At 69.2% G+C, this 46,459-nt stretch carries 42 protein-coding genes, 2 tRNA genes, 1 other RNA gene, 1 pseudogene and 1 riboswitch; of the genes and pseudogenes, 22 read left to right on the forward strand and 24 right to left on the reverse strand.

Features of this window, described 5'->3' with window-relative positions:
• Window positions 1-640: 640 nt before the first annotated feature.
• From G9U51_RS16345 to G9U51_RS16355, 3 genes are all read right to left on the reverse strand, one after another.
• Window positions 641-1,276, reverse strand: a complete 636-nt coding sequence (locus G9U51_RS16345) for a TenA family protein (protein ID WP_166198555.1) — start codon at window positions 1,274-1,276, stop codon at window positions 641-643.
• A gap of 406 nt (window positions 1,277-1,682) precedes the next feature.
• Entirely contained in the window at window positions 1,683-2,858 is a 1,176-nt protein-coding gene (locus G9U51_RS16350; protein WP_166198557.1) for an MFS transporter, read from the reverse strand.
• Window positions 2,855-4,042: an MFS transporter gene (locus tag G9U51_RS16355; RefSeq protein WP_166198559.1), complete on the reverse strand. Its 1,188-nt coding sequence runs from the start codon at window positions 4,040-4,042 to the stop codon at window positions 2,855-2,857. Before G9U51_RS16355 ends, G9U51_RS16350 begins: the two co-directional genes overlap by 4 nt.
• Window positions 4,043-4,121: 79 nt before the next feature.
• Between G9U51_RS16355 and G9U51_RS16360 the strand changes: the two genes are divergently transcribed.
• Entirely contained in the window at window positions 4,122-5,405 is a 1,284-nt protein-coding gene (locus G9U51_RS16360; protein WP_166198561.1) for an MFS transporter, read from the forward strand.
• Here G9U51_RS16360 and G9U51_RS16365 read toward each other — a convergent pair.
• Entirely contained in the window at window positions 5,402-5,587 is a 186-nt protein-coding gene (locus G9U51_RS16365; RefSeq protein ID WP_166198563.1) for a methionine aminopeptidase, read from the reverse strand. The genes G9U51_RS16360 and G9U51_RS16365 overlap by 4 nt on opposite strands.
• A gap of 47 nt (window positions 5,588-5,634) precedes the next feature.
• Here G9U51_RS16365 and map point away from each other — a divergent pair, with 47 nt between their 5' ends.
• A complete protein-coding gene (map, locus tag G9U51_RS16370; protein WP_166198565.1) occupies window positions 5,635-6,498 on the forward strand; it encodes a type I methionyl aminopeptidase in 864 nt (287 codons plus the stop codon).
• 24 nt (window positions 6,499-6,522) lie between these two features.
• Window positions 6,523-7,290 carry a polyphosphate--glucose phosphotransferase gene (gene ppgK, locus G9U51_RS16375; RefSeq protein ID WP_166198567.1) on the forward strand — a complete coding sequence of 256 codons (768 nt, stop codon included), beginning with the start codon at window positions 6,523-6,525 and terminating at the stop codon, window positions 7,288-7,290.
• A 3-nt stretch (window positions 7,291-7,293) separates the two neighbouring features.
• On the opposite strand, the gene G9U51_RS16380 is transcribed toward ppgK, so the two are convergent.
• Window positions 7,294-8,469, reverse strand: a complete 1,176-nt coding sequence (locus tag G9U51_RS16380) for a lipid II:glycine glycyltransferase FemX (protein ID WP_166198569.1) — start codon at window positions 8,467-8,469, stop codon at window positions 7,294-7,296.
• Between the two features lie 32 nt (window positions 8,470-8,501).
• Window positions 8,502-9,155 (reverse strand): MBL fold metallo-hydrolase, encoded by a 654-nt coding sequence (locus G9U51_RS16385; RefSeq protein ID WP_166198571.1) that lies wholly within the window; start codon window positions 9,153-9,155, stop codon window positions 8,502-8,504.
• A gap of 42 nt (window positions 9,156-9,197) precedes the next feature.
• Here G9U51_RS16385 and G9U51_RS16390 point away from each other — a divergent pair, with 42 nt between their 5' ends.
• Window positions 9,198-10,655 carry a GuaB1 family IMP dehydrogenase-related protein gene (locus tag G9U51_RS16390; protein WP_166198573.1) on the forward strand — a complete coding sequence of 486 codons (1,458 nt, stop codon included), beginning with the start codon at window positions 9,198-9,200 and terminating at the stop codon, window positions 10,653-10,655.
• Window positions 10,656-10,921: 266 nt separating this feature from the next.
• Window positions 10,922-11,278, forward strand: an RNA gene (gene rnpB / locus G9U51_RS16395) — RNase P RNA component class A.
• A gap of 206 nt (window positions 11,279-11,484) precedes the next feature.
• Here the strand turns inward: rnpB and G9U51_RS16400 are convergent.
• A complete protein-coding gene (locus tag G9U51_RS16400) occupies window positions 11,485-12,921 on the reverse strand; it encodes an RNB domain-containing ribonuclease (RefSeq protein ID WP_166198575.1) in 1,437 nt (478 codons plus the stop codon).
• A gap of 50 nt (window positions 12,922-12,971) precedes the next feature.
• Between G9U51_RS16400 and G9U51_RS16405 the strand changes: the two genes are divergently transcribed.
• On the forward strand, window positions 12,972-13,715 hold the full coding sequence (locus G9U51_RS16405) for a YaaA family protein (RefSeq protein ID WP_166198577.1): 744 nt from the start codon (window positions 12,972-12,974) through the stop codon (window positions 13,713-13,715).
• Complete coding sequence (locus G9U51_RS16410; protein ID WP_166198579.1) at window positions 13,712-14,758, forward strand: ArsB/NhaD family transporter; 1,047 nt, start codon at window positions 13,712-13,714, stop codon at window positions 14,756-14,758. The genes G9U51_RS16405 and G9U51_RS16410 overlap by 4 nt, the downstream gene beginning before the upstream one ends.
• Before the next feature lie 9 nt (window positions 14,759-14,767).
• Here G9U51_RS16410 and thiD read toward each other — a convergent pair whose 3' ends face one another.
• From thiD to G9U51_RS16445, 7 genes are all read right to left on the reverse strand, one after another.
• Window positions 14,768-15,565 carry a bifunctional hydroxymethylpyrimidine kinase/phosphomethylpyrimidine kinase gene (gene thiD, locus G9U51_RS16415; protein WP_166198581.1) on the reverse strand — a complete coding sequence of 266 codons (798 nt, stop codon included), beginning with the start codon at window positions 15,563-15,565 and terminating at the stop codon, window positions 14,768-14,770.
• Window positions 15,562-16,947 carry a purine-cytosine permease family protein gene (locus tag G9U51_RS16420; RefSeq protein ID WP_166198584.1) on the reverse strand — a complete coding sequence of 462 codons (1,386 nt, stop codon included), beginning with the start codon at window positions 16,945-16,947 and terminating at the stop codon, window positions 15,562-15,564. Before G9U51_RS16420 ends, thiD begins: the two co-directional genes overlap by 4 nt.
• Window positions 16,942-17,052, reverse strand: a riboswitch (TPP riboswitch). (Overlaps the previous gene by 6 nt.)
• 89 nt (window positions 17,053-17,141) lie before the next feature.
• A complete protein-coding gene (locus G9U51_RS16425; protein ID WP_328823522.1) occupies window positions 17,142-18,323 on the reverse strand; it encodes an O-succinylhomoserine sulfhydrylase in 1,182 nt (393 codons plus the stop codon).
• Between the two features lie 19 nt (window positions 18,324-18,342).
• Window positions 18,343-19,473, reverse strand: coding sequence for a bifunctional RNase H/acid phosphatase (locus tag G9U51_RS16430; protein ID WP_166198586.1), 1,131 nt, complete (start codon window positions 19,471-19,473; stop codon window positions 18,343-18,345).
• Window positions 19,470-20,207: a zinc ribbon domain-containing protein gene (locus G9U51_RS16435; protein WP_166198588.1), complete on the reverse strand. Its 738-nt coding sequence runs from the start codon at window positions 20,205-20,207 to the stop codon at window positions 19,470-19,472. Before G9U51_RS16435 ends, G9U51_RS16430 begins: the two co-directional genes overlap by 4 nt.
• Window positions 20,208-20,252: 45 nt before the next feature.
• On the reverse strand, window positions 20,253-21,077 hold the full coding sequence (locus G9U51_RS16440; protein ID WP_166198591.1) for a Nif3-like dinuclear metal center hexameric protein: 825 nt from the start codon (window positions 21,075-21,077) through the stop codon (window positions 20,253-20,255).
• A 1-nt stretch (window position 21,078) separates the two neighbouring features.
• A tRNA-Val gene (locus G9U51_RS16445) sits at window positions 21,079-21,151 on the reverse strand.
• Window positions 21,152-21,228: 77 nt separating this feature from the next.
• Between G9U51_RS16445 and G9U51_RS16450 the strand changes: the two genes are divergently transcribed.
• Window positions 21,229-21,513: a DUF6457 domain-containing protein gene (locus G9U51_RS16450; RefSeq protein ID WP_166198593.1), complete on the forward strand. Its 285-nt coding sequence runs from the start codon at window positions 21,229-21,231 to the stop codon at window positions 21,511-21,513.
• Here G9U51_RS16450 and G9U51_RS16455 read toward each other — a convergent pair.
• Together G9U51_RS16455 and G9U51_RS16460 are read right to left on the reverse strand one after the other, a co-directional pair.
• Window positions 21,510-21,974: a peroxiredoxin gene (locus G9U51_RS16455; RefSeq protein ID WP_166198598.1), complete on the reverse strand. Its 465-nt coding sequence runs from the start codon at window positions 21,972-21,974 to the stop codon at window positions 21,510-21,512. The two genes, G9U51_RS16450 and G9U51_RS16455, sit on opposite strands and share 4 nt — an antisense overlap.
• Before the next feature lie 191 nt (window positions 21,975-22,165).
• Window positions 22,166-22,591 (reverse strand): DUF3052 domain-containing protein, encoded by a 426-nt coding sequence (locus G9U51_RS16460; protein WP_166198601.1) that lies wholly within the window; start codon window positions 22,589-22,591, stop codon window positions 22,166-22,168.
• Between the two features lie 223 nt (window positions 22,592-22,814).
• On the opposite strand from G9U51_RS16460, the gene aceE reads away from it, so the two are divergent.
• Window positions 22,815-25,568, forward strand: coding sequence for a pyruvate dehydrogenase (acetyl-transferring), homodimeric type (gene aceE, locus G9U51_RS16465; protein ID WP_166198604.1), 2,754 nt, complete (start codon window positions 22,815-22,817; stop codon window positions 25,566-25,568).
• A 14-nt stretch (window positions 25,569-25,582) separates the two neighbouring features.
• Here the strand turns inward: aceE and G9U51_RS16470 are convergent, their stop codons facing one another.
• Window positions 25,583-26,656, reverse strand: coding sequence for a glycerophosphodiester phosphodiesterase family protein (locus tag G9U51_RS16470; protein ID WP_166198608.1), 1,074 nt, complete (start codon window positions 26,654-26,656; stop codon window positions 25,583-25,585).
• Between the two features lie 144 nt (window positions 26,657-26,800).
• Between G9U51_RS16470 and G9U51_RS16475 the strand changes: the two genes are divergently transcribed.
• The 5 genes from G9U51_RS16475 (at window position 26,801) to fabF (ending at window position 31,649) form a co-directional block, all read left to right on the forward strand.
• Entirely contained in the window at window positions 26,801-27,946 is a 1,146-nt protein-coding gene (locus G9U51_RS16475; RefSeq protein ID WP_328823523.1) for a PucR family transcriptional regulator, read from the forward strand.
• Window positions 27,947-28,039: 93 nt separating this feature from the next.
• A complete protein-coding gene (locus G9U51_RS16480) occupies window positions 28,040-28,963 on the forward strand; it encodes an ACP S-malonyltransferase (protein ID WP_166198612.1) in 924 nt (307 codons plus the stop codon).
• Window positions 28,963-29,988, forward strand: coding sequence for a beta-ketoacyl-ACP synthase III (locus G9U51_RS16485; protein WP_166198614.1), 1,026 nt, complete (start codon window positions 28,963-28,965; stop codon window positions 29,986-29,988). The genes G9U51_RS16480 and G9U51_RS16485 overlap by 1 nt, the downstream gene beginning before the upstream one ends.
• Before the next feature lie 87 nt (window positions 29,989-30,075).
• Window positions 30,076-30,324 carry an acyl carrier protein gene (locus G9U51_RS16490; RefSeq protein ID WP_166198617.1) on the forward strand — a complete coding sequence of 83 codons (249 nt, stop codon included), beginning with the start codon at window positions 30,076-30,078 and terminating at the stop codon, window positions 30,322-30,324.
• An 80-nt stretch (window positions 30,325-30,404) separates the two neighbouring features.
• Window positions 30,405-31,649 (forward strand): beta-ketoacyl-ACP synthase II, encoded by a 1,245-nt coding sequence (gene fabF / locus G9U51_RS16495; protein WP_166198620.1) that lies wholly within the window; start codon window positions 30,405-30,407, stop codon window positions 31,647-31,649.
• Window positions 31,650-31,724: 75 nt separating this feature from the next.
• Here fabF and G9U51_RS16500 read toward each other — a convergent pair whose 3' ends face one another.
• From G9U51_RS16500 to G9U51_RS16510, 3 genes are all read right to left on the reverse strand, one after another.
• Window positions 31,725-32,237, reverse strand: coding sequence for a DUF3145 domain-containing protein (locus tag G9U51_RS16500; protein WP_171715617.1), 513 nt, complete (start codon window positions 32,235-32,237; stop codon window positions 31,725-31,727).
• A 140-nt stretch (window positions 32,238-32,377) separates the two neighbouring features.
• Entirely contained in the window at window positions 32,378-33,577 is a 1,200-nt protein-coding gene (locus G9U51_RS16505) for an LCP family protein (protein ID WP_166198626.1), read from the reverse strand.
• 68 nt (window positions 33,578-33,645) lie between these two features.
• Window positions 33,646-34,551 (reverse strand): undecaprenyl-diphosphate phosphatase, encoded by a 906-nt coding sequence (locus G9U51_RS16510; protein ID WP_166198629.1) that lies wholly within the window; start codon window positions 34,549-34,551, stop codon window positions 33,646-33,648.
• 193 nt (window positions 34,552-34,744) lie between these two features.
• Here G9U51_RS16510 and G9U51_RS16515 point away from each other — a divergent pair.
• From G9U51_RS16515 to G9U51_RS16525, 3 genes are all read left to right on the forward strand, one after another.
• Window positions 34,745-34,818, forward strand: a tRNA-Ile gene (locus G9U51_RS16515).
• 133 nt (window positions 34,819-34,951) lie between these two features.
• On the forward strand, window positions 34,952-35,875 hold the full coding sequence (locus G9U51_RS16520) for a hypothetical protein (RefSeq protein ID WP_166198631.1): 924 nt from the start codon (window positions 34,952-34,954) through the stop codon (window positions 35,873-35,875).
• 347 nt (window positions 35,876-36,222) lie between these two features.
• Window positions 36,223-36,660, forward strand: a complete 438-nt coding sequence (locus G9U51_RS16525) for a GNAT family N-acetyltransferase (RefSeq protein WP_207948415.1) — start codon at window positions 36,223-36,225, stop codon at window positions 36,658-36,660.
• An 87-nt stretch (window positions 36,661-36,747) separates the two neighbouring features.
• Here the strand turns inward: G9U51_RS16525 and G9U51_RS16530 are convergent, their stop codons facing one another.
• Window positions 36,748-38,523, reverse strand: a complete 1,776-nt coding sequence (locus G9U51_RS16530; protein ID WP_207948416.1) for an alkaline phosphatase family protein — start codon at window positions 38,521-38,523, stop codon at window positions 36,748-36,750.
• Between the two features lie 254 nt (window positions 38,524-38,777).
• Here G9U51_RS16530 and G9U51_RS16535 point away from each other — a divergent pair, with 254 nt between their 5' ends.
• Window positions 38,778-39,623, forward strand: coding sequence for a sigma-70 family RNA polymerase sigma factor (locus G9U51_RS16535; RefSeq protein ID WP_166198636.1), 846 nt, complete (start codon window positions 38,778-38,780; stop codon window positions 39,621-39,623).
• An 82-nt stretch (window positions 39,624-39,705) separates the two neighbouring features.
• Entirely contained in the window at window positions 39,706-39,942 is a 237-nt protein-coding gene (locus G9U51_RS16540) for a DUF1059 domain-containing protein (protein ID WP_166198638.1), read from the forward strand.
• A gap of 154 nt (window positions 39,943-40,096) precedes the next feature.
• Here the strand turns inward: G9U51_RS16540 and G9U51_RS16545 are convergent, their stop codons facing one another.
• The 3 genes from G9U51_RS16545 to G9U51_RS16555 all read right to left on the reverse strand — a co-directional run bounded on the left by G9U51_RS16545 (window position 40,097) and on the right by G9U51_RS16555 (window position 44,878).
• On the reverse strand, window positions 40,097-42,118 hold the full coding sequence (locus G9U51_RS16545; protein ID WP_166198640.1) for an HNH endonuclease signature motif containing protein: 2,022 nt from the start codon (window positions 42,116-42,118) through the stop codon (window positions 40,097-40,099).
• Between the two features lie 334 nt (window positions 42,119-42,452).
• Entirely contained in the window at window positions 42,453-43,607 is a 1,155-nt protein-coding gene (locus G9U51_RS16550; protein ID WP_166198642.1) for a M20 metallopeptidase family protein, read from the reverse strand.
• Window positions 43,604-44,878 (reverse strand): MFS transporter, encoded by a 1,275-nt coding sequence (locus G9U51_RS16555; RefSeq protein ID WP_166198644.1) that lies wholly within the window; start codon window positions 44,876-44,878, stop codon window positions 43,604-43,606. Before G9U51_RS16555 ends, G9U51_RS16550 begins: the two co-directional genes overlap by 4 nt.
• 137 nt (window positions 44,879-45,015) lie before the next feature.
• Between G9U51_RS16555 and G9U51_RS18040 the strand changes: the two are divergent.
• From G9U51_RS18040 to G9U51_RS16565, 3 genes and pseudogenes are all read left to right on the forward strand, one after another.
• Window positions 45,016-45,126: pseudogene (locus G9U51_RS18040) on the forward strand (AsnC family protein); the annotation flags it as partial.
• Between the two features lie 75 nt (window positions 45,127-45,201).
• A complete protein-coding gene (locus tag G9U51_RS16560; RefSeq protein WP_235946313.1) occupies window positions 45,202-46,023 on the forward strand; it encodes an Lrp/AsnC family transcriptional regulator in 822 nt (273 codons plus the stop codon).
• A 144-nt stretch (window positions 46,024-46,167) separates the two neighbouring features.
• Window positions 46,168-46,459 (forward strand): Fur family transcriptional regulator (locus tag G9U51_RS16565; protein ID WP_407941450.1); only part of this gene is annotated, 292 nt, incomplete at its 3' end.

Genomic DNA, 46,459 nt, shown 5'->3' on the forward strand with positions numbered 1-46,459 from the left:
GTGGCGGGAGGCGGCGGCACCGCTTCGGGATGCGCCCCAACGGGAGCGGCGCCTTCGGCGCGTGCGGCGCCGCCGCCCAGCGCCCGCCGGAGCATCCCTCCGGGCGCCGCCTACCTCCCGCCCGCTTGATGGTTGAGGAAGGCGTCCTTCCGCTGGTTGAGCAAGGGCTGAGCTTGCGCGGTGTCCTGAGCAGCGCGACGAAGGAGCGCGTGTCGAAGGGAGGCCCGCGTCGAAACCGCGAGCCCGCGTCGAAACCGCGAGCACGCCTCGAAACCCGCGAGCACCGCGTCGGCACCCCGCGCATCACGCCGGCGAGACTTCACCGCGGCGCTGGGTGGCGGGAGGCGGCGGCACCGCTTCGGGATGCGCCCCAACGGGAGCGGCGCCTTCGGCGCGTGCGGCGCCGCCGCCCAGCGCCCGCCGGAGCATCCCTCCGGGCGCCGCCTACCTCCCGCCCGCTTCATGGTTGAGGAAGGCCGTCCTTCCGCTGGTTGAGCAAGGGCTGAGCTTGCGCGGTGTCCTGAGCAGCGCGACGAAGGAGCGCGTGTCGAAGGGAGGCCCGCGTCGAAACCACGTCGGCGAGACCTCACCGTGCCCACCCCGACCCGAACCGACCCACCGGGCGGTTATGACGAGAACCTCAGGTGTAGGCGGCGTCGAAGAAGGCGACCTCGGCGGCCACGGCGCGCGCGAAGAGCGCCTCCGCGGCGGCGTCGTCGGTGCCCCGGGCCGCATCAAACTCAGCGCGCAAGAACTCCACCCAGGCCGCGAACTCCGGACCGCGGTGCAGGTCGATCCACCGCACATGTTCGGGCCGGGTCGCCGTCATACCGTCGTCGGCGCGCGAGCCCCAGTCGAGGTAGAGCCATTCGGCCACGACCAGCACGGCGAGCACTTGGGTATAGGACCGAGACGCGGTCGCTTCGCGCATGATTGCCTCGAATTCCCTTGTGGGAGTGCGCAGTTCGGGGTGCGTGCGATCCTGGTCGGGCACGCCGAGTGCGTCGAAGGTGTCGGTGAAATAGGTGTCTTCGTCGGACGCGAGCATGCCGAGCTGGGCGGCATACCGCATCCGGGCCGCGAGCGTCGGCGCCGACGCGCAGGCCTGGCCGAGCAGCGCGACGAAGGCGTCGAAGAACTGATAGTCCTGCACCAGATATGCGGCCAGCACCTTGTCGTCGAGGGTGCCGTCGAGCAGTTCGTTCACGAACCGGTGCCGTATGGCGGCCCGCCAGTTCTCGTCGTTCGCCGCCTTGAGGTTCGCGCTCCGGGTCATGCGCTCAACGTATGCCGCGGCGCGCCGACCAGTCACCCCACGCCGGCGCGTCCCCGTCAACCAGCGACCCCGACGCGCCGAGCAACCGCCCCACCCCGGCGCGTCCCCGTCAACCAGCGACCCCGACGCGCCGAACAACCGCCCCACCCCGGCGCGTCCCCGTCAACCAGCGACCCCGACGCGCCGAACAACCGCCCCACCCCGGCGCGTCCCCGTCAACCAGCGACCCCGACGCGCCGAACAACCGACCCACCCCGGCGCGTCCCCGTCAACCAGCGACCCCGACGCGCCGAACAACCGCCCCACCCCGGCGCGTCCCCGTCAACCAGCGACCCCGACGCGCCGAACAACCGCCGCACCCCGGCGCGTCCCCGTCAACCAGCGACCCCGACGCGCCGGGCCGGAGCTACCGAGTCTTGGGCGGCACGGCCCGCCACAGCACCGCGGCCGCGACCAACCCGACCACGCCGGACACCGCGATCGCCGGCCCGAGGGCGAAGGCAGCGGTCACTGCCGACAGCAGCGCCGGCCCACCGGTCGCGCCGAGGTCGGACATCTCGCGCCAGATGCCGAGGAACTGCGCGCGCCCCACGTCCGGCGAGAAGTCCGCGCCGAGCGTCATCACCATCCCCGACCCGATGCCATTGCCGAAGCCCAAGACGCAGGACACCAGGGAGAAGGCAATCACGTTGTGTGTCAACGGCATTGCCAGCAGCGCAGCACCCATCACGAGCATCGACGGCACGGTCACCCAGCGACGTCCTCGCAGGTCCATCACCCTGCCCGCGGGATAGAAGACCAGCATGTCGATGCCGCCGGAGATGCCGTAGACGATCGACGCCGCCTGCGCGGACAGGCCGATGTGCTGAGCCCACAGTGGTATGACGGCCTGTCGGCTCGCGCGCACCGCCGCCACCAGCAGGATCCCGGTGCCGACGACGGCGAAGGTGCGCCGGTGGTCGCGCAGGACCGACCGCACGGTCGGTTGCGGCCCATCGGAAACCGCCACCCGCGTCGGCAGATCCTCCAGGGTCGCGGCGAGCAGGCCGGCGACGACGAGGGCGACGGCACACACGGCATACGCCCCGCGTTCGCCCCAGACGCCGATGACGGCCGCACCCACGAACGGCCCGAGGAAGACCCCAACCCGCATGACTCCGCCGAGGGTCGACAGGGCTCGCGCGCGATAGCGCGGGGGCACCGCTTCGGTCAGATAACTCTGCCGCGCGAGCATGAAGATCGATGCGCTCATGCCGAAGAGCACCGCGCCAATCATCAACAGCCACAAGCCATTTGCCATCCACCACAAGACGCTGGCGAGCACGCCCATCACCGCGGCGCCGACGATCGCGTGCCGCTCGCCGTAGCGGTGAGTGATCACCGACGCGGGCACGTTGAACACCAGCGAGCCGATGTTGATCAGCACGACGACGAAGGCCGCCAGCGCGACGCTGCCGCCGAGGTCATGCGCGGTGAGCGGTATGACGGGCAGGATCGCGCCCTCCCCCAGCCCGAAGAGCAGCGACGGGCCGTATGCCGAGACCGCCAGCCCGCGCATCGAGAAGCCCTCCGGCTGCGTCATGCGGTGCGCTTGGTCAGCAGCGGACGGCCCAGGATGGCCAGCAGGCAGGCGATCCCACCGGCGACGACCGGCACGGCGAACCCGCTGTTGCCGCCGTGGTCCTCGATCACCCGCCCGCTCACGGCCGACCCGGCGGCGATGCCGATGATCAGGCCGGTGAGCACGACGCTCATCGCCTCGTTGACCTGCCGGGCGGGCACGAGCTTTTGTGCGAGCTGCATCGAGATGATCAGCGTCGGCGCGGTGGCAGCGCCGGCGACGAAGAGCACCGCGCCGATCGCGATCAGGCTGTGCACTGCCAGCACCGGCGCTTCGAGCAAGAACATCCCGGCCGTGCCGACGACCAGCGCTGTGGCAAGCGACCCACGCAGGCCGCGGTGCCCGAACCACAACCCGGCGATGGTGGAACCGACCGCGAAGATCGCCACGATCAGCCCGGCCGCGGACGGCTGCCCCTGCTCCTTGGACACCGCGATCGCGGTCACCTCGTTGCCGCCGAAGATGCAACCGGTCATGAACAACGCCGCGGTCAGCACCAGGATCGCCGGGTTGCGCACCGCCAGTGCGGTCGGTTCGTGGGCCCCCTCGTGCAGGGGCGGTTCGGTCGAGCGCGCGGTGAGGAAGATCGCCGTGCCGATCGCGTAACACGCTGTGGCAGCGATGAATCCGGCCTCCGGGAAGAGCAAGGTCGACAGCCCGATCGCGATCGCCGGGCCGAGCACGAAGGACAACTCGTCGATGACCTGCTCGGCCGACATCGCGGTGTGCAGCAGGCCCGGTTCGTCGGCCAGCAGGTGGCTCCACCGAGCGCGGCTCATCGTGCCCACATTGGCGACCACAGCGGACACGGCATACGTCACGAACAGCGTCCAGCGCGGCGCGCCCAGCATCGAGCACAGCACGGTCGCGATGCCCCAGACCGTCGACCAGACGATCAGCGGCGCGGTGATCCGGCGCTGGCCGAAGCGATCGATCAGCCGGCCCAGCACGACCGCGGACAGGGCGAGGACCACCAGACCGCACGCCGATACCGCGCCGGCGAGCGCGTAGGAGCCGGTGCGGGTGGAGATCATCGCGACGACCGAGATGCCGAACATCGCGCCGCCGAGGCGGCCGATCGCCGAGCCGAGCAGGAAGGTGCGTGCGCCCGGCCTGCGGATCAGGGGCAGGTAAGACGAGAGCACCGAGTCATTCAAGCAACCCCGGGCGAAAGATACGAAATCGAATTGCTCGCGCGCTCACCTGCTGGGAACATCATCGCCCGTGACCATCGCCTCGGCCCTGCGCAGGGTGCGGGTCGACACCACTCCGCTGCGCACCTCGCGCGATTTCCGGCTGCTCTTCTGGTCCGGCACGGTCTTCTACCTCGGCGGCATGGTCACCTACGTCGCGGTCCCCTACCAGCTGTGGTCGCTCACCGGCTCCAACTTCGCGGTGGGTGCCCTGGGTCTGGTCGAGTTGGTGCCGCTCGTGGTCTTCGGGCTGTATGGCGGCGCCCTCGCCGACCATGCCGACCGGCGGTGGGTGCTTGTCGGCACGGGTCTCGCGCAGGCGGGGCTCACCGCCCTGCTGGTGCTGAACGCCGTGCTGCCGCAGCCGCGGGTGTGGGCGATCTACCTGGTCGGTGCGCTGCTGGTGATCACCCAGTCGCTGCAGCGGCCCTCGCGAGAAGCGTTGATTCCCAGGACGGTTCGACACAACGAGATGCTGGCCGCCGTCGCGCTGTCGTCACTCGGCATGCAGATCGGCATGCTCGCCGGACCGGCCCTGGGTGGTGTGCTGGTGAGTCGCGCCGGCCCCGCGTGGTGCTACGCCATCGACGCCGTCGGGCTGCTGCTGGCGAGCGCGCTGGCGGTGCGGCTCGCGTCATACCCGCACGGCGAGGACGCGCAGGCGCCCAGTCTGCGCGGGATCGTCGAGGGGATGCGCTACGCGATCCGCCGGCGCGACCTGCTCGGCACCTATGTCGTCGACCTGGTCGCGATGCTGACGGCGATGCCGGTCGTCCTCTATCCCGCGCTCGCCATCACGATCCTGCATCGACCCGAGTTGCTCGGGCTGCTCTATATCGCCGAGACGATCGGCAGCATGATCGCCGGCCTGACCTCGGGCTGGGCGTCGCACGTGCACCGGCATGGCGCGATGGTGATCGTCGCGGCGGTTGCGTGGGGCGGGTTCATCGGGCTGGCCGGACTCACCTCGCAGGTCTGGCTGCTGCTGGTGTGCCTGATGTGCGCCGGAGCGTGCGACCAGATCAGCGCGATCTTCCGCGGCACGATCTGGCACCAGACCATCCCGGACTCGATGCGCGGCCGCCTCGCCGGCATCGAGATGCTCAGCTATTCGCTCGGCCCGCTCGGCGGGCAGACGCGCGCGGGACTGGTCGCGGACCGGTTCGGGGTGCGGCGCGCGATCTGGTCAGGCGGGCTGCTGTGCGTGGTCGGCGTCGCGGCGACGGCGGCGGCACTACGCGGCTTCTGGTCCTATGACGCGCGCACCGACGAGCACGCGACGCGTGAACGTGCGGCGCGCGCGGCGGCGGGTTAGGCCCGGCCCCCCTCGTTCCACTCGCGATCCTCGTCGTCCCAGGCGTCGTTCTTCTGCTTCGAGGTCTCGAGCGCGGCGCGGGCCTCGGCCTCGGAGTTGTAGGGGCCCATCAGGTTGCCCTTGGGATCGGTCTCGCCGTCCTGCTCGACCTGCTGGGTGTCCACGTTGTACCAGTACGCCATCGCGTGCTCCTCCTCGTGTACGGGGTGTCGTCCCTAGACTGCACCCTATGCCGACCACGACCGCGCCGGTGCGCCCTGGGACCGTCTCCCCGCGCCGTCCCGTCCCCGCGTCGATCCGGCGACCGGAGTATGTCGACCGCCCTGCTCCCGCTCCCTACACCGGTCCCGAGGTCAAGGACGCCGCGACCATCGAGCGGATGCGGGTCGCGGGTCGCCTTGCGGCACAAGCACTTCGGGAGGCAGGCGCGGCCGTCGCACCCGGCGTGACGACCGACGAGCTGGACCGCATCGGCCATGAGTTCCTGCTGGACCATGGCGCCTACCCCTCCACGCTCGGCTACCGCGGCTTCCCGAAGTCGTTGTGCACCAGCGTGAACGAGGTCATCTGCCACGGCATCCCCGACGATCGGCCGTTGGAAGACGGTGATGTCGTGAAGATCGACATCACGGCATACATCGACGGGGTTCATGGCGACAACTGCGCGAGTTTCGTTGTGGGACAAGGCGACCAAGAGACCAACCTGCTCGTCGAACGCACTCACGAGGCGATGATGCGCGGCATCCGCGCGGCCCTGCCCGGCCGTCAGATCAACGTCATCGGCCGGGTCATCGAGAAGTACGCCTCCCGGTTCGGGTATGGCGTCGTGCGCGACTACACCGGGCACGGCATCGGCACGGGATTCCACACCGGGCTGGTGATCCCGCACTACGATGCGGCGCCGGCATACGACACGGTGATCGAGTCCGGTATGACGTTCACGGTCGAGCCGATGATCGACCTCGGCACACCGGACTGGGAGATGTGGGACGACGGTTGGACCGTCGTCACCGCGGACCGCAAGCGGTCCGCGCAGTTCGAGCACACGATCCTGGTGACCGACTCGGGGCCCGAGATCCTGACCCTTCCCTGAACGAACTCAACGAGGAGATCGCAGATGGCAGCTTCCCACCCGCTCGGCATCGACGTCGGCGGCACCGGCATCAAGGGCGCGCCCGTCAACCTGAAGACCGGCGAGTTCGCGGCCGACCGGCTGCGCATCCCGACCCCGGAGAAGTCCACGCCCAAGGCCGTCGCGAAGGTGATCCAGCAGATCGTCGACCACTTCGGCGACCAGATCGGGAACGCACCGATCGGCGTGACCGTGCCGGCCGTCGTCACCCACGGCGTCGTGCGCACCGCGGCGAATATCGACAAGACCTGGATCGGCACCGACGTCGAGGCACTGCTCAAGGACGAGCTCGGCCGCGAGGTCGTCGTGCTCAACGACGCCGACGCGGCCGGCGTGGGCGAGCTGCAGTATGGCGCGGCCCGCGACACCCGCGGGCTGGTGCTGATGACGACCCTCGGCACCGGCATCGGGACCGCCCTGCTCAACCAGGGCGTGCTCGTGCCCAACTCCGAGCTCGGCCACATCGAACTCGACGGCCATGACGCCGAGACCAAGGCCTCCGACAGCGCCCGCGACCGCGATGAACTGTCCTGGGAGAAGTGGGGCGAGCGGCTGCAGCGCTACTACTCGGCGCTGGAGAACCTGCTGTGGCCCGACCTCATCGTCGTCGGCGGTGGCGTGTCGAAGAAGGCGGACAAGTTCCTGCCGCAGCTGCACCTGCGCGCACCGATCGTGGCGGCCCAACTGCAGAACGCCGCTGGCATCGTCGGTGCGGCCTGGTCGGCCGCCGACCGCGCGGCCACCACGAAGTAGGCGTCAGCCCCCGGTCGGCCGATCGCCGGTCGGCTGGTCGCCCGCGGGGCGATCGCCGGCCGGGGCATCGCTCGCCGGCCCGGCGCCACCACGGAGTTCGTCCAGCTTGGCCTTGGCTGCCGGCACGCCCTTCTTCAGCGCGGTGCGCACCTTCGGCAGGGCCGAGCTGAACAGCGGGAAGAGCGGCGACAGCGGCCGGTCCCAGGTGCCGATCAGCAGGTCCTCGTGTGAGGCGAACTGTCGCTTGAAGTCGGAGATGCCGTCGTTGAGCAGGCCGTTGAAGTCGTAGCGCTCGACCCCCTGGGCCTTGCAGTGCTGCATCGCCCAGAACTTCAACCCATAGTTGAGGCGCAACTTCATCCCGCGGGGCGACACGCCGCCATACAGCTCGAAGGCCGTGCGCCGCGACACGACCAACCAGACAAAGGCGACGACCTCGTCGCCCTCCCACGCGGCGATGAGCTGCGAACGGTCACCGAGCAGATCGCGGATCGCGCGGTGGTAGTCGTCGCTGTGCACCGCGAAGCCGGCGCGCTTGGCGGTCTCCCGGTTGATGGCGAGGACCTGCTCGAGGTCCGCGTCGGACTCCACCAGCCCGAAGCGCACCCCCTCGGCCTTGAACGACTTGCGGACGTTCTGGCGGGTCGAGGACTTGAAGTCCTTCATGATCGCGTCCTCGTCCTGGGTGAGGTCGACGATCAGGGTGTAGGGGATCAGGCCAGTGTTGGCACTCGGCGAAAACCCAACGCGCGCAACGGCTTTCAGCCACTCGGGCTGCTCCGCCGAGACGAGATCGGTGCGGTCCTGCTCGGTCGCGCCCTTGGGCAGCGGGGCGCCCGGCTGCTCCCAATCGGGCTCGATCGTGATGCCGACCGGCTTGGCGTGCGCCTTGATGTATGCCGACAGCGCGTCCAGCACCCGCGCCCGGTCCGCCTCGGCGGCCTGCGGGCCGCGCGGCACATACGCGAGCGAGCGCAGCGGCGGCGGCAGCTTGCGGTAGAGCACCTGCGCCGACCCGACGAGGGTGTCGCCCTCGTGCACCAGCAGCCGCTGAGCGGTCCAGTCGTAGCGCGACTTGAGCTCGCCCCAGCCCCAGAGCTGGAGTGGGTGACCTCCGGTCTCGTCGATGGTCGCGTCCCAGGTCTCCTGGTCCGCACACGGCGTCACGCGCAGGCTCATGCAGCCAACCCTAACGACCGGCCGGGCGGCCGTCAGAGGTCGCGCGGCGCGCCGTCGGACAGATCGACGACCTCGACGCCACCGTCGCGGCCGAAGTTGCCGATGTGCGTCAGATAGACCTGGCGACCGATCGGCTTCAGCAGACCGTCGTGGATCGGGATGACCTTCCCCGGCTCGATCCGCCGGACGAACTCGATCGTCTCCTTGACCGCGCACCACGGCGCGTTGACCGGCACGCCGAGCAGGTCGACGTGCGTGCCCGGGTCGGCGTCCAGGGCGTCGCCCGGGTGGAAGAGCGTGGGGTGACCCTCGGCGGTCAGCACCAGGCCGAGGTTGTCGATGCGGTCGAGGTAGGGATGGATCACCGCGTGCTGCTTGCCGACCGGCGTGATCGTGACCGAGCCGATCTCGTATGCCGATCCCGCCGCGTGCCGATGTGCGTCGATCCCCTTCTCGGAGAGCAGGTCCGCGGTGCCAGGGTCGGTCGCGAACCACGCCTTGGGGTTGCGGTGCAGCAGGTCCAGGATCTTGTCCTCGTCCAGATGGTCCGAATGTTGGTGGGTGACCAGGATCCCGTCCAGGCCGTCGACGTCGTCGAAGGAGGACAGATTGCCCGGGTCGATGAGGATCGTGGCGTCGGGATATTCGAGCAGCAGGCACGCGTGGCCCAGGTGAGTGATCCGCATGGAGATCAGCCTATGCCGCTCCCTCGGATACCATTGCGGTCCGTGAAGTTCCTCGGCGATCTGCCTCCTTACGACCTGACCTACAACGACGTCTTCATGGTGCCGGCACGCTCCAATGTGACCAGCCGCCTGGACGTCGACCTGGCCACCCCCGACGGCACCGGCGCGACGATCCCGCTCGTGGTCGCCAACATGACCGCGGTCAGCGGCCGACGGATGGCCGAGACGGTCGCGCGAAGGGGCGCACTCGCCATACTCCCGCAGGACATTCCGGTGCACGCGGTCACCGAGACGATCGACTACGTCAAGGCGGCCGACACGGTCTATGAGACGCCGGTGACGGTGCACCCGGACGCCCCGGTGTCGCAGGTGCTGGCGCTGCTGGGCAAACGCGCCCACCAGGCAGCGGTCGTGGTCGACGACGCGCGGCGGCCGGTCGGCATCATCACCGACGGCGACTGCCGCGAGGTGGACCGGTTCACGACCGTGGCCGAGGTGATGTCGACCGACCTGTTCACCGTGACCGACGGCACCGACCTCGGCGAGGTCTTCGACGACATGACCCGCCACCACCTCGGGATCGCGCCGGTAGTGCGCGACGACGAGCTGCGCGGGGTGCTGACCCGCAAGGGCATCCTGCGGTCGGCGATCTACCGGCCGGCGGTCGATGACCGTGGCCGGCTGCGCATCGGCGTCGCGATCGGCATCAATGGCGACGTTGCGGCCAAGGCGCGCACGATGCTCGCCGCCGGAGCCGACGTGCTCGTGGTCGACACCGCGCACGGGCACCAGGAGAAGATGATCGACGCGCTGGCGTTGGTGCGGGCCGAGCGCGACGCCCACCAGGCCGACGGCGGGGTGCGAGTGCCGATCGCCGCGGGCAATGTCGTGACCGCGTCGGGTGCCTGCGACCTGGTCGAGGCGGGGGCCGATATCGTCAAGGTCGGCGTGGGCCCGGGTGCGATGTGCACGACGCGGATGATGACCGGCGTGGGTCGGCCGCAGTTCTCGGCGGTGCTCGAATGCGCCTCTGCCGCAACGGATCTCGGCGCTCACGTGTGGGCCGACGGTGGCGTCAAGTACCCGCGCGATGTCGCGCTGGCGTTGGCCGCCGGCGCGGGCTCGGTGATGATCGGCTCGTGGTTCGCGGGCACCTGGGAGAGCCCCGGCGACCTGCAGCGCGACCCGTCCGGGCGGCCCTACAAGGAGTCCTTCGGCATGGCGTCCAAGCGCGCGGTGCGCAACCGCACCTCGGCGCAGAGCGCCTACGACCGGGCTCGCTCGGCGCTCTTCGAGGAAGGCATCAGCTCCTCGCGGATGTTCCTCGACCCCGACCGCCCCGGCGTGGAGGACCTGATCGACTCGATCATCGCGGGCGTGCGCTCGTCGTTCACGTATGCCGGTGCGCGCTCGATCGAGGAGTTCCGGCAGCGGGCGACCGTGGGCGTCCAGTCCGCCAGCGGGTATGACGAGGGGCGCCCCCGCGAGACCTCCTGGTAACCCGAAACGTCACCAATGCTTCGCGAAACGTCACCAGTTCCTCGCGAAACGTCACCACTGCTTCGCGAAACGTCACCAATGCTTCGCGAAACGTCATGCGCTCCCCGCGAGCGGGCACATTTCGCCGCCTGAGCGGGCACCTGTCGCCGCGCGAGCGGGTAGTTGCCGCCAAGGTGGCGGTCGCTCGCCTGGCCCCCGCCCACCGTCAGCGCGCGGTTGCCTCGACTCGCGCGGGGTGGAGCGGACGGCATACATTGGTCGGCGGATGAGTCGGCCGGGCGGCCGCGTCGCGCTTCGCGAGGAGCGCGCCGAGGAAAGTCCGGGCTCCGCAGAGCAAGGTGGTGGCTAACGGCCACCCGGGGTGACCCGCGGGACAGTGCCACAGAAAATAGACCGCCCGTTCGCGAGGACGGGTAAGGGTGAAACGGTGGTGTAAGAGACCACCAGCGCCCCAGGTGACTGGGGCGGCTCGGTAAACCCCACCTGGAGCAAGACCGCACAGCACGCGCCCGAGGGCTGCTCGCCCGATGCGTGCGGGTAGGTCGCTGGAGGCTGTCGGCAACGGCAGCCCGGAGATGGATGGTCGCCGATCACAGAACCCGGCTTACAGGCCGACTCATCCGCCCCGTTGAACGCGGAGAAAGCACCCGCTCGCGCGGTGACCTGTGCCCGCTCGCGCGGCGATAAGTGCCCGCTGGCGGGGATCTCGTGACGTTTCGCGAGGACCTAGTGACGTTTCGCGGGGATCTAGTGACGTTTCGCGGGGATCTAGTGACGTTTCGCGAGTAACTGGTGACGTTTCGCGGGGATTTGGTGACGTTTCGCGGGATTAGGCGAGGGCGAATTCCACCTGACCGCTGGCGAGGTCGGCCTTGACCAGCCGCACCGTCACCGATGCACCGAGCGCCGCCTGACCGGTGCACCGCGCCACCACCGCGAGGTCGGTGAGCTGCACGTCGACCGCGTCCTTGCTCTGGTCCACCACGCTCGCCGCGAAGGTCTCGCCCACCCGCGCCTGCAGCACCGCGGCCTCGACGATGTCGGTCGACGCGCGTTCGGCCTGCCGGGCGCGCTGGTCGGCCTCCTTCATCACCTCGGGCAGGGTCGGCAGCGCCTCACGCACCCACGCCGGCACCTCGGCGCCGCGGGACACCGCCTCGCACACCACCAGCCCGAACCGGTCCACCAGCCGTCGCAAGGGCGCGGTCACATGCGCGTATGGCGCCGCCACCGCCGCCTGCTGCGGGTCCGCCGGGACCTGCCCGTCGAAGGCGGTGTACCCCGCTCCGCGGAACAACCCGGTCGCCTCGTGGATCAGCGCCAGGTGCTTGGGGTTGGTGCGGTCGAGCGAGCGGATGAACTCGCCATACGGCAAACCCTCCTGCCACGGCACACCGAGCGCGGCGGCCTGCCGCCGGAAGCGCGCGATCGAGTTCTGGTCGGGCGCGGGCATGGTGCGCAGGATCCCGATCTTGGCGCGCAGCATCAGGTCCGCGGCCGCCATGCCGGTCATCAGCGAGATCTGCGCGTTCCAGTCCTCGGCCGGCACCGGCGGCCGGAAGGACAACTCGTAGCGGCCGTCATCACCACGGCGCACCTCCTGCTCCGGCATCGGCAAAGAGGCGCCGCCGCGAGCCCGCTCCAACGCGATGCGCTTCTCGCCGATCTCCTTGAGCAACATCAACGCCTCGGCCGCGGAGCCGCTGTCGATGTCACGCTGCACGCCGAGGTAGTCCAGCCGCTGTTTGCTCGACACCTTCGCCAGATAGACCTCGGCCGCAGTGGTCGTGCCGTCGGCAGCGAGCCGCAGGTCCCACACGAAGGCCGGCCGCACCTGATCCGGCAACAGGCTCGCCGCGCCTTCGCTGAGCACCTCAGGATGCAACGGGATGCGTTCGTCCGGCAGGTAGATCGTCTCGCCGCGCTTGCGCGTCTCGGCGTCGAGTGCGCCACCCGGAGTGACATATGCCGGGACGTCCGCGATCGCATACCTCACCCGGTAACCGTCACCGTCGCGCTCGAGCCACATCGCCTGGTCGAGGTCCTTGGATCCCTCCGGGTCGATGGTGAAGAAGGGCACCGCGGTCTCGTCCCGCTCGGGCAACTGCACCGACGCCGCCGCCTGCTGTGCCTCGGCGACCGCCGCCGCGGGGTATTCGGTCGGCAGGCCCTGCTTGGCTCGCAACGCCCGCAGCGCTGCCTCGAGCGGGCCGGGGTCGGCGGAGTTGGGGTCGGCTTGCGGGGCTCGAATGGCTCGATTGCGCATGTCGCCACCATAGGGAACCGCCCCATCGACCACGTGACTATCCTCTCGGCGTGCTCATCCTGCTTCCGCCGTCGGAGACGAAATGCGCTGCGACGCGGGGCCGTCCGCTCGACCTTGCCCGCCTCTCCTCCCCCGAACTCACCAACGCCCGCTCCGCGGTGATCGACGCGCTGACCGCGGTGAGCGCCCGAGACGACGCCTGCGAGGTGCTCGGCGTGAGCCCGGGAGTCATCGACCAGGTCCGTGCGAACCTGCGGCTGCGTGCGGCGCCGGCCGCTCCCGCGGAGCGGGTCTACGACGGTGTGCTGTATGACGCGCTCGGCCTCACCACCCTGCACGGCACCGCGTTGCGGCGCGCCCGGCGACAGGTCGTCGTCCAGTCGGCGTTGTTCGGCGCGCTGCGTCCGGGCGACCGCGTCCCGGCATACCGGCTGTCGATGGGCACCCACCTGCCGCCCCTCGGGCCGCTCGCGTCCTTCTGGCGCGACCCGCTGGCCGCGCCGATGCGCGCGGCCGCCTCCGCCGGACCGATCCTGGACTGCCGGTCCTCGACGTATGCCGCCGCGTGGCAGCCCCCAGCCGATCTCGCCGACCGCTGGGTGCAGGTGCGGGTGCCCGGGGCGACGCACATGGCCAAGCACACCCGCGGTCTGGTGGCACGCGCCCTGCTGGAGCTTGACGGCACGGTGCGGCGCGTGCGTGAACTGCCCGAGGCACTCGAGGGCTTCGAGACCGCCCTCACCCCGCCCGCGCGCCCCGGCCGCGCCTGGGTGCTCGACGCGAGCGTGCGATGACCGAGGTGACGCTGGCCCGGGAAGGGTCGGTGCTCCTCTTCCTCGTCGCGATCACGGTGGTCGCCGAAATCGCCCAGCTGGCAGGCGTTTTCGATGTGGCGGCACACTGGGCTGCTCGGGCCGCCCGTGGCCGGGCCGGGGTGTTGTGGGCGCTCATCGTCGCACTCTCTATCGGCTGCACGGTCGTGCTCAGCCTGGACACCACCGCGGTGCTGCTGACGCCGATCGTGCTGTCGGTCGCGGCCCAGGCCGGCCTGCCCCCACGGCTTTTCGCCCTGACGACCGTGTGGCTGGCCAACACCGGGTCACTACTCCTGCCCGTCTCCAATCTGACGAATCTGCTTGCGCTGCACCGATTTTCGTCGACCTCGGTCTATCTGGAACGGATGTGGCTGCCGGCGTTGGCGTGCATCGGGATCACCGTCGGCTATCTCGCGGCACTGCACCATCGAGATGTGCGCCGGCGCTACGAGCACGGCCCGCGGCCGGTGATCCGCGACCGGACCCTGCTCGTCGTCGCGGCCGTGGTGTGCGCCGCGCTGGCGCCGTGCTTCGTCGCCGGCATCACCCCGGCCATCCCGGCCACGGTCGCGGCGGTCATCCTGATCGCCGTGGTCTGGGCGCGCGACCGGCGCCTGTTGCGGCGCATCGAGGTGCCCTGGCAGATGGTGCTCGGTGCCGCGGCCCTGTTCATCGTCGTCGACTACCTCGGTCCGCATGGCCTGACCGGCCTGGCCCGCGCGATGCTCGGCTCGGGCGACGAGTGGCGCACCGCAGCGGTATCCGCGTTGTGCGCCAACGTGATCAACAATCTCCCGGCCTATCTCGCGCTCGAACCCGCCGCCTCGACCCACGCCCTCGCGAGCGTCCTGGTCGGCGTCAACGCCGGCTCGATCGTGACGCCGTGGGGTTCGCTCGCCACGCTGCTGTGGCTGGGCCGTTGCCGTCGCGCGGGCGTGCCCTTCTCCCCCCTGCGGTATGCCGGGCTCAGTGCCGGGCTGGCCGTGCTGCTTCTCCTCGCCGTGCCGCTGACCCTGGGCTGACCGATCGGCTCACCACCACGCGTGGTAGTGGTGCACCGGGCCGTGACCGTGGCCGATCTCCAGCTCGTCGGCGCGGCGCAGCGCCTCGCTGAGATAGGCCTTGGCGTCGGTGACGGCGGCCACCCAGTCGGCGCGCTGCGGTCGCAACGCGGCGATGGCCGCCGACAGCGTGCACCCGGTGCCGTGGGTGTTCTTCGTCGTCACCCGCGGTGCGGTGAGGCGATGGGTCGCGCCGTCGATCGCCAGCAGGTCCACCGACTCCTCACCGTCGGCGTGGCCGCCCTTGAGCAGCACGCCAGGGGCGAGGTGGGCGAGCGAGGCGAGCTGCGCCGCCATACCGGCTTCGTCGTCAACTTCCTTCTGCCCCAACAGATCTGCCGCCTCCGGCAGGTTGGGCGTGACGAGATCGACCAGCGGCAGCAGCTCGTCGCGCAGGGCCGCGACGGCTTCCGGGGCGAGCAACCGGTGGCCGCTCTTGGCGACCATCACCGGGTCGAGCACGACATAGCGAGCCGGCCGCCCGCGCAACACCTCAGCCACCACCCGGATCGTCGCCGCGTCACCGAGCATCCCGATCTTCAGCGCGTCGACCCGCACGTCGGCGAGCAGATTCTCCAGCTGCAGCCGGACAAAATCGGGCGCCAGCTGCTCGAAGCCCGCCACGCCCTGGGTGTTCTGCGCGACCACCGCGGTGATCACGCTCGTGCCGAAGGCACCCAGCGCGCCGAAGGTCTTCAGGTCGGCACTCGTGCCCGCTCCACCGCTCGGGTCGGTGCCGGCGATGGTCAGCGCGACCGGCGGCTTCACGATGGCCGGCCCGCCTCGACCGGCTCGCCGGCTGCCTCCGGGCGTACCTCGCCGGCCGGCTCGACCCGGCGGCCGCCGACGACCTCCACCAGCATCGTCACCAGCCCGGCGATGACGAAGGAGATCACCGAGGCGCTCATCCACTGGTTCTGCGGGATGTGCAGCCACCCGGCCGCGTTGGTCCAGAAGGTCGCCCAGCCGGCGACCTCGCCCGGGTAGACCAGCTGGTATGCCGCGATGCCCACGAGCCACGGCAGCAGCATCCACGGCCGCGAGGGAGCGTCCTCGCCGAGGTCCCAGCGCTGCTTGCCGCCGAAGATGAAGTAGTCGACCAGCAGCACCGCGGTCAGCGGCACGAACACCGAGCCGATCAGGCTGAGGAAGGAGGCGTAGTTGTCGATATTCACCGCGAGCGCCAGCAGGGTCACCACCAGGCCGATGACGACGGCCATCGGGCGGCGATCCCAGCCGGGGCGCAGGTTCTGCGCCGACACGGTGGTGGAGTACACGTTGACGAAGGACTGGTCGGTCTCGCGCGCGGTCAGCACGAAGAAGCACACCGTGCCGAGCGGCACCGCGAGGAAGGCCGCGAACACCTTGCCGGTGTCGCCGCCCATCGTCACGAGCGCCAGCAGACCCACGGTGTAGCAGGCGATCTGCGTCACGGCATACCCGATGAAGGTGCCCCAGAAGCCGGCCCGGGGGCTGCGCGAGTGGCGGGCGTAATCGGCCACGACCGGCACCCATGAGACCGACACCGCGATCGTATAGTCGACGGCGATGGAGAAGCCGTCCCAGCCACCGCCGGGCACCGACGGCAGGTGCGTGCCGAGGCGAATCCCCAAGTAGGCCAAGGTGATCACCACGAGGATGGTCACATACCGCCGCAGCACCTTGATCCACCGCAGGGGGTAGAGCGCGAGCAGCGTCGACACGACTCCGGCGATGATCACGACCAGCGCGGTCGGCACCGACGGCCACATCTGGTGCATCGCGGCCGCGATCGTCACCAGCTCGAAGACGCCCCACCCGATGAGCTGGAAGATGTTGAGCACACTCGGCAGCCACGACAGCCGGGTGCCGAAGAGGCCGCGCAGCAGCACCATCGCCGGCTGCCCGGTGCGCGCGCCCGGCACGCCGGCGAGGGCCACGGCCGCCGTCCCGATGAGGGTGCCGACGACGGTGGCGAGCAGCGCGGCGCCCAGGCTGAGCGCGCGCTTGGGGTCCTCGGTCGGCTGCCAGACGGTGATCGCGCCGGTGAAGCCGAGCAGGCTGATGCCCAGGTTGCCCCACATGCCCATCTGGTCGAAGAAGCCGAGGGTGCGAGGAGCCTTCTCCCGCAAGGTGGTCGGAGCTTCGTGCTGTTCCACGACGGCAGTCATTGCAGCCTTCCTTCCTACGCCGGCATTACCCGGTCAGGTTCAAGCGGTCGGCAGTGGCACCTGCCCTCTCAGCCCGGTCCGATCCGAGCTCCCGCGGTGTTGTGTGTCCGACAGGCTAACAGTGCCGTTCGGCGTGATCGACGAGGTGGGGCTGTGGCAGGTTCCTGGTAGGAGCGCAGCGACTGGCCGGGAAGCTAACGCAGCCGCTGGCCCAGCGCGCGAGTGATGTCCGCCACCAGGTCCTCGGCGTCCTCCAGGCCGACCGAGATGCGCAGCACGCCGTCGGTGATGCCGATGGCCAGCCGGGCCTCCTCACCCATCCGCCGGTGCGTGGTCGTGGCCGGGTGCGTGATGAGCGATTTGGAGTCACCGAGGTTGTTGGAGATGTCCACCAACTGCAGGGCGTTCATCAGCGCGAAGGCCTCGGCCTTGCCGCCGTCGAGTTCGAAGGTCACCACCGTGCCGCCGCCGGACATCTGGCGCCGGGCGAGGTCGTACTGCGGGTGGGAGGCAAGGAAGGGATACCAGACCGTCCGCACCGCCGGATGGGCCTGCAGCGCCTCGGCGACGACGAGCGCCGACCGGGCCTGCTGCTCCACGCGCAGCCGCATCGTCTCCAGCCCCTTGACGAGCACCCAGGCGTTGAAGGGCGACATCGAGGGGCCGGTATGCCGGATGAGGTTCTGCACCGGGCCGTCGATGTAGTCCGCCGGCCCGAGGATCGCACCGCCGAGCACCCGGCCCTGGCCGTCGATGTGCTTGGTCGCCGAGTAGACGACGATGTCGGCGCCGAGGTCGAGCGGCCGCGAGAAGACCGGGGTGCCGAAGACATTGTCGACCACCACCTGGGCGCCGGCGGCATGCGCCAGCTCGCAGACCGCCGCGATGTCCACCAGCTCCTGCATCGGGTTGCTCGGCGTCTCGAAGAAGACCGCGGTGGTCGGCTGGGACAACGCCTGCCGCCACTGGTCCAGGTCCGGGCCGTCGACGAAGACCGTCTCGACGCCCCAGCGCGGGAGGATCTCATCGAGGATGACGAAGCACGAGCCGAAGAGCCCGCGCGCGGCCACCACCCGGTCGCCGTTGCCCAGCAGGGCGGCGAGCGCGGTGAACACCGCGCCCATCCCGCTGCCGGTCGCCATACAGGCTTCGGCTCCCTCGAGCGCGCGCAGGCGTTCCTCGAAGACCGCGACCGTGGGGTTGCCGTAACGGCTGTAGACATAGCGGTCCACATCGCCCTTGAAGGCGGCCTCGGCCTCTTCGGCGGTCGCATAGACGAAGCCGGAGGTCAGGTAGAGCGCCTCGGCGGTCTCCTCGAAACCGCTGCGCGCCAGGCCCGCCCGCACGGCGAGGGTGTCCGGTGACAGGTCGTTCACGGCATCCGAGCCTGCCACGTCAGCCCCGCAGATGATGGGTGTCGTTGAGATGTGAGATGTGGCTGTGCCGCCCCGGCCAGACGGTCAGCACGGTCAGCGAGGCCGGCTCGCCGGCGAGCGTCCAGATCCGCTCCATCGACAGGCCGAGCAGGTCGGCGAGGATGGCCAGGATCGGTTTGCGGTGGCTGACGATCACGACCGCCTCACCGGGCCCGGCCGAGCCAATGATCTGGCGGTATGCCGACAGCACCCGTTCGGTCAGCTCCCGGTGCGTCTCCGCCCCCTCGACCCGAAAGTCCGGCTCGGTGCGAAAACGCTGCAGTTTCAACGGTTCTCGCTGGTGGATCTCCTTGACCGACTGGCCGTCCCAGACCCCGAAGCTCTGCTCCTCCAGGTCCGGCAGGTACGTCGGCGTGAGCCCCAGCTCGCGGGCGATCGGCGCGGCCGTGCTGCGGGTGCGCGCGAGCGGGGAGACGAAGATCCGCGCGGCACCCTCGGGCAGATGAGCCCGTATGCCGACCGCGGCGGCTTCTGCTTGCGCGCACCCGGTTTCGTTGAGATCGGGATTGGCGCCACCGCGGCCGTCCAGCTTGCCCTGCTCGGTGAAATCGGTGACACCGTGGCGCACCAGCACCACCCGGATCGGTGCGGTGGGGGCATCCAGGTCCGGCTCACCCTGGGTGGCCCCCTCCTGCGGGGCCGCGGCAGCAGATGCGCGCCAGGCGTCGGTGCGCACCGTTCGGCCGTCCATGCCGTCATTGGACAGCTTGTCGGCGGCCTTGTTCTGCGCACGCGGCACCCAGGTCCAGCGGATCGATCCACCAGCGGCCCGGCGGGCCTGCACCAGCTGCTGGGCGGTCAGCGCGAGCCGCTTCATGTCCTCGTGCTTGATCTTCCAGCGGCCGGCCATCTGCTCGATGACCAGCTTGGAGTCCATCCGCACCTCGAGATCGGCGGCCGGGTCGATCTCGGCGGCGGCTTCGAGTCCGGCGATCAACCCGGAATATTCGGCGACATTGTTGCTGACCTTGCCCAGCGGTTCGGCGCGCTCGGCGAGCACCGCACCGTCGGCGTCGCGCACCAGGGCGCCATACCCGCCGACGCCGGGATTACCGCGCGAACCCCCGTCGGCCTCGACGACCAGGCTCACAGGCCCGACTCGGGGGTGCGCACGATGATCCGGCGGCACTCCTCGTGCCGCAGCACCTCGTCCTCTGGCGCGGCCTTCACCCGGGCGAGTTCGGCGGCGTCGAGTTCGAGGCCGCAGCCACCGCAGCGGCGCGCCTGCAGCGCGGCGGCGGCGGTGCCGAGTTGCTCGCGCAGCTTCTCGTAGAACGCCAGCAATTCCTGCCCGAGCCCCGGTGCCACCTGGTTGCGTTCCGCCGAGACCCGCTGCTGCTCGGTGTCGAGTTCGGCCAGCTGGGTGTCGCGGTCGGTGGTGAGTTGCTCGACCTTGGCCGCCGCGGCGGTGGCGGCCTTCTCGCGTGCGGCCAGGTCGGAGCGCAGCGACTCGGCCCGCTCCATGACCTCCAGCTCGATGTCCTCCAGCTCCGACTGCCGCCGCTGGAGGGTCTCCAGCTCGTGCTGCAGGCTCTGCAACTCCTTGGCGGTGCCGGTGCCCGCGTCCAGGCGGGCCCGGTCGCGGTCCTCACGATCGCGCACCTGCTGCACGTCGGCCTCGGCCTTGGTGATCTCGCGCTCGACATCGGCGACGGCCGTGCGGGCGAGCACGACGTCTTCCTCCAGCGTGGTCTGGCGGGCGGTGGCCGCCTCAAGCTGCGCCAGCACCGGCAGCGTGCGCCGCTTGTGCGCGACCTGCGCGAGTTTGGTGTCCAGCGCCTGCAGGTCGAGCAGGCGCAGCTGCTTGCTCGGATCGGCCTTCATTCCATGGCTCCCATCGCCCGTCTTCACTTTTTTGCGGCGCGCCGCCTACTGCTGACCCTGGACGAGGAAATCCCACGGGTCGGTCCGCAGCGTGCTGATGCGGATCTCCACGCTATAGCCCTGCTCGGCGAGCGCTTCGCGCAACCGGTCGGCCGCACCCTGCAGCCACAACGATTCGGTCGCCCAGTGTCCTGCGTCGATCAGGTATGGCGTCCCGCCCCTCGCCTCTTCGCGGGCCTCCAGGGCCGGGTGGTGACGCAGATCGGCGGTGACATAGACGTCGGCGCCGGCAGCACGCACCTCCTCGAACCGGTCGTCGCCGGCGCCGCCGAGCACCGCGATGCGTTGCACCTGCGCTGCGGGGTCGCCGCTCACCCGGATCCCGGCCGGAGCGGCCGGCAGGGCGGACGCCATACGGGAGGCAAAGTCCTTGAGCGACAATGGTTCCGGCAAGTCTCCGACCCGGCCGAGACCGTCCTCGCAGAGCGCGTCGGCGTCCTCGGGCAGGCCCGCCGCCGCGGCGAGCGCATCGTTGACGCCCGGGCGGGCCAGGTCGGCGTTGGTGTGCGCGCAGTAGAGCGCGATGTCCGCCACGACCAGCGAGGTGATCGCCGCGCCCTTGGCCGAGGTGGTGGCGACCGAGTTGACGCCGCGCAGCAGCAGCGGGTGGTGGGTGACGAGCAGGTCGGTGCCGGCCGCGCGCGCCTCGTCGATGACCGCGAGGGTGGGGTCGACGGCATACGCGATGCGGAAGATCGACTGCTCGGGGTCGCCGGTGACCAGCCCGACCCGGTCCCATTCGGCGGCGTCACCGGAGGGATGGTGCTGCTCCAGCACCGCGATCACCTGGGCAAGCGTCGGCGTCGTCATGTGGGCCCGGCCGGCCTCGAACCGACGACAACCGCGGTGTAAACGCGGTGCTCTACCAACTGAGCTACAGGCCCCTCGGGCAGCACGCCCGACCGCACATTGTGGCAGGCGCGGATGCCGCCCGCTGCACCGATGCTTCTACGGTCGGACCATGAGCGAAACCGCAGACGTGCAACAGCAGTGGCAGGCGTGGGTCGAGCAGGCGTGCGCCGCGCTCGATATGCCGGTCGACCAGGTCGACGTGCGGCTGATCCATGGGCTCACCAAAGTCGTTGCCCACCAAGTGGATCGGCCGCTCGCGCCGGTGAGTTCGTACATCCTCGGCCTGGCGATCGGGCAGCGCCTCGGCCGCGGCGAGGACGTCACCGCCGAGGACCGCAAGCAGCTCGCCGGCCGCATCCCGACCGGCGAGCGCCAGCGGACCTCCGAAAGCTAGAGCGCCGCGACGGCCTCGTCATAGCCGGCGAAATCGCGCGCATCGCCCGGGCCGTTGACCTGGGTCCAGACGACCTTGCCGGAGGTGTCGATGAGGAAGGTGCCGCGCACCGGCATACCGGCGTCCTCGAAGAACACGCCGAAGGAGGTCGACACCGTGCCGTGCGGCCAGAAGTCCGACAGCAGCGGGAACTCATAGCCCTGGTCGTCGGCCCAGGCCTTGAGGGTGAACTTCGGGTCGCACGAGATGCCCATGACCTGGACCTTGTCGGTCACGAACCGGCCGAGGTCGTCGCGGATCGAGCACAGCTCGCCGGTGCAGATGCCGGAGAACGCGAAGGGGAAGAAGACGAGCAGGACCGCCTTGTCGGCGTAGGCGGCCGAGAGGGTGACCTCGTTGCCGTCCTGGTCGGTGAGGGTGAAATCGGGCGCCTGCGCACCCACCTCAAGTGGTCCGCTCATTTGTCTACCTCTCGGTCATCGCTGCATGGACGGTCCGGCCGAAGGACGGCCAAATAACATCGGAAGCAACGCTGGTGCGATGCCGAGGAACGAGGCTCCGCATCAGCGTTGCTTCGGCGGTCCGGCCGAAGGACGGCCAGAAAACATCAGGCGACACAGTGGTGATGCGCCACCGAGGAACGAGGTGCGCATCATCGCTGTTTCGACTGTCCACCCTGCACCAGCTTGGTGGCGAGCCAGTTTTCGCCGGCCTTGGTGGTCGAGCTCACCTTGAGCCCGGCGGTCTGTGCGGCTTCTTGGATGTCGGCCGCCTCGACATGGTCAGGGTCTCCGGCCTTGGGCACCAGCAACAGCACGAATCCCTTGTCGGCCAAGGTCGTCAGGGCGTCCACGCAGTCGTCGATGAGGTCGCCGTCGCCGTCGCGCCACCACAGCAGCACGGCGTCGGCGACTCCGTCGTAGGTCTCGTCCTCGATGGCCGAGCCGATGACCTCTTCGATCTGATCACGCAGTTCTTGGTCGGTGTCGTCGTCCCACCCGAGTTCCATGACGACCTGACCGTCCTCGAACCCCAACCGCGCGGCGGCGGTGCCCCCGGGTCCAGCTTCGTTGTCCATGCGCCTTTCCTCAATCGTGTCCGGCCCTGGATGGGACGGCGCCTTCGATGTCGGGTGCAAGTGCACTAGGAAACGTCTGGCTTTGCAACCGGAAGCCGCCTGTCGGGCGGCTCCCGCATATATCTGCTGGTACTGCCAAGTAACCCGGCCAGTGGCACGACCATGGGGCGCGTAGGTGAATGATGGGGAAGACATCCCCTGACCTGCACGCGAAGGAGCCAACGTGCCACGTGAGGAAGCCGGACCCCTGCTCAACGGGATCCCGAGCCAACTGCCGGACATCGATCCGGAGGAGACCCAGGAGTGGATCGACTCCCTCGACGGGGTCATCGACGAGGGCGGGCAGACGCGCGCGCGGTACGTCATGCTGAAGCTGCTGGAGCGTGCTCGCGAGCGCCAGATCGGCGTGCCGTCGCTGGTCGCGACCGACTACATCAACACCATTCCGCCGGAGCAGGAACCGTGGTTCCCGGGCGACGAAGAGGTGGAGCGCACCTACCGGGCGTGGATCCGGTGGAATGCCGCGATGACCGTGCACCGCGCCCAGCGTCCGGGCATCGGCGTCGGCGGCCACATCTCGACCTATGCCTCGGTGGCGACGCTGTATGAGGTGGGCTTCAACCACTTCTTCCGCGGCCAGGACCACCCCGGCGGCGGTGACCAGGTCTTCCTGCAGGGCCACGCCTCCCCCGGCGTCTACGCCCGCGCCTTCCTCGAGGGCCGCCTCAGCGAGCAGCAGCTGGACGGCTTCCGGCAGGAGCACAGCCACATCGTGGACGGCAAGGCGGTCGGGCTGCCGTCATACCCGCACCCGCGCAATATGCCCGACTTCTGGCAGTTCCCGACCGTGTCGATGGGCCTGGGCCCGGCGAACGCGATCTGGCAGGCGCAGTTCAACCGCTATCTCACCGGCCGCGGCATCAAGGACACCAGCGACCAGCACGTGTGGGCCTTCCTCGGCGACGGTGAGATGGACGAGCCGGAGTCGCGCGGCATGCTGCAGTACGCCGCCAACGAGGAACTCGACAACCTCACCTTCGTCATCAACTGCAACCTGCAGCGGCTCGACGGGCCGGTGCGCGGCAACGGCAAGATCATCCAGGAGCTCGAGAGCTTCTTCCGCGGCGCCGGCTGGAATGTCATCAAATGCATCTGGGGCCGTGGCTGGGACCCGCTGCTCGCCGCCGACCGCGACGGCGCCCTGGTCAACCTGATGAACACCACCCGCGACGGCGACTACCAGACCTTCCGCGCCAACGACGGCGCCTACGTGCGCGACAACTTCTTCGGCCGCGACCCGCGCACCAAGTCGATGGTCGCGGACTGGTCGGACGAAGAGATCTGGTGGAAGCTCAAGCGGGGCGGGCACGACTACCGCAAGGTGTATGCCGCCTATAAGGCTGCGCTGGAGCACCACGGCCAGCCGACGGTGATCCTGGCGCACACCATCAAGGGCTACAGCCTCGGCACGCATTTCGCCGGGCGCAACGCGACCCACCAGATGAAGAAGATGACGCTGGAGGATCTGAAGACCTTCCGCGACAGCCTCAACATCCCGATCAGCGACGAGGTGCTGGAGGAGAACCCCTACCTGCCGCCCTACTACCACCCGGGCGAGGACAACGAGGCGATCCAGTATCTGCGCGAGCGTCGCAAGAGCCTCGGCGGTGGCGTGCCGTCCCGGCGCAGCGAGGGCACCGCGATCAAGCTGCCGGACGACAACGCGTATGCCGGGACCCGCAAGGGCTCGGGCAAGCAGGCGGTCGCCACCACGATGGCTTTCGTCCGGCTGCTCAAGGACCTGATGCGGGACAAGGACTTTGCTCAGCGGGTCGTGCCGATCATCCCGGACGAGGCGCGCACCTTCGGCATGGACTCGATGTTCCCGACCGGCAAGATCTACAACCCGCACGGGCAGCACTACACCTCGGTGGACCACGAGCTGATGCTCGCCTACAAGGAGTCGCCGTCCGGTCAGATCGAGCACATCGGCATCAACGAGGCTGGCTCACTCGCGGCGTTCACGGCGGCGGGCACGGCATACAGCACGCACGGCGAACCGATGGTGCCGATTTACATCTTCTATTCGATGTTCGGTTTCCAGCGCACCGGTGATGCGATCTGGGCGGCCGCCGACCAGATGGCCCGCGGCTTCCTGCTCGGCGCCACGGCCGGGCGCACCACGCTGACCGGTGAGGGTTTGCAGCACGCGGACGGTCATAGTCACCTGCTCGCGGCGACGAATCCCGCTGTCGTTGCTTACGATCCGGCCTACGCCTACGAGCTCGGCCATATCGTCAAGGACGGCCTGCGCCGGATGTACGGGGACAACCCGGAGAACATCTTCTACTACATCACCCTCTACAACGAGCCGATGCAGCAGCCGGCGCAGCCGGAGAATGTCGACGTCGAGGGCATCCTCAAGGGCATCTACAAGCTGTCCGCGGGCGAGGGCCCGGAGGGTGCGCCGCGGGTGCAATTGCTCGCCTCGGGTGTCGGGGTGCCGTGGGCGCTGGAGGCGCAGGAGCTGCTCAAGAACGACTATGGCGTGATCGCCGACGTGTGGTCGGTGACCTCCTGGAGCGAGTTGCGCCGCGACGCCTCGGCGTGCGACGAGCACAACTTCCTGCACCCCGAGGAGGAGCCGCGGGTGCCCTACATCACCCAGGTGCTGCAGGACGCGCCCGGCCCGGTCGTCGCGACCTCGGACTGGATGCGCCTGGTGCACGACCAGATCCGCCAGTGGGTGCCGCAGGACTTCCGCTCGCTCGGCGCCGACGGGTTCGGCTTCAGCGACACCCGGCCGGCCGCGCGCCGCTACTTCCACATCGACGGCCCGTCGATGGCGGTGCAGGCCTTGCAGCTGCTGGCCAAGCGGGGCGAGTTCGACGCGCAGGCGGCCAAGGACGCGGTGACCCGCTACAAACTGCTCGACGTCACCGCCGGGACCTCCGGCCAGGAGGGCGGCGAGTCCTGAGAAGCCGGTGAGCGCTAGGCGCGGGCGGCGGCGGGCGTGAAGACGTCGGCGCGGGCCAGCAGCGCGATGTCGGGGTGGTCGGTGATGAGTTCGTCGATGCCGGCCTGCAGATAGGTCGTCATCTCCCCGAGCACGTTGCCGTAGTCAGCCAGGTGCTCACCTTTGCGCAAATCCGTTGGGAGCCAAGCGTTTTCGGCGGCGAAGGTCCACACCGACACGGTCAAGCCGGCGTCATGCGCGTCGCGGGTGACCCGGGTCGGGCCGGCGAGTGAACCGTCGGCCCGGCGCGGGATCACCTGCTCCTTCGCCGGGCCGATGCCCGTCGCCCACGCGCCGACGAGCCGCAGGCCGGCGGGGGTGAGCAGGTCGGCATACGTCCGCTCGTGCGCTGTGCCGACCAGATCGGGCGGGATGCCGTCCTCGGTGAGGAAGACCATCGGCACCGACAGCCCGAGATCGTCGCGCGCCCGCATGAGCGAACCGATCTCGAAGGACTGCACGGTCACCGGCGCGTCCGGGCTGTCCAGGCCGGCCTGCTGGAGTGCGTCGGCGACCGGCGACTCCAGCCCCAGCCCGAGGGCGGTGAAGTATGCCGAATGCTTCAGCTCCAGGTGCACCCCCAGGGTCCGCCCGCGCGCCCTCGATTGCGCCGCACGCAGGTCGAGCAATTCCTCCAGCGTCGGCACCACGAACCGCCCGTCGTAGATCGTGTTGGAGCGGCGCACCCCCTGATGGCGCTCCCGGGCCCGCAGGGTCTGCAGCTCGGCGAGGGTGAAGTCCTCGGTGAACCAGCCCTCCAGCGGCCGGCCGTCGACGACCCTGCGCGCGAACCGGTCGGCGAACTCCGGGCGGCCCGCGATATCGGTGGTGGCGGACAACTCGTTGTCGTGGCGGCAGACCAGTCGGTGGTCCTTGGTGGCGACCAAGTCGGTCTCCACCGAATCCGCGCCGAGGCGGGCGGCGAGCTCGAAGGAGGCGAGGGTGAGTTCGGGCCGGTAGCCGCAGGCGCCGCGGTGCCCGACGATGCGCGGCAACCGTCGGGGCGCTGCGGACGGAGGCGGAGACGCGGAGGTGAGGCTCGTCGTCATACGTCGTCCCGTGGCTCGGCGGGCGGGTCGAGCCCCGAGACAACCGCACCAGGCTGGCGGCGGCGCGACCTCGAGGTGAGCAACAGGTGGCGGGGCGGTGACCGGCGCGTGCGTGTGTGAGGTGTCTACAAATAGGCTGGCCCGGTGACCGTTGTCGACGACACCCACGCCCGGCTGGAGCAAGCCGCGGGCGAGCTGTCGACGGCCGCCGTCGCCCGGATGGAGGAGGCGCACGATTGGTATCGCGCGCTGTCGGCCGAGGACCGCTCCTGGGTCGGCATGGTCGCGCACGCCGGCATCGCGGCCTTCATCGCGTGGCACGCCGACCCCGAGACGATCCCGCCGATCGCCGCCGATGTCTTCGGCTCGGCGCCGCGCGAGCTCACCCGCTCGATCACGCTGAACCAGACCCTGGACCTGATCCGCAGCGTGGTCGACGTGGTGGAGCAGGCAGTGCCCCGCATCGCCGCGCCGGGTAGCGAGCACACGCTGCGCGAGGCGGTGCTCACCTACTCGCGCGAGGTCGCCTTCGCCTCCGCGCATGTCTACGCCCAGGCGGCCGAGATCCGGGGCGCGTGGGATGCCCGGCTGGAGTCGCTCGTGGTCGACGCCGTGCTGCGCGCCGAGGCCGACGAGGCGCTTGAGTCGCGGGTCTCGGCGCTCGGCTGGGGCGAGGTGCACGACATCGTCGTGGTGGCCGGCGCTGCTCCCCCGGGCTCGGGCACCGAAGCGGTGGATGCCTTGCGGCGCAGCGCAATTCGCGAAGGCGTCGAAGCTCTGACGGCCGTGCAGGGCCGACGGCTGATCGCGATTCTGGGCTCGGTCGATGAGCCGCTGCGCACCGTCGGGGCGCTCGCTCATCTCTTCGGCGACGGACCGATCGTGGTCGGACCGCGGGTGCCGCATCTGTTCGCCGCCGGCCGCAGCGCGCGGGCAGCATTGTCCGGGCTCGGCGCGGCGCCGGCGTGGGCCGAGGCGCCGCGGCCGTGCTTGGCCGACGAACTGCTCGCCGAGCGCGCGCTGGCCGGGGACCACCGGGCGCGCCATCAGTTGCTGGAACGCGTCCACCGCGCGCTCGAGGCGCGGGCGGGCGCGGAGGAGACGATGGCGGCATACCTGCGCACGCGCAGCATCGAGGCGACCGCGCGCACGCTCTTCGTGCACCCCAATACGGTGCGCTACCGGCTGGCGAAGTTCGCCGACGACAGCGGCTTCGACCTGACCGACGCGCGCGACGCGTTCTGCGTGCAGCTCGCGTCGGCCTATGCCGCCCTGCCCGACCGCCGCTGATCCCGCCATTGGAGGATTCCTCCAAATCGGGGCGGCGAAGGTTCGTGCGGTTCGGCGGGGCATCCGGCGCGCCGGGCGGACAGAGTAGGAAGCGTGCTAGCGATCGTGTGCCCGGGACAGGGCTCTCAGACCCCCGGATTCCTCACCCCCTGGCTGGAGGTGCCGGGTGTGCGCGGTCGGCTGGAGACGCTCGGCGCTGCCGCCGAACTCGACCTGGTCGCCCACGGCACGACCTCGGACGCCGACACCATCAAGGACACCGCGGTCGCCCAGCCGCTCATCGTCGCCGCCGGCCTCGCCACCTTGCCGGCCGTCCTGCCGGGTGGGCTGGACCGGGCGATCACCGCCGGGCACTCGGTCGGTGAGATCACCGCGGCGGCCGCGGCCGGGGTCATCTCCGACCGCGACGCGATGGTCTTCGTGCGCGAGCGCGGACGCGGTATGGCGGCCGCAAGCGCCGCGCGCCCCACCGGCATGTCCGCGGTCGTCGGCGGAGCGGAGGATGAGGTCGTCGCCGCCATCGAACGCCACGGGCTCACCGCCGCCAACCGCAATGGCGCGGGTCAGATCGTCGCCGCCGGCACGCTGGACCAGCTCGAGGCGCTGGCTGCCGACCCGCCCGCCAAGGCGCGGGTGATCCCGCTCGCGGTCGCCGGGGCCTTCCACACCGAGCACATGGCACCGGCGGTCGACGCCCTCGCCACCCTCGCGGACACGATGACCACTCATGCGCCGCGGGCGACCGTGCTGAGCAACAAGGACGGCGCCTCGGTCCGCTCCGGCGACGAGGTGCTCGCCCGCCTGGTCAACCAGGTGAGCAACCCGGTGCGCTGGGACCTCACCATGGCCACCCTGCTCGACCTCGGCGTCACCGGGTTGATCGAGTTGCCTCCGGCGGGCACGCTCGTCGGTCTCGCCAAGCGCGGGATGAAGGGCGTGGAGACCCTCGCGCTGAAGACTCCCGACGACCTCGACAAGGCGCAGGCGATGGTGCGCGAGCACGGTCAGGAGGCGTGATGCCCAAGAACACCGGCACGATCACCGCGCAGGAGGGCGCCCGGCATACCCGGATCATGGGGGTCGGCGCCTACCGCCCGCCGCGCGTGGTGACCAATGACGAGGTCTGTGAGTTCATCGACTCCTCCGACGAATGGATCCGCGAGCGGTCCGGCATCGTCACCCGCCGGATCGCCGGGCCGGACGAGACGGTGATCAGCATGGGCGAGGCGGCCGCGCGGGCTGCGGTCGAGGACGCCGGCATCGACATGCAGCAGATCGACGCCGTGCTGGTCGCGACGATCACCCATCCCTACCAGACACCGGCAGCGGCTCCGTTGATCGCAACTCATTTGGGGCGCAACGGGATTCCCGCCTTCGATCTCTCCGCAGCCTGCGCCGGATATTGCTACGGCATCAGCGTCGGCAACGACCTGGTGCGCAGCGGCAGCGCGCGCTATGTGCTGGTGATCGGGGTGGAGAAGCTGGCGGATTTCACCGACAAATACGACCGCGGGACGGCCTTCATCTTCGCCGATGGTGCCGGTGCCGCCGTGATCGGACCATCCGACACTCCTGGGATCGGCCCGACCGTCTGGGGTTCGGACGGCGAGCAGTGGGCGGCGATCGCCCAGCGCGAGTCGTGGGTGGAATTGCGCGAGCGGGGCGCGAACGAGAACGAGCAGCCGTGGCCCTCGATCGGTATGGCGGGCCAGTCGGTCTTCCGCTGGGCCGTCTGGGGTATGGCGCCCGTCGCGCAGAAAGCGCTCGACGCCGCGGGCATCACCGCCGACGACCTCGACGCCTTCATCCCCCACCAAGCGAATATGCGGATCATCGACGCGATGATCAAGCAACTCAAGCTGCCCGCCGACATTCCGGTGGCGCGCGATATCGCCGAGCAGGGCAACACCTCCGCGGCGTCGGTGCCGCTCGCCACCGAGCGGATGCTGCGTGAGGGCGAAGCACCCCACGGTGGGCTCGCCCTGCAGATCGGCTTCGGCGCAGGATTGGCGTATGCCGCCCAGGTGGTCGTGCTGCCCTGATGGTTTCCCGATGACTCGGCGGGACAATCCGGGTCAGCCCAATGAAGAGGTCCACGCCGTGTGGGCCGTCATACAAGGAGAAGACGAATGGCGCAGAGCGACACCGAAATCCTGGCCGGACTTGCCGAGATCGTGAACGAGGAGACCGGGCTCGACCCGGCCGAGGTGCAGCCGGAGAAGTCCTTCACCGACGACCTCGACATCGACTCGCTGTCGATGATGACGATCGTGGTGAACGCCGAGGAGAAGTTCGGCGTGCGCATCCCGGACGACGAGGTCAAGAACCTCAACACCGTCGGCGACGCCGTCACCTACATCAAGAACGCGCAGGGCTGACCGACCGCGCGGGCCCGTCACCAGCGCACGGGCCCGCGCCCCTGCCCACCAGACACACCTCGCAAGGAGCCAAAGACCTCATGAGCAACGACCGCCGCATCGTCGTGACCGGCCTCGGGGCGACCACCCCGATCGGGGCCACGGCGACCGCCACCTGGGAGGCGCTGCTCGCCGGCGAATCCGGCGCCCGTTCCCTGCCGCAGGAGTGGCTGGACCAGTACGAACTGCCGGTCACCTTCGCCGCGACGATCAAGCAGGACCCGAGCGAGGTGCTCGCCCGGGTCGAGACCCGCCGGATGGACCCCTCGGCGCAGTACGCGATGATCGCCGCCCGCGAGGCGTGGGCGGACGCCGGCAAGCCGGACATCGAGCCGGAGCGGCTGGCCGTGGCGATCGGTTCGGGCATCGGTGGCGTGCACACCCTGCTCGACCAGTACGACGTGCTGAAGGAGAAGGGGCCGCGGCGGATCTACCCGCTCACCGTGCCGATGCTCATGCCGAACACCGCGTCCGGCAATGTGTCCCTCGACCTGGGCGCCCGCGCGGGGGCGCACACGCTGGTGTCGGCGTGCGCGTCCGGTGCCGAGTCGATGGGGTATGCCGCCGAGATGATCCGCGCCGGCCGCGCCGATGTGGTGGTCGCCGGTGGCACGGAGGCGGCGATCCACCCGCTGCCCGTCGCCGGTTTCGCGGCGATGCAGGCGCTGTCCAAGCGCAATGACGACCCGACCCGGGCGTCCCGGCCGTATGACGTGAACCGCGATGGCTTCCTCCTCGGCGAGGGCGCAGCGGTGATCGTGGTCGAGGCCTACGAGCACGCCAAGGCCCGCGGCGCGACGATCTACGCCGAGCTCGCCTCGGTCGGCATGTCGGCCGACGCGCACCACATCACCGCGCCCGAGCCCGAGGGCGCCGGTGCGTCTCGCGCGATGGTCGAGGCCGTCGAGCGGGCCGACCTGGCCGCGTCCGACGTCAAGCACATCAACGCGCACGCGACCTCGACCCCGGTCGGCGACATCGCCGAGGCCAACGCGATCCGGCGAGCCTTCGGCAATGCGGTCGACGGTATGGCGGTCACCGCGACCAAGTCGATGACCGGTCACCTGCTCGGGGCGGCCGGCGCGCTCGAAGGCGTGTTGACGATCCTGTCGGTGCACCACCGGCTGATCCCGGCGACCATCAACCTCGACGAGCAGGATCCCCAGATCACCCTGGACGTCGTCACCGGCGAGCACCGCACGCTGCCCGACGGCGACATCGCCGCGCTCAACAATTCGTTCGGTTTCGGCGGCCACAACGTGGCGATGATGATCAAGAGCGTCTGAGACTCGACGGCACGCGACGAAGGGCGCGCCACCCGCGTGGGGTGGCGCGCCCTGCTGCGTCGGCGACCAGAAGCGTCAGGAAACCCGGTGCAACCAGCGCACGGTGGCACCATCCCCGGCATACCGGAAGGGCTCGAGTTCGTTGTCCCAGGCGGTGCCGAGCAGCTCGGCGATCTCGACCCGGATCGCGTCCGGGTCGCCGCCGGTGACGGCGAGGGCGGAGCGCAGCCGGTCCTCGTTGATGACGGCGTCGCCGTTGGCCGCGGTCCAGGTGTGGTGGATGCCGAGGCTCGGGGTGTGCGACCAGCGCGAGCCGTCGCAGCCGGGCGAGGGCTCCTCGGTGATCTCGAAGCGGACGCGCTGCCAGTCGCGCAGGGCGCTGGCGAGCTTGGCGCCGGTGCCGGGCTCACCCATCCAGGACAGCTCGGTGCGCAGCTCGCCGGGCGCGACCGGCTGCTTGGCCCACTCCAGGCGCACGGCGGAGCCGAGCACGTGCTCCAGTGCCCAGCCGATGTGCTGGCACAGCGCAGCTGGGGTCGAGTGAACGAACACGACCCCGCGCGTGACGCGGGAACCCACCGCAGACATCGAAGCCTCCTGACCTTGTGCGAGCGACGTCTTCCCCAACGTTCTCGCCGGCCATCAGCGGGTTCCTGTATGACGTTGTGCGGCTGCCATTGTGCCTCACGGAGGGCTCTTCGCACCACCCGTCTCAGGCGTCACATCGGTTACGGCGCCGACAGCGGCACCCGTGGACTCTGGTTAAAGGCCTCGGTCGGGGTCATCCGCATGCCGTTCAGGGTGACGGTCCGCTCGGTGGAGACCTGCGCGCAGCCGGTGGTGGTGGCGGCCGCGGGCGGTGCGGCGTTCTCGGTCGAGGTGGGACTCGGCGACGCAGTGGGGCTGGTGCTGGGTGTCGAACTCGGCCGGGGTCGCGCGGGAGCAAGCGACTGGTCCGCGGCGATCTTGGCGAAGAGCGCGGCAGCCGAGGGGCCGGGCAGCACGACATTGCGGTTCTGCGCGTCGTAGACCGTCGGCATCGTGACGAAATAGGTCGACCGCGCCGGGATCTTGTTGAACTGCAGGCCGAGTTGCAGCAGCCGGTCGACCGATCCGAGGCCGTCGTCGACCGTGAGTGCCTTGGTCGCCGCGTCGGCGACCTGGTAGCCGGTGACCGGGTTGAGCAGCGTCGAGGCGGACTGAACGTCGCGCATCATCGTGGACAGGAAGAGGTGCTGCGCGCTTGCTCGGCCAAGGTCCGAGCCGTCGCCGAAGCCGTGCCGGGTGCGCAGAAACTCCAACGCGGGCAGCCCCTTCAGCGTGTGGTTGCCGGCCGCGAGCTTGAGATGCGAGTAGGGGTCATAGACGTCCTTGCTGACGCAGATCTGCACTCCCCCGACGGCATTGGACAGCTGCACGACGCCGGAGAAGTCAACGACCATGAAGTGGTCGATCGGCACACCGGTGAGCTGGTGCACGGTGGCGACAGTGCAGTTGGGGCCGTCGTTGAGAGTGCTGTTGCTCCGATCCCGGTGTGCCGCAACGACTTTGCCGGTGAACTGATCGGTGCACTGCGGGATGTCGACGATGGTGTCGCGCGGGATGCTCGTGACGCTCGCATTGGTGCGGTCGGCGGACAGGTGGACCAGCATCTCCACATCAGCGTTGCCGGGACCCGCGGTGCCGGTGGCGCTGGGGCTCGCGGTGCCGGTCGGGCAAGCGCCGCCGATCGTGCAGTCCGCGGCGCTCGCGCGCGAGTCCGATCCGAGCACCAGGATGGTGAGCGGGGTCGGCTTGGCGAGGTCACCGGTGGCATCGCCGCCACCGGCCGTGAGGCTCGTCGTGCGCAGGTTCCCGTTGAAATGCTCGTAGGCCGCGGCCGCGCCGGTCACGATGAGGGCTGCGATGACTGCGAAGGCAATCACCATGCGCCGCAACCGCTTTCGGCGCCGTGATCGTGGCCCCGGAAGCGGTTGCGGCTGCTGGTCGTCGCGGATCAGCGAAGCGTCAGCCATGCGATGCTCGCGGCCCCGGCGACGATGCAGTAGACGCCGAAGGGTCGCAGCGAGCGGGTTGCGACATACCGGGTGAAGAAGCGCACGGCGAGATAGGCACCCACGCCGGAGAGCACGGACCCGAAGATCACCTGCGGGCGGATGCCGTCGCCGAGCGGGCCCAGCAGGTCCGGAATCTTCAGCACGCCGGCGGCAAGGATCACCGGGGTGGCGAGCAGGAAGGAGAAGCGCGCCGCGTCCTCGCGGGTGAGGCCCTTGACCATGCCGCCGGTCATGGCGATGCCGGAGCGGGAGATGCCGGGGGCGAGCGCGAGGATTTGGCTCGCGCCGATGACGAGGGCGGACAGCCACGGCATACGGGCAAGGCGCTCGTCGGACTCGACACCGGTGACGCGCTCGTCGATATAAGCGGTCGGACGGTCGCCGCGCTTGCTGCTGAGCTGTTCAACGGTGATGAGCACGATTCCGTTGATGATCAAGAAGATTGCCGTCGGGATCGGTCGCGCCAAGGTGGTGCGGAACCAGTGCTCGGCAAGCAGTCCGACCAGGCCGACGGGGATGGTGCCGATGATCAGCAGCCAGATCAGCCGTTCGTCACGGGTCTCGATCCGGCGATGCCGGATGCTGCTGAACAAGCCGCCGATGAGGCGCACCCAGTCACGCCAGAAGAACGCGATGAGCGCGATCGCGGTGGCGACATGCAGACCGACGATGTAGGCCAGATAGGGCGATTCGGGCGTGCTGACATTGAGGTCGCGCGCCCACGATCCGCCGACCAGCGCGGGAATGAGCACGCTGTGACCGAGGCTGGAGATCGGGAAGAGTTCGGCGACGCCTTGGAAGGCGCCGACGACGCCGGCTTCCAGCCAGCTGAGGTGTTGGGACATTGCTCTCTTTCGGTCGGTCTGCGGGTCGGCACCGAACGCTAGGGATGTCGCCTGACCGTTTCCTGGACGCTTGCTGGACCAGCCTGGGTATGCCGCTCGCGCACCCGCCGCCCTCGTGCCGCTGCGCGCGGTGCCACAATGGTCGCCGCCCATTCGGCAACCCGTCGCTCGCGACGCAGTGACCGGCGGGCGCGGGGCGGTAGCTCAGCCGGTTAGAGCAGCGGACTCATAATCCGTCGGTCCTGGGTTCAAGCCCCAGCCGCCCCACTGTGCAGGGCCTGATCACGGCCCTGCAGCGGTCGTCTGCGTGCGGACATGCCTCTTCTTGCGTTCTTACGGTGGACACGGGCCACCGCAAGAACCGGCCAACCGAGCGCCTCCGTCTGCCACGATCCGGGCCATGAGCCGAGTCAGGGTGCTACGAGCAGCGACGCTCGCCACGGCCAGCGTGCTTTCAGTGGCGGCTTGCGCGACGGGCTCCGGCAGCGGTAACGGGCATCCCCGGACGTCCGGACCAGCGTGGCAGTCGTCCAGCAGTGGGCCTGCCAGCGCGGCCGACGTCCCGGCGACCTCACCGGCCGGGATCCTCGATGGCATCACCTACCACGAGTTCGCTAGCAAACACCCCACTCAAGTGCAGCCACTGATTGACGCCATCGTGGCCGGGGTCGACGTTTCGCCGGCGGTGTGGGCAAGTCTCCCGCTGACTGAACGGGCAAGCCGCGTCGGTTGGTACGTCGAGTTCGGCACCGAATTGTGCGCTCCGCAGCACATGGGCACGGACGACATGGCCAAGACCCGACGAGATCTCGAGGCCGTGGGCTGGAGTCCGTTCTTGTCACTGGACACGGTGCGGAGCGCCGGTGCGCAGTTCCCTTCGTCGACAACGGTCGGTAACCTGCGCGACCTGCAGGCGGTGGAGACCGTGCGTCAGATGTACGAGTGCGCCGTTGGCGCAGCGCCGGACGCACAGGGGAAGTTCGCCCAGCAGATCAGGGACAACCTCACCCGCACTGACAACGGCTTCTACCTCCGGCCGGAGGGGGACGTGGTATTCGTGGACGACTACCTTCGCTACGGCCTCAACTCGGCTCTTAACGTTGACACGGTCGCCAAGTACGGCGGTTTCGCCCAACTAGTCAAGATGCCAGATCTGGCCAAACAAGGCTTGGCGGCGTTCACGGTGAAGGTACAGGCACCGAGCCCGGCGTGGTACCGCTCGTCGGCCAGCGGCGCCGAGTTCATGCAGTACATCGTGGGACTTGTGGCTACGACCGACCACCGCTACGTGCCGTTCTTCACCTTCGACCAAACAGGTGGGTGAAGGCTGAACCGACGTGTATCGCGACGGGCCGAACGCAAGAGAACAGGATCAGGTGTGCGGCACGGAGTCGGCAGGCCGGGCGCGGTATTCGCCGACTCGGCGGGCCCTGTCTGCCGGCCGCGCTGGTTGAGCCGCCGCTCGATCCACTCGGCGAGCTTGGTCCGGCTCAGCACTCACGACCACGGCTCGACGCCGTGAGAAAATGTGACAGAGCCTCGGCGCGATCATCGCGACCGAGGCTCTTGCGTATGCCGAATCCTCTTCTCCCCCAACCGATTTCCTACCGTCCCGCTGCTCCCGCCGACCATCTTGCACTTCGGCAGCTGTGGAACCTATTCCGGCACGACATGTCGGCATACACCGGCGGCCTGCCCGGCGCGGACGGTCGCTTCCGCACCGAACGGCTCGACCACGCTCTCGGCGACACCATCGGCTGGCTAGCGTGGATTGCGATGGCTGGGCCGCACCCGATTGGTTTTGCGCTCGTTCGCGCCCTCGATGAACCGGAGCACGTGCTCAACAGTTTCTTCATCGTGCCCGGTGCTCGGCGTAGTGGGCTCGGGCGTCAGTTCGCGCGAGTCGTGTTGCTCAGCCGGCCGGGTCGGTGGGCGATCGCCTACCAGGACACCAACCCGGCGGCTGCCGCGTTCTGGCCCGACCTCGCCCGTGGACTCGATCCGCACTGGGCCCATGAGCACCGCTCGGTTCCCGGCCGCTCGGAGTTGCCGCCGGACCACTGGATTCGACTCACCATCACGCCGCCGCCCGCCGATGCGTCGTGGTGACGACAGTGTGCGGACGGCAGCGAGCGATGAACCGCCCTCCCCGATCGTCGAACCCGAGCGGCCGGCGGCATACCGGATCCGCTGCGGTCAGAGTCCGGGCAGCACCTTGGTGCCCTCGGCCCGCACCGCAGTCAGCTCGTTCGGGCTGAGGCCGAGCACCGACAACACCGTCGGGGCGACCTGGGTCGTCTCGACCGGGGTGTTGTTGACACCGTGACGGATGCCGGGGCCGTCGACGAGCATCAGCACATGCTGGTCGCCGGGGTTCATGCCGCCGTGCTCGGCGAGCTTGGTCGGACCGGCATACACCACGCCTTCTCGCACCTTGCCGAAGACGTCCGGGTAGTGCCCGTTGCTGGTGGGCACACCGAAGAACTTCGCCGAGGCAGCTCCGGCCCAGATCTGGGTCAGGCCGGAGTGCTGCAGCGTCACGGGCTGCTTGTTCACGGTGAGCCCCTGGGCGGTGTGGTTCCACAGGTAGCTCTTGACGAAGTCGGCCGCAGCCTGCGAACGGTCCGAGAGATAGGACTGCCACAGGTCGTCATTGGTGCCGGCGACGATGAGCTTGGTGTTGTTGGGATGCGTCTTGGCCCAGGCGGCGTTGACCGCGTCGACGATCGGGCCGTCCTTGACCGTCACGAGCTTGTTCGGGTCCTGAGGAGACTGCCCGTGCTTCGCGGTGACGATCACCGTGGTGGAGCGCGCCAGGCCGTCCTTGCGCAGCTGGGACTCCATCCGGCCGAGCTGGGCGTCGACATAGTCCAGCGCGCTGGACAGCACCGGGCCGGGCACGAGCTGCCCGCCGACCCGCTGGTAGCCACCGGCCTGCGGCACGCTCGGGGTGTAGCTGCCGTCGGCATTCTTGATCAGGTTGGCCGAGGTGGACCGGCTCTTCTGCGCGACCGAGACGGTCTGGAAGTTCATCCCGAAGATCGCCGGCGTGCCGGTCCTGGTCGTGCCGGAGTGGCCCTTGCCGTCGATCTCGTTCAGGATCGCCTGGACCTTGTAGTTGTCGTACTGCTTGGTCGCGGCATCGATGTGTGCCCAGTCGTCGTCCTGCGGGTAGGGGACGCCGTTGGGTTCCACGGCCTGCGAGTCGATCTCCGGGCCGAAGAAGTCATCGATGCTCTTGCCATTTGAGCCCGGGCCGTTGAACGACAGATAGACCGCGTGCTTGTCCGACCATGCGGTGCGCAGGCCGGCCCGGTGGATCACCTGGAACATCGAGTTATCGCCGACGTAGTCCCACGGCATGATCGGCCTGCAGGTCGCCGGATCGACCGGGAACGTCGAGGCGTTGAATGACGACGCGTTGTTGCGCAGCCGCATGATCGCGGCGGGGTTCTTGTCGACGTCTCCGGGGTACACCGAGCCGTTTTCGTCGAATGACGGGTACGTCCCGTTGCTGGGGTTGAGGAAGTCCGGCACCTTCGCCAGGGCGTCGTCGGGCGAGTCGTAGATGACGTCGCCACCAGTCGCGGGTTTGCCAGGGATGCAGGGTGCGCCGGGCTGGTCGGTGGTGTGGCTGTACTCGACGTCGTAATAGATCCCGGTCGTCTTGGGGTTGCCGCCGGTCATCAGGGCGGTGCCGCCGGGGTCGGAGTCGGATGGGTTCGACGTCGCCGCCTGGGTGTATTCGGCCCCGCGATGCGTCAGCTTGGCCAGGGTCGAGGCCGGGTGGTGGGCGACATACCACTCCAGGTCGCTCTGGTGCATCCCGTCGACCGAGATCAGCAGCACGTGCTTGCTCTGCTTGCCGTGCTTGGGCGCGTGGTGGGCGGGCGCGGCTGTCGCCGCGGTAACGCCCGCTGCGAGGGCGACGGCGGTGGCCAACGTGATGGCCGTGGTGCGTTGACGTTGCATCGTTTTCGGTCTCTCTGCCGGATGGTCCCCGAGTGGCGTCAGGTAGGCCACCAGCGCAACCTGGGGCCGGACTCGGAACATCGCAAACTCCCGATGAACCACAGCCGAACCCTGTGATGCCGGTGAGATTCGTTGCGGCCCGGGCGGATTCGGCATACGGGCTCCGGCTGTATGCCGGAGGCGCGGCCGGTGTGTCACGTTCGCGGTCCGGGATCCGTCATCCTGGCGACTGCACCTGCCCAGAGGAGAGAGCGATGGATCGCACTGACGAATTCGAGGCCGAGCGTTCGCGGCTGACGCGGATTGCCGCCGGCATACTCGGCGATCCCGTGGAGGCGCAGGACATCGTGCAGCAGGCATGGCTGCGGTGGGACCGTGCCGAGGGCATAGATCAGCCGGCGGCCTGGCTGACCACGGTGACGACGCGGTTGTGCCTGGACCGGTTGCGGCAGCGCGTGCCCGAGCCGGTCGACGAAGACGTGGACCACGCGCCCGGTGACGCCGTGGTCGCCGATCCAGCGGAGGATGTCGCCCTGGCCGACACGGTCGGGGTCGCGCTGGCCGTTGTGCTCGAGCGGCTGTCGCCGAACGAGCGGGTGGCGTTCGTGCTGCACGACACCTTCGGCTTCGGCTTCCCGACGATCGCCGAGGTGCTCTCCACGTCGCCGGTCGCGGCGCGCAAGCTGGCCTCGCGCGCTCGGGCCAAGCTCGGTAGCGCCCCCGACGACGACCTGCCCGCGGACTGGGAGGTGGTGGACGCCTTCCTCGACGCCGCGCGCGGCGGTGATCTTCAGCGGTTGCTCACCTTGCTCGCGCCGGATGTCGTCGTGGCCGGCGATCCCGCCGCCGTCGCGACCGGGACCCCGGAACGACTCGAAGGCCGCGACGCGGTGTCGGCGATGTTCAACGGTGCGGCGAAGTCTGCGCTGCCGGTCTTCGTCGAGGAGCGGCCAGGAGCCGCCTGGTTCCTGCACGGCGAGGCGAAGGTCGCCTTCGACTTCACGGTTGTCAATGGCGTTGTCACCCGCATCGACTTCCGCGCCGAACCAGCTCTGCTGTCCACCCTGGTGCGGCGAGCCGGAGCAACTCCCCGCAGCTGATGCTCGACGGCGACGCCGTGGTCACACTTCCACGGCGTCGATCGTCATCACCACAGAAGCCACTCTTCGAAAGGATCCGACCATGAAGACCCTGACCTGCCGCGACCTCGGTGGACCGTGCGACCTGGAGCACCGCGGCGAGACCGCTGACGACGTAATCAAGGCTCAGGACCAGCATCTGAAGGACGCCGTCGCCGCCGGCGACATTGCGCACGAGGACGCGAATGCCGCGATGCGAGCTCGCTGGAAGAACCCGATCAAGGGCATGAGCTGGTACCGCTCGACCAAGAAGGCCTTCGCCGCCCTGCCCGATTCCTGACCCACAGCCGAGGGGCGAGGTGCGATACCGCGTCGAAACAGCAACGCTGGTTGAGTAAGGGCGAGGCGCTAGCCGAGCCCGCATCGAAACCCGTTGCGCCACAAGTGGTTTCGCTGCGCTCCCTCAGCACGGCGCTCAACCAGCGCAGGGGTCGTCAGCTGGTGTCCGGGTCGATGGCGTCCGGGTCACTGGTGTCGGTGCTGGGTTCGGTGGTGTCCCAGTAGGTTTCCAGCAACCCCGGCCAGGTCACGTACACCCGACCGGCCGGGCTGGTCCAGGTGCACCGCCCACCCGGGGTCATCGTCACTGACCATCCCGATTGTTTGGTGCGGTGATGCCGCCGACACAAACATTGCAGGTTCCAGTCCGCCGTCGGACCCTGCGGCCAGGCGACCACATGATCCAGGTCGGTAAACCTCGCCCCGCGCGTACACCCGGGGAACCGGCAGCGCTGATCGCGGCGTTTCACCCGCTCCCGCATCGACTCCGGCGGCCGATACGACTTACTGATCGCCTGATCGTCCAGGCGGTAATCCACCGGGTCGAACCCCCGGTGACTCGTGGTCACCTTCGACGCCGTGAACGCCGGGTGCCCGATCAACTCGGCCAGATCACTCCCGGTGATCGGACCCGCCGTCGGATGCTGCACCACCTCCTCCGGGCCAACACCCCCAGGCGAAGCAATCTCGTCGACCTCGCCGACTTCAGCGGGTTCGTTGGCCGTGGCCGTTTCAGGACGCTGGTCACCCGCAGCACCGGTGCTTGCCGTTTCGCTGCCCGTGGCCTCCGCCGCGCCGTCACCCTCGTCAGCGTCAGCGTCGGTGGCGGTGGCGGTGTCGGCCGTGACATCCGCGGCATCCTCGGTGGCGTCAGCGTCAGCGTCAGCGTCGGAGGCGGTGTCGGCCGTGACATCCGCGGCATCCTCGGTGGCGGTGGCGGTGTCGGTCGTGACGTCCGCGGCATCCTCGGTGGGGTTGGTGTCGGGGGTGTAGGTGTTGCACGCCGCCTGGGGTTTGAGCACGTCCACGTGCACGGTCAGGGACACGTTATGCATCGCGAGTTCGAACAACGCCGCGGCCCGGTGCTCCCCCAAGGTGTACGGGTCACCACCGGGGGTACTGGCGTACTCCAGCCTCCGGGCGGCAGCACGCGCTTCGACCGCGTCCCTCAACGCTGCTGCTTGCGCGGTCGGCATCGCCGCGGTCAGCAACGCCAACCCCGGCACACTATGCGGGTCCAACCACACCCCGGTCTGCTGGGCTTGGGTGCGCTTCTTCGTCCGCCGCGCCGCCGAAGCCTCCAACCGCTCCACCAACGTGCGCGCCGAACGGCGGGCCACACTACGCGCCCGATACTGCACCCCCCGCTGCAAGATCAGGTCCTCCACCTGCTCACAGGTCTCCGGGCGCGCATCAGCAACCTCCCGCCCCAGGGTGGTCGCGGTCGCCCAATTCACCGCACCGGCACCGGCCTGCTCCAACACCCGCGGCAACCGGGCGGTGACCAGCGCAGCATCCTCGACCAGCGCAGCAGCCTCATAGTCACCCAACCCGAGGGCGGGACCAATCTCTTCCGGCGCACCCGAGCGCCAATACCCGGGAGCGTGCTCCACGTGCGGTTCGTGCACCGACTCCGGCCGCGAGTCCCGCGGCTCGGTCTGATCAAACCGGGCAAATCGGGCGATCGCGCGGGCCCGCACTGCACTGGCCTGATTCATCACCGCGTGTGCCGCCGCGATCGTGGTCAGGTAACGCCCCTTCAACGCCCGCACCCGGCGCACCTCACCAGCCTGCTGCGGGCTGATCCACCCGCCAGCTACCCCCAGGGTGTCAGTTACCGGCGGGAACACCGACCCGACCCCGGCAGCAGGGTCATCACTGACCTCATCGAACCCGACGAACCGGTCCACCCTGCCCGGCTCGAACGGGTTGTCCTGGGCTAACCGGTCGAACACGTTCTGGGTGAGCACCTCGATCGCGGCCAACTGCACCTCGATCGGGTCGAACCCCTGCAAAGCGGCGATATCGGGATCGGTCGCCACCTCCATCGCGGCCGGCAGCCCGTCTTCGAAGATCACCGACTCGATGAACTCACGCGCGCTGACACCCTCGCGAGGCTGCGCGAGCGAGCCGAGATCCAGCACGCTGGTCTCCCGGGTGACGGTTGGTGTCGGCATAGCCAGAATTCTACCCGAACAAGTGTGCGGATAGAAGACCATGTAGATGGTTTTTTCGTTGCGCCACAACAGTTTTCGATGGTCCTGTCGTGGGCATACTGCGTGTGATCAAGTATGCCAGCCACCACCGACATACTCCGGGCCTACCGATGGTTTCGACGCGGGCCTCGCAAGCTCGCCCCTTGCTCAACCAACGAGGAGGATTCGACGCGCTCGCTCGCTCCTCCGCTTGCCCTTCGATACGCGCTCGTTCGTCGCGCTACTCAGGACAGCGCTCAACCATCGAGACTTGCCGGCGCTCAACCAGCGATGGGGACTGATCGTGGTGGCCGGTTCACGCCCTGAGCCTGCGTTTGGCGAGTTCCGCGAGGAGCTCGACGCCGTCATCGAGCACGTCGTCCGCGAAGATGACATCGCCGGAATGGTTGCTCGGCGAAGGAAGCGGGGCGTCCGCCGGCGCGGCACCCAGAAGAATGAACGCGCCGGGGACCGCGTTCAGGACGTACGAGAAATCCTCAGAAGCCGCCAGGGGATGCGCCATCAGCTCGAAGCGATCAGCACCGAACAAATCCCGCACCGTCGCTTCGACGAATTGACTCTCACGGGAGGCATTGATGGTGGGTGGATGGACGGGCGTGTGCTCGATCGCGACCTCGACACCGTGCGCACGGGCGATTCCTTCGTAGAGACCTCGCAGCCGCTTCATCACCGACTTCCGGGACGCATCGGAGAAGGTCCGGATCGACAGCTCCAGCGTCGCGGTCCGCGGTATGACGTTGCGCTGGCTACCAGCGTGAAAGCTCCCGATGGTGACCACGACGGGTTCGAACGGGTCACAGCCACGCGCCACGAACGATTGTGTGGCAAGGACCATTTCGCTCGCGGTCGGAATCGGGTCTGCGGCGAGATGGGGCACAGAAGCGTGCCCGCCAGTACCGATGACCGTCACGGTCAGCCCGTCCGATCCGCCCATGACCGGCCCCGGCCTGGTCGCGACCACACCGTGCCCGACGACATCGCCGAACACGTGCAAGGCGTAGGCGGCGATCGGGGGGCTTCCGGCCGCGTCGAGCAGGCCGTCGGCGAGCATTTTCCGGGCCCCTCCGTGCCCCTCCTCCCCAGGCTGGAAGCAGAAGATCACGTCGCCATACAACTGGTCGCGCTGCGCGGCGAGTCGATGTGCCGCCCCGACGAGCATGGCCGTATGCATGTCGTGCCCGCAGGCGTGCATGACGCCGTCGACCTCGGATCGGTAGGGGACATCCGCCAGCTCGGTGACCGGAAGGGCGTCCATATCGCCACGAAGCAAGACCGCCGGACCGTCGTTTCCGCCGCGAAGCACGGCGACCACCGAGGAAATCTCCGTGCTGCACGACACCTCCAACCCCAGACCGTCGATGGCCTCAAGCACGGCGCGTTGAGTGTGCGGGAGATCAAGCCCGATTTCGGGCCGGCGGTGCAGACGATGCCGGAAATCAACGACGTTCATCGCAGCGGCTCTTTGGACCGTTCGGGCATCAAGAAGTAAACGACGAACGAGATGGCGCACAGCATGGCGACATAGAGCGGAAACAGTCCGCCGTGACCCTTGGACGCGAGCCACGTGCCCAGGTAGGGCGCGGTGCCACCAAACGCGGCCACGGTGACCGAATAGGGGAACCCGATTCCGCTCGCGCGGACCCGCGCAGGAATCGTTTCGGCGTTGACGGCCGCGGCGATCGACGTGTAGCACGTCAGCAGCGCCATACCCGCCAGCGATACCGCCAACAGCGACCAGAACGCGTCACCGATGAGGCGCAGCAACGGCACGATCAGCACGACGAACCCACCCGCGAACACGAGCAGCATGGGCTTGCGACCGATCCGATCGGAAATCATCCCGCCCAGGGGCTGAATCAGACCGAAGAAGGCAAGCGAGATGGTGGACACGGTGAGCGCCTCTGACTTGCTGAATCCAGCGCTCTGCTGGGCGTAGGTGGGCAGGTAGGTGGTCCAGGCGTAATAGGCGATAGTGCCGCCCAGGGTGATGCCGCACACCAAGAGCGACTGCTTCGGATAGTGCCGGATCGCGTCGAACAGCTTGGGGCGGTTCTTCTCGCTGACGTCATGCGTCTCGTCAATTCCACGACGCAGCCACAATGCGAAAAGCGTGACGACGGTGCCCAGCAGGAAGGGCACTCGCCAGCCCCACGAGGTCATCGCCTCCTTCGATAACACCGTCACGAGAAGAGCAGCCAGCCCGGAGGCGCACAGCTGACCGATGGCGGTGGAGACGTACTGGAAGCTGGCGAAGAGGCCGCGCCGGTTGGGTGGTGCCGATTCGACGAGGAAGGTCGTCGAGGCAGCGAACTCGCCGCCGATGGAGAGCCCGGAGATGAGCCGCCCAACGACCAGCATGATCGGCGCCAAGATGCCGGCGGACGCGAAGGTCGGTGTGATGCCGACCAGCAGGCTGCCCAACCCCATGAGCAGGATGGTGGCCGTCAGAGCGAATCTCCGACCATGCCGGTCGGCGATCGCGCCGAGCAAGAGACCACCGATCGGCCGCATGAAGAAGCCGACCGCGAACACCGCGAAAGCCCCGAGGGTCGAGGCGATGTCGCTCTTGCTGGGAAAGATCAGCGGCCCGAAGGTGGTTGCCAGGAAGCTGTAGGCGTACCAGTCGTACCACTCGATGGCGTTTCCGGCGGATGCGGCCGCGAGTTGGCGGACTCTGGAACGGGTCCGCGGAGGCGCGGCGGCCGTTGCGTTCGTGGTCACGGGGGTGCCTTTCGACGGGCGTGTGATGGCCGCCACACGCTAGGCGCGGCGGCGCTCCGCCGGACTCCGCAGCGCCATAACCGGGGCCCGGATGATGAAAACTGTGCACTGCGCGCTCATATTTGTAGGATTCGTGCATGGAGGATCAGGACGTCCGCACGATCGCTGCATTGCAGGTGGCGCCCCGCGCGTCCTGGTCGCTGATCGGGTCGGTCCTCGGCGTCAGCCCGGTGACTGCTGCTCGCCGGTGGGACCGGCTCGCTCGCGCCGGTGACGCGTGGCTCACGGTGCACGGCTCGGCCGCGGTGATGCGCCGAACGTCGATGGCGATCGTGGCGATTTCGTGCCAGCCAGGTGAGATTGACGCCATCACGCAAGCGCTGATCGACGACCCCTACGCCGTAACCGTGGAGCAGACCACCGGCGCCTGCGATCTGCTGGTGACGGTGTGGACGGCGGGCATCGGCCAGCTGCCCGAGTATCTGATGAGTCGGCTGGCGAACCTGCCAGGGGTGACGGCGACCCGCACGACCTTGGTGACCGATGTGTTCAAGACCGGGTCGGACTGGCGCGTCGGTCAGCTTCCGCCGGAAGCAGTCAAGCGGCTGCAGAGAGAGGCCATCGTCGCCCGTGCGGATGGCGACGGAGGGCTTGCGGCGGACGACCACGCGCTGGTGGTGGCTTTGGCCCGGGACGGGCGAGCGTCGTATGCCGACCTTGCCGAACAGATCGGCGTCAGCGTCGCGACCGCCCGACGCCGCGTGGCCAAGATCTTCCGCAGCGGCGCCATCACCATCCGCTGCGATCTCGCGCGCTACCTCGCCGGCAATCCCATCCCGGTGACGATCTGGGCAGATGTCCCGCCCGCGCAACTGGCAGCCGTGGCCGCTGCCGTCGCGAAACTGTCCGATGTGCGCCTGTGTGCCGCGGTAGCCGGCACGCAGAACCTCCTGATCACCGCGTGGCTGTCCTCGCTGCCCGACCTGCAGCGGCTCGAGACCAGTCTGTGTTCGCGCGTGCCAGGTCTGGCGATCGCAGAGCGAGCCATCGTGCTGCGCCACCACAAGCTGATGGGCCGAGTTCTCGATGATCAAGGGCGCTCCGTTCGTTCGGTGGACATGGGCTTCTGGGGCGGCCCCGCCTGACGGATCCCATCAACCCGCGCCGGTCGGCTCCGCCTGCCGGCGGCACCCGGCATACGGCCGAGGCGACCGAGAGCGCGAGCCGGCGGCTCTCGGCATACGAGACTCTTTTTGAACTATTCAAGAAAAGCCGGTTAGGTGAGGCACGTGACGACGACCACACCGGACTTCGAGCGCATGCTGCGCGAGGCCGGTCTGCGTGTCACCGCACCACGGGTCGGCGTGCTCGCCGCGGTGCACGCACTCCCCCACTCCGACACTGGGACGATCCTGCATCGGGTCCGGTCCGAACGGGCGAGTGTGTCGCACCAGGCGGTCTACGACTGCCTGCACACGCTCACCACCGCGGGCCTGCTGCGCCGGCTCGAGCCCTCGGGCTCGGTCGCGCGGTACGAACCGCAGATCGGCGACAACCATCACCATCTCGTGTGCCGTGCGT

Origin of the sequence: Metallococcus carri, from assembly GCF_011440275.1 — a bacterium.
Lineage (GTDB): Bacteria > Actinomycetota > Actinomycetes > Actinomycetales > Dermatophilaceae > Metallococcus > Metallococcus carri.

What these genes read in the sequence shown, in the direction of transcription:
- G9U51_RS16345 (WP_166198555.1), bottom strand. Translation starts at nt 1,276, where the DNA reads ATGACCCGGAGCGCGAACCTCAAGGCGGCGAACGACGAGAACTGGCGG.
- G9U51_RS16350 (WP_166198557.1), bottom strand. Translation starts at nt 2,858, where the DNA reads ATGACGCAGCCGGAGGGCTTCTCGATGCGCGGGCTGGCGGTCTCGGCA.
- G9U51_RS16365 (WP_166198563.1), bottom strand. Translation starts at nt 5,587, where the DNA reads ATGGCGTACTGGTACAACGTGGACACCCAGCAGGTCGAGCAGGACGGC.
- map (WP_166198565.1), top strand. Translation starts at nt 5,635, where the DNA reads ATGCCGACCACGACCGCGCCGGTGCGCCCTGGGACCGTCTCCCCGCGC.
- ppgK (WP_166198567.1), top strand. Translation starts at nt 6,523, where the DNA reads ATGGCAGCTTCCCACCCGCTCGGCATCGACGTCGGCGGCACCGGCATC.
- G9U51_RS16380 (WP_166198569.1), bottom strand. Translation starts at nt 8,469, where the DNA reads ATGAGCCTGCGCGTGACGCCGTGTGCGGACCAGGAGACCTGGGACGCG.
- G9U51_RS16385 (WP_166198571.1), bottom strand. Translation starts at nt 9,155, where the DNA reads ATGCGGATCACTCACCTGGGCCACGCGTGCCTGCTGCTCGAATATCCC.
- G9U51_RS16400 (WP_166198575.1), bottom strand. Translation starts at nt 12,921, where the DNA reads ATGCGCAATCGAGCCATTCGAGCCCCGCAAGCCGACCCCAACTCCGCC.
- G9U51_RS16410 (WP_166198579.1), top strand. Translation starts at nt 13,712, where the DNA reads ATGACCGAGGTGACGCTGGCCCGGGAAGGGTCGGTGCTCCTCTTCCTC.
- G9U51_RS16420 (WP_166198584.1), bottom strand. Translation starts at nt 16,947, where the DNA reads ATGACTGCCGTCGTGGAACAGCACGAAGCTCCGACCACCTTGCGGGAG.
- G9U51_RS16435 (WP_166198588.1), bottom strand. Translation starts at nt 20,207, where the DNA reads ATGAAGGCCGATCCGAGCAAGCAGCTGCGCCTGCTCGACCTGCAGGCG.
- G9U51_RS16440 (WP_166198591.1), bottom strand. Translation starts at nt 21,077, where the DNA reads ATGACGACGCCGACGCTTGCCCAGGTGATCGCGGTGCTGGAGCAGCAC.
- G9U51_RS16450 (WP_166198593.1), top strand. Translation starts at nt 21,229, where the DNA reads ATGAGCGAAACCGCAGACGTGCAACAGCAGTGGCAGGCGTGGGTCGAG.
- G9U51_RS16455 (WP_166198598.1), bottom strand. Translation starts at nt 21,974, where the DNA reads ATGAGCGGACCACTTGAGGTGGGTGCGCAGGCGCCCGATTTCACCCTC.
- G9U51_RS16460 (WP_166198601.1), bottom strand. Translation starts at nt 22,591, where the DNA reads ATGGACAACGAAGCTGGACCCGGGGGCACCGCCGCCGCGCGGTTGGGG.
- G9U51_RS16470 (WP_166198608.1), bottom strand. Translation starts at nt 26,656, where the DNA reads ATGACGACGAGCCTCACCTCCGCGTCTCCGCCTCCGTCCGCAGCGCCC.
- G9U51_RS16485 (WP_166198614.1), top strand. Translation starts at nt 28,963, where the DNA reads ATGCCCAAGAACACCGGCACGATCACCGCGCAGGAGGGCGCCCGGCAT.
- G9U51_RS16490 (WP_166198617.1), top strand. Translation starts at nt 30,076, where the DNA reads ATGGCGCAGAGCGACACCGAAATCCTGGCCGGACTTGCCGAGATCGTG.
- fabF (WP_166198620.1), top strand. Translation starts at nt 30,405, where the DNA reads ATGAGCAACGACCGCCGCATCGTCGTGACCGGCCTCGGGGCGACCACC.
- G9U51_RS16500 (WP_171715617.1), bottom strand. Translation starts at nt 32,237, where the DNA reads ATGTCTGCGGTGGGTTCCCGCGTCACGCGCGGGGTCGTGTTCGTTCAC.
- G9U51_RS16505 (WP_166198626.1), bottom strand. Translation starts at nt 33,577, where the DNA reads ATGGTGATTGCCTTCGCAGTCATCGCAGCCCTCATCGTGACCGGCGCG.
- G9U51_RS16510 (WP_166198629.1), bottom strand. Translation starts at nt 34,551, where the DNA reads ATGTCCCAACACCTCAGCTGGCTGGAAGCCGGCGTCGTCGGCGCCTTC.
- G9U51_RS16520 (WP_166198631.1), top strand. Translation starts at nt 34,952, where the DNA reads ATGAGCCGAGTCAGGGTGCTACGAGCAGCGACGCTCGCCACGGCCAGC.
- G9U51_RS16525 (WP_207948415.1), top strand. Translation starts at nt 36,223, where the DNA reads ATGTCGGCATACACCGGCGGCCTGCCCGGCGCGGACGGTCGCTTCCGC.
- G9U51_RS16530 (WP_207948416.1), bottom strand. Translation starts at nt 38,523, where the DNA reads ATGCAACGTCAACGCACCACGGCCATCACGTTGGCCACCGCCGTCGCC.
- G9U51_RS16535 (WP_166198636.1), top strand. Translation starts at nt 38,778, where the DNA reads ATGGATCGCACTGACGAATTCGAGGCCGAGCGTTCGCGGCTGACGCGG.
- G9U51_RS16540 (WP_166198638.1), top strand. Translation starts at nt 39,706, where the DNA reads ATGAAGACCCTGACCTGCCGCGACCTCGGTGGACCGTGCGACCTGGAG.
- G9U51_RS16545 (WP_166198640.1), bottom strand. Translation starts at nt 42,118, where the DNA reads ATGCCGACACCAACCGTCACCCGGGAGACCAGCGTGCTGGATCTCGGC.
- G9U51_RS16550 (WP_166198642.1), bottom strand. Translation starts at nt 43,607, where the DNA reads ATGAACGTCGTTGATTTCCGGCATCGTCTGCACCGCCGGCCCGAAATC.
- G9U51_RS16560 (WP_235946313.1), top strand. Translation starts at nt 45,202, where the DNA reads ATGGCGATCGTGGCGATTTCGTGCCAGCCAGGTGAGATTGACGCCATC.